Origin of the sequence: Streptomyces sp. MB09-01, from assembly GCF_033794505.1 — a bacterium.
Taxonomy (GTDB): Bacteria; Actinomycetota; Actinomycetes; order Streptomycetales; family Streptomycetaceae; genus Streptomyces.
In genome coordinates, this window is the sequence record NZ_JARAYQ010000002.1 from 1 (window position 1) to 57,074 (window position 57,074).

Sequence of the window (57,074 nt, forward strand, 5' to 3'; positions counted from 1 at the left end):
GTCCGGCACGGGAGGCGGGGCGGGTCCCGTGCCGGACGCTCCTCGACCCGTCGGCGCGTCCGTCCTGCGCAGGCAGGGCAGCCGGCGCCGAGGGCGCGTCCGTCCAGACCGTGGCCGGGCCCTCGTACGGCCGGCCCTCGTACGACCGGCCCTCGTACGACCGGCCGTCGTCGGTCGGGCACCTGCCCGGCGGGACCACGACCTCCCGCTCGACCGCGCCCTTCGCCATCATCGGAGCCACCATCAGGCGGTCGCCCGGTACGCCGGCCGGCCGCCGGGACCTGCCCGGTGACCACCGTCCCCCCGTCCGCCGCGTGACCCTCGCACCGCGGGGCGTCGCCGTCCCCGGCAGCGGCGGCAGCTGAGCGAACCACCGCGTCACCGCTCCACCGCTCCACCACGCCCGCCCCACCCCCAGGCCCCTCGGAGGACACTGTGAGAAGAGCCCTCTTACCGGCGGTGCTCGCCGCGGCGCTCGCGCTCGGCGCGCTCGGCGCCCGCCCGACCACAGCGTCCCCGACGAACGTGACGAACGCGGCTCCCACGGCTTCGGCCGCGTTGGCCGACTCCTGGACCGCGCCCCTCAGCACCCGCGGCCGCTACGTCGTCGACGCGGGCGGCAACCGCTTCAACCTCAAGTCCGCGAACTGGCACGGAGCCCAGGGATCGTGGAGCGGCTCGGGCGACATCAACGACCCGGCCAGCCATCACGACGGCGAGAAGGCCGACCAGATGCCGCTCGGCCTGGACCGGGCGCCGATCCCGCGGATCCTCGCCGGATTCCACGAACTCGGCATCAACAGCATCCGGCTGCCGTTCTCGAACGAGATGCTGCACGACCAGCGCCCGGTCCCCGACGCCTCGGTCGCCGCCAACCCGGGTCTGCGCGGCAAGACCCCGCTCCAGGTCTTCGACGCCGTCATCGCGGCCACGACGGCCGAGGGCTTCGCGGTGATCCTCAACAACCACACCATCACCTCACGCTTCTGCTGCGGCCTGGACGGCAACGAGCGCTGGAACACCAGTCAGTCCACGGCGCAGTGGGAGAACGACTGGATCGCCCTCGCCCGACGCTACAAGGACGACGAGCGCGTCGTCGGCGCCGACCTCTACAACGAGGTCCGCCGCACCGTCACCGACGACGCCAACTGGAACTGGGGCGACGACCACGACTGATGGGCCGCGTCCCAGCACCTCGGGGAGCGGGCTCCTGCGCCGGACGTGCGCATCCGCCGGGTGTGCGGAGCCGCGTCCGGTGTTGCTCCGGGTTCCCGGTCCCGCCGCACCCTACGGTGGGTTGCGTGACGGACCACGGGGCGGGCGCACCGGGCACGGAGACGGCCGCGGCCCAGCTCAAGGAGCGGCTCTACGCGACGATCACCATGATCTCCGTGGTCATCGGACTCGCCGGCAGCAGCCACGTGACCGCCCTCGGAGCCGCGGCGACGATCGGGACCGCGTCGGTCGGCCTGTGGCTGGCCGCGCTGGTCGCCGACCAGCAGGCCCATCGCGTGACGCACGGCGCCCTCGCCCGGGGACGGGAACTGCGGGCGATGCTCTTCGTCAGCAGCCCGCTGCTGCTGTCCGCGGTGGGTCCGCTCGTGCTGGTCGGCGTCTCGGCGCTGGGCATGATGGGCCTGGACACGGCGCTGCTCACGGCGGCCGGGATCAACGTCGCCACCCTGTTCGCGTGGGGGTGCTACGGAGGCATCCGGATGGGCGGAGGGGCGCCCTTCGCGCTGCTCGCAGGCGTGCTCGACGCGGCGATCGGGACGGCGGTCGCGCTGGTCAAGGTTGTCGCCGGCCACTGACGTCACCGTGCTGCGCCGGGACGTCACCGTGCTGCGCCGGGACGTCACCGTGGTGCGCCGGCCGGGAAGGCGTCTTCGACTGCGGGAAGTGGTGGCGCCCGGCGGTCGACACGAGGCGCACGGCGCGCAGGGCCTGCAGATCCTCCAGGGGGTTGCCGTCGACGACGAGGAGGTCGGCGCGGTAGCCCGGGGCGAGCAGGCCGGTGTCGTCCGCCACGCCCAGGGCCTGCGCGGTCTCCGTCGTGGCGAGGTCGACGATCTCCGTCGGGGTGAAACCGATGTGCTCGAAGAACTCCAGGCTGGAGACGAAGTCGTCGAAGACGGCCCGGGACACGCCCGCGTCGGTGCCGGCGATGAACCGTACGCCCTGCCCGCGCATCCAGCGCAGCCGCTCGAACATCTCCTCGGCGCGCTCCGCACCGAAGCGCCGGGCGAAGCCCCGCCAGTCGGGGCTGGCCGCCGGGCAGACCCGGATGCCCCGGGCCGCGATGGCGGCGACGAGTTCCTCCCGTACGTCGAAGCCGCTGCGCCCCATCCACGTGCAGTGCTCGATCGTGGCCACGCCCGCGGCGACGGCCGCGGCGATCCCCGCGGTGCCGTGCGCGTGGGCCGCGACCGGCAGCCCGGCCCGGCGCGCCTCCGCCACCACGAGGCTGAGCTCTTCGGGGGTGAACTGCGCCTGCCAGCTGGGGGGTCCGTCCTTGGTGAGGCCGCCGCCGGTGGCCATCACCTTGATGAGGTCGGCGCCGAGCTCCGCGTTGCGCCGGACGGCTGCCCGGATGCCGTCGGCCCCGTGGACTTCGCCGCCGAGGAACCAGCAGTGTCCTCCGTGCCCGGTCAAGGGCGTGCCGGCGGACAGGATGCGCGGGCCGGGCCGCCGTCCGTCGGAGATCTCGTCGCGCAGCCGCACGGCCAGTCCGCCTCGGTCGCCGAGATCGCGCACCGTGGTGACGCCCGAGCCCAGCAGCTGCAGCGCCCTGTCGGCCATGCCCGGGACCAGGGCCGCGTCTTCCGCCTCGCGCAGCGTGGCCACAGGATCCGGCCCCCCGTCGAAGGCCAGGTGGACGTGGGAGTCGATGAGGCCGGGCAGCACGGTGGCACCGGGGAACGCGTAGGCGGGCAGGTCGCGCGGAGCGCGGGCCGTGACGGCCGGCCGCGCGCCGACGGCGGTGATGATCCCGCCCTGGACGAGCAGGGCCCCGTCCGTCACGTGCCGGCCGCGAGGGCCCGTCACGATGCGTGCCGCGGTGATCAGGCAATCCATGGAGGTCTTCCCGTGGTGTGGGCGACGCGTGCGGTGACGCGTGGGCGTGGCAGCGCGCGGCGAAGGCCGCCGGCGCCGGTTACAAGGCGTCGGCGAGCAGGGCCAGCTGGCGCACGTCGTCCTCCAGGCTGTCCCCGTTCGGCAGGGCGATCGGCACGGCCTGCGAGGGCGCGGGTTCTCCGGCCGCGTACGCCGCCAGGGCCGCCCGTAGGTGCCGCGCCGCGGATTCGGTCGCGAGTTCGCCCGTCGAGGGGTGCTCTGCCGCTTCGAGCAGGGCGAGGTGGGGGCTGATCCGTACCAGACCGTCGCGGCACTCGATGACGCGCCGGTAGTAGCGGCGGTGGACGCCCCGGACACTCAGGGCGTCTCGCCACGAGGGGTGTCCGCGGTGCAGTGCGTCCTCGGGGAACACCTCGTTCAGCGCGGTCCACAGCGGTGCCAGCCGCCGGTACACCCGCCGGTGGTGCCACCACAGGCGCAGGCTCACCCACCGCGTCGCCGACGCGGGATAGAGGACTCCGATGACGAAGAGCGGGATGGCGACGTCGAGGAGGAGCTTGGCGCCCAGGATCGCCGCCCCGGGCACGTCTGCGCCGAGCCAGCGCACCAGGGTGAGCACCTCGCGCACGCCCGCCGCCGACACCATCGCCGTCAGTGCCCCGGCGATCAGCCAGAGACCGGTCACCAGCGGTCGGCCCGACATGCGTGCGTAGCGGACGGTCCAGCGCAGCGCGATGGCGAGCGCGTACATCAGGTAGAGGCCCGCGGTCAGGTAGAAGACGGCGACTCCGGCGACCCGCATGTTCGCCGCCGCGTACGTGTGGGCGCGTTCGACCTGGGGCGTGGCCGCCATCGCCGCGGTGATGACGAGGACCGTGATCCCCAGGGGGATCAGCTCCGCGCGGACGCGGGCGCGTCCCGCCCCGCGGTCCGACACCGAGTGGATGAAGAAGCACTTGAGGAAGAAGACGGAGCCGAGCAGGAGGAGGTTCTGGAGCAGTTTGGCGGCGCCCTCGCCGATGAGGGCGTCGACGAACGCGGCCCCGCCCCGCGTGCCCACGGGAAAGGACAGCGCCGCGCACAGGAGGCAGAAGGCGACCGCCTGAACCAGCTTGTCGGAGGGCGAGGCGAAGAGCCGGGCGACGTTCCAGCCGAGGGCCAGGAGAAGGACGGTGCCCAGAAGAGCGGACAGCATGGTCAGAGCCACCCCTGGCGGTCATTGAGCGCGGTGTGGACCCGCTGGGCGGAGCGGTCCGCCGGAGCCCGCGGCGCAACGCGGTCGAGCACGGACGACCATTCGAGGATGATCGTCGCGACGAGCTCGGCCTCGCGTTCGCGCTCCTCGTCGTACGAAGTGCGCCTCAGGGCCTTACCGATGACGTCGGGTGAGATGTCGGGCATCGACTCCGGGAGGAAGAGGGCGTCCGTCACGTCGCTGTCGTGATCGGCCAGGATGTGGCCCACCTCATGGAGGATGATGTGGTCCTGGTGCGCCTTGCTGGTCTCCCGCTGGTAGAAGATGTAGTCGGCCGACCCGCTGGCGATCCACACACCGAACGGGCCCGGCACGGGCAACGGGTGGGGGACGAGCCGGATCGGCCGGCCGCGGAACTCTCCCAGGAGCTCGCACAGGACCTCGACCCGCAGGGGAGGTTCGATTCCCAGGGACTGAAGGGTGCGCTTGCAGCGCTTCCGTAACGCTCGCTCGTCCAAAGGGGTTTCTCCGCTAGCAGATGGTCGACCTGGGCAGCTTTTGCCATCCAACTAGGCCTCAAGGAGGGCAAAACAGAGGGGATCAGGTCAATCTTCCTGCGGTCTCTCCCGCTCCGCCTGTTCCAGCCGGTAAACGACGTCGAGCAGGTCCATCACCTGCTTGCGGTGCTGCTGCGTCAGCTGTCCGGCGCGCATGGCCATCAGTTTCACGTCACTGCCCTGGGAGGCCTCGTGCAGCCGGGCCTGCTCGGCGGCCAGGCGGGCGAGCTGCTCCGTGACGCGGGCCGTGGTCTCGTCCTCGACGAAGTAGGCGGTGGGCACGCCGAAGAACCGGGCCAGGGCCTGGAGGTGTTTGAGGGTCGGGTTGGTCTTCTTGCTCTTGCGCAGCTGCCAGATGTAGCTCTGCGAGATGGGCGTGCCGGCCTCCCGGACGGCGGCGGCCACCTGCTCGTTGCTGAACTCGTGGCCGGGGTCCGGGCGCACGGTGGCGAACAGCTGGTTGAGCTTGTCGGCGAGGCTGAGACCCGACTCTTCAGACATGGCACCTACTTCGCCGCGAGTTCTTGCTTACGCCGGGAACTTCCACTGAGGTGAGACCAGGCAAACCACAGTGTTGCCACACCAGTTGAAGTGGGTCAACCCCTCGGCTACGGTGTCGGGGCACAACGCTGTCGACTGACGTGAATGCGTTGCCTCCACCGCCTTCCACCGGAGTCGATGGAGAAACGGGGCGTCACTGGAGCCGTGCTTCCCGCCGTGACAAGGCCAGGACGTACGGCCTGGGGAGAGGGCACGTACGGATGACATCTGCACCGGACCCGAACATCACCGATCCGAGCGGTTTTCAGGAGGCCGGGGCGCCGTTGTACGCCCGGATCAGGGCGCGGCTGAAGCTGGCGATCGCATCCGGGGAATACGCGCAGGGTGACCACCTGCCCCCGGCCGACGAACTGGCCAGAAAATACGGGGCGAACAAGAACACCATTCTGCGGGCCCTTCGCCTGCTGCGGAGTGAAGGAGTGATCGACTTCGGCCGGGGACGCGGCGCGGTCGTACTCCATTCTGCGCAGCGGGTCGAACTCGCCGATCTGTCGGTACAGCTGAGACAGTTCGTCCGGCTGGCCGACGAATCGGGGATACCGCGCGGGGCCATCATCTCCGCCATTCAGCGGATGCCGCGCGTGCCGGCCGGTGCCCGTGGCGGGTCGGGCAGGAACCGGGAATGGTGCTAAGAGAGCTCATGCGGAGAGTGAAGAAGCCGCCAAGAGAACTAGCCGGGTTTCCGGCGGACAGCCCCTCGCATGCGGCGGTCGGAGCCCGCCACCGGGCGGTTGTTTCCCCAGGTGGGAAGTGCAGGAGTGGTGCCTGGGGAGCCCGAGCCGGTGTGATGTCACAGGGTGTGGTCGGCCCCCTGATTCCTTGATCTGGCGAACGCCGGTGGACGACGATTTCCTCAGATCGCGGGCCGTTCCCACGTCCCGCGGCATCGTTCCCCAAGGAATCAAGGAGAAAGATCATGGCCAAGAAGGTCTACGAGGTTCCGGCCCTGTCCAAGGCCGGGGACTTCCGCAAGGACACCGGATTCCTGAAGCGCGGCCCGCATGAGCCGAAGGTCCGCCTGCCGCTCGGCTGGTAATCCGATGTCAGGTCACGGCGAGGGCTGGTTCGCAGCGCTACCGGACTGTGAGGCCGCTCTCGCCGTGGCCTCCCGGATCGGGCCGCGAGCCGCACACGTACTCAGATATCCGTCGGGAAACCCCTTCCTCCTCGGCGATTGGGGCGGCTCCGTCACCGCGGTCAGCGGCCACGGAATGTCCGTCACCCTGATCGGCACCTGCCCGGTCGACGAAGACGGACTCCGCGCCCGGCTGGCCGGCCTGCGTGATCCCGCGGGGCTGGACCGCGTTCTCGCGCGGCTGCCGGGAGACTTCCACCTCATCGCCCATGCCGACGGCGTCGTCCGCGCCCAGGGGACGGCGGCAGGGCTGCGCCGGCTCTTCCGTGCCACCGCGGAGGGCGTGCCGGTCGCCGCCAACCGGGCCGACGTCCTCGCCCGGCTGCTGAACGCGCCGCTGAACGAGGAGATCCTCGCCCTGCGGCTGCTCGATTCGGTTCCGCACCCGCTCGGCGACGTGCCGCTGTGGCGGGGCGTGCACGCGGTGCGCCCCGGGGACTACCTCCGGATGACCCCGCGCGGCGCCTCGGAGGTCCGCTGGTGGGAGCCGCCGCGCACCCACGTCCCGCTCGCCGAGGGCGCGGACGCCCTGCGAAGGGCACTCGAAGAGGCGGTGCACGCCCGCACCGGTGCGGCCGGAAAGATCAGCGCCGACCTGTCGGGCGGCCTCGACTCCACCACCGTGTGCAGCATCGCGGCCCGGGCCGGAGCGGCCCCCATCGCACTCACCCTGCCCAGCAGGGACCCGGGGGACGACGACGTCCACTGGGCCCGGCTGGCCGGCGCGGACATGGCCTGCTCGGAGCACATCGAGCTCGACATCGACGAACTCCCGCTCTTCTACAGCGGATTGCTCGACGTCACGGGCCCGGTGGACGAACCCCTGCCCACCATCCTCGACCAGCCCCGGCAGCTCGCCGGGCATGCCGCCCTGCTCGCCCGTGGCAGCGAGCTGCACCTCACCGGGATGGGCGGCGACCACGTCCTGTGGGGGCACCCCGCGCACCACCGGGACCTGCTGCTCACCCGCCCGCTCGCCGCGCTGCGCAGCATCCGCGGCTACCGGGCCCAGAACCGGTGGTCGATCCGCGAGACGCTGTCCGTCCTGGCGGACCGCAGGCCGTACGGCCGGTGGCTCGCGGACGTCGCCGACGGCGTCACCGCCCCGCGCGCCGCCCCGCACAGCGCGGACGTCTTCGCCTGGGACATCCCTCCGCGGCTGCCGAGCTGGGTGACCCCGGATGCGGCCGTGAGCGTGCGCGACACCCTGCGGGCGGCGGCGCGAACGGCCCGGCCCCGCGGAGCGACCCACGCCCTGCACAACGAACTGCACACGCTCCACCACGGCACCCGCGCCACCCGCATCCTCCACCAGGTCGCCGAGCACAGCGGACTGCCGCTGGCGAGCCCGTTCCTCGACGACCACGTGGTGCAGGCCTGCTGGTCGGTGCGGTCCGAGGAGCGCACGACCCCGTGGGAGTTCAAGCCGCTCCTCAAATCGGCCATGCGCGGACACCTGCCCGACGCCCTCCTGCGGCGGACGACCAAGGGAGAGGCGTCCGCCGACGACGCGAACGGACTGCGGGAGAACCGCGGCCGCCTCGTGGAGCTCTGGGAGGACTCCCGCCTGGCCCGGCTCGGGCTGATCGACAGGGAACGGATCGTGGCGACCACACTGCGCCCGTCCTCGCCGGAACTCCGGTACGGCGGGCTGGACTCGACGCTCGCCTGCGAGATCTGGCTCCGCACTATCTGAAGAGGGTTGCACATGCGACTGCGTGACGAGGTGTCCCTCGTGGACACCGACTACGGAAAGATCCTGCTGGACGGGCGCACGGGGGCGTACTGGGAACTCAATCCGACCGGGAGCTACGTCCTGTCCGCACTGCTCGGGGGAGCCGACCCGGACGGGATCGCCGCCGGCCTCAGCGCGGAGTTCGAGGTGGACGAGGAGCGGGCGAAGTCGGATGTCGCCGGCCTCGTGCGTGCGCTGCGCGACGCCCGGCTGGTGAGCCGGTGAGCTTCCACGCCGTCCCCGAGTCCCGCGTCGCCCTGCCGCTGACCCACCGCCTCGCCGGCCGCTTGGCGGTGGCCGTGGCGCACCCCCTCGTACGGCTGCCCCCGCACCGCCTCGCCCGGCTGCTCGGCCGGGTGGCCCGCGGCGTCCGACCGGCCGATCACGACCAGGCTCACCGGGCCCGTACGGCGGTGACCACCGTCAGCGCGCTGTGCGCGGGACGCGAGGGCTGCCTGCCGAGGTCCGTCGCCACCGCGCTGCTGTGCCGGGCCCGCGGGGTCTGGCCCACCTGGTGCGTCGGGGTGCGCTCCGCCCCGCCCTTCGGCGCGCACGCCTGGGTGTCGGCAGGAGGCCGCCTCGTCGGCGAGGACCTCCCCGACGACTACTTCCGCGTCCTGCTGAGCGTGCCCCCGTACTCCGGGGAGAAAGGCTCTCGATGACCAGCCCCGCCACGGACCCCCTCCGCGTCCGTGATCTCCTCCTCCTGGTCCGGGACAGCCGGCGCACGGTGACCTGGGCGCTCACCTTCACCGTCACCGGAACCGCCCTCGGTCTGCTCCAGCCGCTCCTGACCATGCGGCTCATCGACCGCGTCGGAGCCGGTGATCCGATCGCCGTCCTGGTGATGCTCCTCACCGTCCTCTTCCTCGCCCAGGCGGCCGTCGAGGCCGTCGGCCAGTACCTGCTCGACGTCACGGGCGAGGGCGTCGTGCTGGGGCTGCGGCGCAGGCTGATCCGCCGGCTGCTGTTCGTCCGCGTCCGGGAGTTCGACGGGCAGCGCGTGGGGGACCTGCTCTCGCGCGTGGGCACCGACACCACCGTGCTGCGTGACATGGTGGCGAGCAGCCTCGTCCAACTGGTCACGGTGACGCTGACCGGGCTGGGCGCCACCGCACTCATGCTCTGGATCGATCCGATGATGTTCCTCGTCGTCATCGGGACCATCCTGGTGGCGGCCCTCCTTGTCGCCGGCGTCATGGTGGGGATCCGCAGTGCCACCGAGCAGGCCCTCACCAGCGTCGGCACGATGACCGCCAACCTGGAGCGGGCGCTCGGCAGCATCCGCACCGTGCGCGCCAGCCGGGCCGAGCGTCGCGAGTGCGACCGCATCGGGGCGGACGCCGAAGTGGCGTACGACAGCGGTGTGCGCTCGGCGCGGCTGGGATCCGTCGTCGGGCCGGCCATGGAGATCGCGGTCAACGGCTCCTTCCTGATGGTGCTGCTGATCGGGGCGGTCCGGGTCTCCCGGGGAACGATGCCGGTCAGTGAACTCGTCGCGTTCCTGCTCTTCGCGACGTACCTGGTGATGCCGTTGGCCGGACTGTTCAACGCCCTCAGCCTGATCCAGCGGGGTCTCGGCTCGCTGCGCCGCATCGAGGAGGTCCTTCAACTGCCCGTGGAGACAGCGGAAGGGAAGGAGCCACCGCAGGCCGCCGATGCCGCAGCCCCCCTGCTGGAACTGCGGAACGTCTCCTTCTCCTACGGTGACCGGCTCGTACTGGACCGGGTCTCCCTCACGCTTCCCCGTACGGGGCAGATCGCGATGGTGGGGCGCTCGGGCGCCGGCAAATCCACCGTCCTTTCCCTCATCGAGAAGTTCTACGAACCCGACGAAGGGGAGATCCTCTTCGAAGGGGCGGACATCCGCCCCATGGCGCACGGCGATTACCGGGCCCGCGTCGCACTCGTGGAACAGCATGCACCCCTGCTGTACGGATCATTACGGGACAATCTCGTCTACGCGGCACCCGAAGCGGACGAGGAGGGAATCCGGGAGGTGCTCGGCCTGGTGAATCTCACCGAACTGGTGGAACGCCTTCCCGACGGCCTCGAAACGGAAGTCGGAGAAAGAGGTTTCAATCTGTCCGGAGGCGAGCGCCAGCGCGTCGCCATAGCCCGGGCGCTGCTGGCCCGGCCCCGCCTGCTGCTGCTCGACGAACCCACCTCCCAGCTCGATCCCATCAATGAGCTCGAGCTCACCCAGGTCATGCGCCGGGTGTCCCGGGAATGCGCCCTGCTGGTCGTCGCGCACCGGATGTCGACCGTGCGGGCCGCGGACCGGATCGTGGTCCTCGACGGCGGCCAGGTGAGTTCGACGGGGACCCATGAGTCCCTGCTCCACGAAGACGCCTTCTACCGGCGGCTGGTGACCAGCCACCTCGTCCAGGCCGCCGGCGACGAGGAAGCCCGAGTCCATTGAAAGAGATGAGGAACGGCCCGCGGTGGAAGCCGGCGCTGGGCCGCGTACACCGGCTCACCCCACGGGAGAAGGAGACCTTCCTCCTCCTGGCCGAAGGGCTCTCCAACGACTGGATGGCGCAGCGGATGCACGTGACCGAGCGCACCGTGCGGGCCCACCTCTCGGCCATCATGGAAAAGCTTGAGCTGGAGTCCCGCTATTCCGCGTGCCTGGCCGCCTATGTGTTCGGCGCGGAGCGCTCAGACCATTCCTGAACAAATATTGTCGCCGACGACAATAGGAACCGTTTCATCGCTGCGGCAGCATTCTTCGTGCGTCGGGCAACAGTCCGAACGAACCAGTCGGAATTCCGGTTGGGAACCGAACGGGAAGGAACGAAAAATGTCTGACATCTTCGATCTGGACGCCCGGGTCACCGCTCCTGCCACCCCCAATGGCGAGCAGTCCCCGATGTCCGTCTCCACGATCGCCACGCGCACGATCTGCACCCGGGTCGGCTGCCAGGTCACCAAGACCTGTGCCTGCACCTCGATGTGCACGATCATGTGCCGCAAGTGACGGCAGCGGTCCAGTAGATGAATGACGGGTGCTGCCGTGAGGCTGACACGGCAGCACCCGTCGACATTGTCGCGCAAACAGCCTCGTCGACGAGACAAGGAACCCGTCCATGCACAGCACCCCGCACGCCACGGACCTCCGGGTCCGTGTGGAAGAAGACTCCCTCGTCGACCGGGCGCACACGTGGATCCGCCTCGTAGCGGAACGCACCGCCACCACCGCGCAGTTGTCGGAGCTCGCACTCCGGGCCGCCGAACAGGCCGACCACCCCGCGGGCTGGTACCCGCCCAGCCTCACCCACGGGCAGGCCGGTTCGGCCCTTCTCCACCTGTACGCCGCACGTGCCGGGCTCGGCCGGTACGACGACGCCTTCGGCCACATACGCGAGGCCGTGCTGTCGACCCAGATGGAACCGCTCCAGGGCCCGGGGCTCTTCGCCGGTACGAGCGGACTCGCCCTGACACTGGCCGACTGCACCCGGGACGAGCCCCGCTTCCAGGGCAGCCTGGACCGGCTCCACGCCCAACTCGCCGACCAGGTACTGGAAACGCCGTTCCACGCGGTCGAGCGCGAGGTCAGCGACCTGGACTACGACCTCGTCACCGGCGCCGCCGGCACGCTGACCCACCTCGTCTCGGTCGCGGACCCCACCGACCGGCTGAGCGGGGCGGCGGCCCGCCTCATCGACCACCTGGTGTGGCTGGCGGGCCCGGCCACCACACCCGCCACCCCGCACCGCTGGCTCATCACCCCCGGGCTGTACCCGCCGGGCGGCAACCACCTGGAGAGGTACCCCCACGGGTACCTGAACCTCGGCTTCTCCCACGGCGTGCCCGGCGTGGCGGCCGCCCTCGCGGCCGCCTGGCGGGCCGGACACCGCCGCCCCGGCCAGGCGGCGGCCATCGAGTCGCTCACCTCCTGGATCCTGGCCCAGCGGCACGCCGACCGGTACGGCCCGTTCTGGACGGACGGCACGCCCGTCGACGCGGACGGCCGCGAGACCCCGGCCGACTGCGGGCACGACCAGCTGGCCTGGTGCTACGGAACCGCGGGGGTGTCCGCCGCGCTCCTGGCCGTCGCGGACGCCACCGGCGACGCCGTGCTGCGCGCCACCGCCGTCGAGGCCTTCGACGGCGTCCTCGCCCGGGCCGAAGGCGTGCGGCTGCCGTCCCCCACCCTGTGCCACGGGCACGCCGGACTGGTGATGATCTGCCAGGAGTTCGCCCCGTTCAGCCCCCGTGCCCGCGACCGGCTGCCGCGGCTGTTCGAGGACCTCCTCGCGTACGGCGACGCCTCGCTCCCCGTGTGCTTCGCCGACCAGGAGGTCCCCGGCAACCACGTGGACGACCCCACGCTCCTCACCGGAGCCACCGGCGTCGCGCTCACGCTCCTCTCCGCCACCGCCACCGGCTCGGAGCGGCCGCTGTGGCTCCGTGCCTTCCTCACCAGGTGACCGCGATGTCCTCCTACGAACCCGCCGGCTTCTTCCTCCTGCGGTCGCCCACCCTGCCCGCCCGCACCTTCCTCGACGTGACCGCCGACCCCGCCGCCACCCGCGAGCGGCTGCAGGAGCTCGCCCGGCGCCCCGACGTACGGCGCGCCCTGCTCGTGGCGAGCGAGGACCTCACCGCCACGCTGGACCGGCTCGACCGGACCGGCGCGAAGAAGGCCAGGCGCGTCCAGTCCCGGCTGCTGCGCTACGTGACGAGGATGTCCACCCGGCCCACCCCCTTCGGCACGTTCGCCGCAGTGGCCATGGGGACGTTCGGGCCGCACACCTCCGCGGTGCTGGGCAGTCCGCCCGTCAAGGCGGTGCGGGCCCGGGCGGACATGGGCTGGCTCCTGTCGTGGATCAAACAACTGGAGGAGGATCCCGTACTGCTGCGCGAGCTCCACCTCGTGCTGAATCCGATGGCGCACCTGGCGGGCGATCGCGTGGTCCTCCCGCAGGCGGACAAGTACGGTCAGGACGACAACAGGTCGGTGCGCATCCGGGCCACTCCCGCCGTCGACGCGGTGATGCGCGCGACCGGCACGCCCGTCGCCCACCAGCAGCTCACCGCCGAGCTCGGCGCCGCCTTCCCCGGGGCGGACCGGAGCGCGATCGACGGCCTGATCCGCCAGATGTGGGAACTCGGCTTCCTCACCAGCGACTTACGGCCGCCCCAGACGGCCGCCCGCCCCGAGACGCACCTGCTGGAACGGCTCGCCGGCCTGCCCGCCGCCGCCGACGCGGCGGACCGGCTGCGCAGGGTCGCCGCCCTCGCCGAGCAAGCGGTGGACGAGGCCTCCTTCAAGGAGCTCAGCGCCGCGCAGCGCACCCTGCTGCCCGGCCACACCGGCCAGACGTACCAGGCCGACGCCTCCCTCGACCTGCGCGCCCCGCACATCGGCGCCGCGGTCGGGGAGGCGGCCGCCGACGCCGTGGGCGTTCTCATGCGGCTCAGCGCCACCCTCGGCACCCACAGCCATCTGACCAGGTACCGGGAGGAGTTCACCGAGCGCTACGGCGCCGGCGCCCGGGTGCCGGTCCAGGCGCTGCTCAGCCCCGACACGGGTCTCGACGCACCCCCCACCTACACCCGTCCCGCCCGCGGCGTCGAGCTGCCCGCCTCGCCGCCCCCGGACACCCGCCGGATGGACGAGGTGCTCGTCGCCTTCGCCCAGCAGGCCTGGTGGAGCGGCCGGCACGAGGCCGAGCTGACCGACTCCTGGCTGGAGCGGCTCGCCCCGGACAGCGGCGCGGGCGGCTCCCGCGCCGCCGACTGGCCGCCCGCCATGGACGCCTACCTGCAGATCGAGGCGCAGGACCGGGAGGCGATCGACCGCGGTGAATGGCGTGCGGTCATGCGCGCCGACGGACTGGCCCACGGCGGCCGTACGTTCGGACGCTTCAGCGACCTGCTCGGCGAGGGCTCGGTCGACCGGCTGCGCCGCTACGCCGAGCGGGAAGAGAGCCTCTTCCCCGATGTCGTGTACGCGGAGCTGGCCTACCTGCCGCCCTACGGCCGGGCCGCGAACGTCGCCGTCCGCCCTTCCATCCGGGCGTACGAGATCCCGGTCAACACCGCGGCGTCGGTACGGCCGGACCGGGTGATCGCGCTCGACGACATCCTGGTCGGGGCCACCGACCACCGGTTCTACCTGTGGTCCCGGCGTCTGGACCGCGAGATCGTCGTGGCCCAGCACCACATGCTGAGCCCCACCCTCGCCCCGAACGTGGCGCGCTTCCTGCTCGAAGCGTCCCAGGACGGGTACGTCATGCCCGCGGGGTTCTACTGGGGCCCGCTGGAATCCGCCCCCTTCCTGCCGCGCGTGACGCGCGGCAAGGTGGTACTGCGACCGGCCCAGTGGCGGCTGACCGTCCGGGACGCCGAGGACCTGGCCGCCTGGCGCCGGCAGTGGCGGGTACCCCGCCACGTCTACGTGGCCGAGTCGGACCACCGGCTGCTGTGCGATCTCGAACATCCGCAGTTCCAGGAGGAGCTGCGCGAGGAACTCAAGCGCAACCCGTCCGTCGTGCTGCACGAGATGCTCCCGGCGTTCGACGCCCTCTGGCTCGCCGACGACACGGGCGAGAAGTTCGTGAGCGAGGTGATCGTGCCCGTCGTCCTCAAGGAGGCGCGGCGCGTCACCCGGCCGCCCGTCGAACGCCGGCCGCACGTACCGGTGGAGCGCCACCTCCCCGGCGGTGCCTGGTCGTACCTCAAGATCTACTCCGCCCCCGAGAGGCACGACGAGATCATCGCGGGGCCGTTGCGCGAGCTCATCGCGGAGCTGCGTGGAGCGGGGCTCCTGGAGCGCTGGTTCTACATGCGCTACGCCGACCCGTTCCCGCACCTGCGGGTGCGCGTGCGCACCGCGGACGGGCCGGCGGTCCTGGCGCGGCTGGCAGCCTGGGGGCACGGCCTGGCCGGACGCGGGCCGGCCCAGGACGTCGCGGTGGCGAGCTACGTGCCGGAGACGGCCCGGTACGGCGGTCCCGCCGTCTTCGACCGGGTCGAGGCGGTGTTCGAGGCCAACAGCGAGGTGACCGCCGCCCTCCTGGCCGAACCTCCCCGCATCAAACCCGAGTTCCTGGCCGTAGCCGCACTCGACACCCTGTCCGCACAGTGGGGGGTGCCGGTCCCGGACCGGGGGGCGCCGCTCACGGGTGACGCGTACGAGGCGCAGACCCGCAAGGATTTCCAGGCCCATCGCGACTACCTCTGCGAACTGCTCAGCCCCTGGGACCGGTTCCCCCATCCGGAAGGCTCCCGGCACCGGCTCCTGCTGGAGGGCGTGTTCGCCGCCCAGGCGGAGGCCGTCCGCCACGCGGCCGAGACCGTACGGAAGGCAGCCGCGCACGACGACCTGACGGCGTCCGAGGAGCAGATCCTCGGCAGCCTCGCCCACATGCAGGTCAACCGGCTGCTGCCGATCGACCTGGAGCGCGAGGCCCGCTGCCACAGCCTGTGGCGGCAGACGCTGCACGCGGTCCGCGGCCGGCTGGCCGCCGGGGAGGGCCGGTGATCTGGTGGCGGGTGGTCCGGCTGTTCTGTCAGCTCAGCCCGGCCAGGGTGACGGCCTTCGCGCTGGTCTCCATGCTGTCGGCCGTGGTGCCCGCCACGCAGATCGCGCTGACGGCAGCCGCGGTCCAGGACGTGGCGGACGCGATCACCGCGGTGCCCGGCGCCCGCGAGTCCGCGATCCGGTACGGGCTGGCCCTGCTGGGCGTCGCCCTCGCCGGCCATGTTCTGGGGACGTGCGTCCAGTACCTGGACTCGCTCCTGCGGCTGGAGCTCACCACGAAGATCGGTGAGCGGGTGATGCGCAAGGGGACGCTGCTGGACCTCGAGCAGTACGAGGACGCCGAGGCCTACGACAACCTCCAGCGCGCCTTCCAGGAGAGCAACGGAGGCCGGGTCTACCAGGTGTTCACCCAGCTCCTGGAGGTCAGCCGCGAGCTGCTCACGCTGATCTCCGTGAGCGCCGTGCTGTTCTCCTGGAGCCCGTGGATCGCCCTGGTCATCCTCGTGTCCCCGGTCCCCTCGGTGATCGCGTATGTGATCTACAGCCACAAGGCGTTCGAGATCGAGTACCACCGCGCCGCGGATCGAAGGCGGCTGTACTACTACCAGTACCTGACCACCACCGACCACTCCTTCAAGGAGATCCGGCTCTTCCAGCTCGGCCCGTACTTCGTGGACCTCTACACGAGGCTCGTCCGCACCTTCTTCCTGACCGACCGCGGCCTCGCCCGCCGCCAGTCGCTGACGGGCGGTCTGCTCGGCACGGTCAGCGTGCTCGTCTCCTCCGGAGCGATGCTGTGGGCCATCCACACCTCCGCCGCCACGGGGCAGATCGGGCAGCTCGCCGGGTACCTCCAGGCGATCGGGACCATCCAGGTCTCGGCGCACGGCATGCTGCTGGGCCTGGCCGCGCTCTACAAGGACACGCTGTTCCTGGGCAACCTCTTCGAGTTCTTCGCTCTGCCGGAGCGCCGGATCAAGGGCGGCATCCGCCCCTTCCCGCAGAAGCTGCGCCAGGGCATCGAGTTCCGCAACGTCAGCTTCGTCTACCCCGGGACCTCCGCCCCGGTCCTCGACGACGTCAGCTTCCGCATTCCCGCAGGGGAGTGCGTGGCGCTCGTCGGCCAGAACGGTGCGGGCAAGACGACCATCGTCAAGCTGCTGACCCGCCTCTACGAGCCCACCGGCGGGCAGATCCTGATCGACGGCGTACCCGTGGAGGAGTACGACATCGACGAACTCCAGCGGAACATGGGCGTCATCTTCCAGGACTTCATCCGCTACGAGATGTCGGTACGGGACAACATCGGATTCGGCCGGGTCGAGGCCCGGGACGACGACGGCCGGATCGCCGAGGCCGCGGCGGCCGGCGGCGCCGGGCCCGTGATCGGATCGCTGCCGCAGCGCTACGACACCATGCTCGGCCGGCACTTCGAGGAAGGTCACCAGCTCTCGGGCGGGCAATGGCAGAAGATCGCGCTGAGCCGGGCCTTCATGCGCAAGGCGCCCATCGTCGTCCTCGACGAACCGACGGCCGCGATCGACGCGGAGGCGGAGGCGGAGATCTTCGGACGGCTGAGGGCCATCGCCCACGAGGCGACCTCGCTGGTCATCGCGCACCGCTTCTCGACCGTGCGCATAGCCGACAAGATCATCGTGATAGAGCGCGGCAAACTGATCGAACAGGGCGTGCACGACGACCTGGTGAAGGCCGGCGGCGTCTACGCCCACCTCTTCCATCTGCAGGCTTCGGGCTATCTGACCGAGGCCGGACCTCGCTGAGGGCGGGACATGCGCACTTCGATCATCTTTCCCGAAATGGCGACCGACCCGCTGGAGGTGGCGCCCTTCGCCGAACTGGTGCGGGACGGGCCCGCCGAGCGGTTGTGGCAGGGCCAGTCCCTGACCCTGGAGACCCACCAGCTGTTCGCCCACCTGACCGGCATGGGCTACAGGATCCCGGTGGGCACGAGCGTCGTCCTCATGCCCCTGCGCCACCCCCTGGACGCGGCGGTGCAGGCCCGCTCCCTGGCGCGGCTCACCGGCCACGGCGCGGTCCTCGGGCTGGGTCCCGCCACTCCCGACTTCGTCACCGCGCTGCACGGGGAGCCGTACAAGAGCCCGCGCGACGCGTGCGTCGGATACCTGGAGGAAGTACGGGGGCTGCTGCGCTCCGACGAACCCGGTGGGGCTGACGCCCTCGCCCTGCCCGGCATGGACCACCCCGGGGTGGAACTGGGACTGGGAGTGCTCCGCCCCGTCCTGGCACGCGCCGCGGGCGGGGTGGCCGATGTGGCGATCAGCTGGATGACGCCTCCCGGGTACCTGCGGGACGTCCTCGTGCCGGCCCTGGCCGAGGGGGCCGCCGACGCGGGCCGCCACGACGAGCCGCGCGGGCGCCCCCGCCTGGTCACCGTCGCCCACGCGGCCCTCGCCCGCCCCGGCCGGAACCCGTACCGCATCGCCTACACGGCGGCGCGGGCCCACCTCGGCACCGCGCACTACACCGACATGCTGCGGCGGGCGGGCCTTCGCGTTCATCCCGCCCAGCCGAACCTGGGGGCCCGCACGCTGGTCGACTCGGGAACCTTCCTCTACGGCACACCCGCGGAAGTCGCGGCGGGAATGGCCGAATACGACCGGGCGGGAGTGGACGAACTCGTCCTCAACCTCGCGGGAGTGGGAGCCGAACACGGTTACGCCGCGGCCGTGGAAGACCTCCGGGAGATCCTCACGGCCTTTCACACGGGCTGACGGACCGCGTCCCGCTCCCTTGCGATGAACTCACCCGAACAGGGACAGGGCCGCGTCGAGGGTCAGTTTCCACATCGGCTCGGCCCCGGTCCCGAAGGCGGCGGCCAGCGCGTACCCGACCGCGGCGTCCTCGGGCGTACGCCGGCTCTCCTGCTGCCACCGGGCCCACACGCGGCCGTCGCCGACCGATGAGAAGACGCCGATCCGCTTGCCGTCCAGCAGCAGTCTGCTCTCGCCGAGGGAGCACGGCACCAGCCGGTACCGGCCGGCATCGACGCGGTACGAACGCCGGGTCAGAAACCCTTTCGCGGGAAGCAGCTGCACGCCGGCACCGTCCACGGTCATCGTGACACGGCCCATGTCCCGCGTCCCGATGGGCACGTGGGACTCGAGCCGCGTCCCCGCCGCCCTGCGCACCACGGCCCTGGGAACGGCCTCCCCTTCGACGATCAGCTCGCCCGCCCTGCCGTCCAGCCGGAGGTCGACCCTGCCGAACCGGGGATCGTCGGCGGGGACGTATTCGAAGACGTCAGCGGACACGGGACTCCCTGCTCGGAGGACGACACGGACGGCCTGGCCCTTCCAGCATGCGGGCGTCCGCCCGCCGACCGTAGGGGATCGGCCATCCGCACCTCAGCCCGAGACGGCCTCGTCCCAGCCGCGGTTGACGGTCTCCCTCGCCTTCTCCGTCTGTGCCTTCGTGGGAAACGCCGGCGTGCCCTCGACCGTCGGCAGTTTCTCCGCGGCGGTCTTGTCGAGGGTGCCGTCCCCCTCCATGGCGTCCATGAGGACGGGGCGCGCATAGGCGCGGAGCCGGAGGTTCTGGCCCTCCGGGCTGAAGAGGTACTCCTGCCACAGACGGGCCGCCGCGGGGTGCGGGGCCTCCTTGTTCACCCCGTTCGCGTAGTACTCGGCGAAGCTGCCGTCGAAGGGGATGGCCGTCCGCCAGTCGACGTCCGCGCCCTTCTCGCGGAACTGGTCGGCGTATCCGAGGTTGAGGAAGTCCCAGTCGATGCTGATCGGGGTCCGGCCCTTCGCGATCGTGTCCGGTGAGGATGCGACCGGGATGAAGTTGCCGTTCTTCCTGAGCTCGGCGAAGAAGTCGATACCGGGCTGGATGTTGTCGAAGGAGCCCCCGTTCGCCAGGGCCGCCGCGTACACGCCGGCGAAGGCGGAGCCGGACTTGGTGGGGTCGCCGTTGAGGGCGACCTGGCCCTTGTACTCGGGCCTGCGCAGATCGGCGAAGGTCGAGGGGCAGGTCTTCACCCGCTTGGCGTCGCAGCCGATCGAGACGTAGCCGCCGTAGTTGTTGTACCAGCGGGCGTGCCGGTCCTTCTGCTCTTCGGGGATCTGGTCGAAGGCGGCGACCTCGTACGGAGCGAGCAGCCCCTGCCGGGCCGCGGACTGTGCGAACGAGCCCCCCACGTCGATCACGTCGGGGGCGCGGCCATCGCGCCGGTGCTCCTTGAGGGCGTTGATCTCGTCCTGGCTGGTGCCGTCCGGGTTCTCCACCGTGACCTTGATCCCGTACTTCTTCTCGAAGCCGTCGATCAGCGCACCGTAATTGGCCCAGTCGCGGGGGAGCGCGATCGTATTGAGGGAGCCCTCCTTCTTCGCCGCCGCGGTCAGTGCCGCCATGCCGCCGGCGTCCGCGGCGGAGGTGGCCACCGCGGGTGCCCTGGGCGCGGCGACGGGCTTGTCCCCGCAGGCGCCGAGGGGCGCGGCCGCGAGGGCCAGGAAGGCGGCGACGAAGGCTGTCCGGAGACGGGCTGCGGGCACGAAGGCTCCATAACGGCGGTCGGTACCGATCCAGGCCAGCGTACGTTCGGCGGCCTCCGCGGCGCAGTCCCGGACGGTGGTGTCCGCCGTCTTCCTTGCGGCGCCTTCCTCGGGGCGTCTTCCTCGAGGCCGCCGTACCGGCACGTTCTCAGAACCCCTCGTCGTCCCACCCGGCCAGGAGCGCCTCCCCGAGATCCATCGCGGCCGGTGCGGCCCCGTCGTGGAGCGCCTGCTCACTCCAGATGATCTTGCCGCGGGCGGTGTAGCGGGTGCCCCAGCGCTCGGCGAACTGCGCGACGAGGAACAGGCCGCGGCCGCCCTCGTCGGTGTCCGCGGCCCGGCGCAGGTGCGGGGAGGTGCTGGACCCGTCGGAGACCTCGCAGACCAGGCAGCGGTCGTACAGCAGCCTCACCCGGATGGGCTCGGTGCCGTAGCGGATGGCGTTGGTCAGCAGCTCGCTGAGGATGAGCTCCGTGGTGAACGCGATGTCCTCCAGGCCCCAGTCCGCCAGTCGGCGGGCGCACGCGTTGCGCACCGGGGACACCGCCGCAGGGTTGGGGGACACGTCCCACTCGGCGATCCGCCCCGGGTCCAGCAGGCGGGTGCGGGCCACCAGCAGCGCGACGTCGTCGCTGGGCCTGGTGGGCAGCATCGCGTCGATCACCGCGGTGCAGGTTTCCTCCGGCGTGCGGGCGGGCCCGGACAGGGCGGCGCGCAGCGCTGCCAGGCCGGCGTCCGGATCGCGGTCGCGGCTCTCGATCAGCCCGTCGGTGAAGAGCGCCAGCCGGGAGCCCTCGGCCAGGGTGAGCGTCATGGTCTCCATGGGCAGACCGGCGCCCAGGCCCAGCGGCGGGGAGACCGGCACCTCGGGGAAGGACACGGTCCCGTCGGGGCCGATGAGAGCGGGGCCGGGATGCCCGGCGGTGGCGGCGGTCACCTGCCCGGAGACGGGATCGTAGATGGCGCACAGGCAGGTGGCTCCGGTGATTCCCTGCCACTCCTGCTGGTCGGCGTCGATGTGGGCGACCAGCTCGTCCAGGTGGCTCAGGAGTTCGTCCGGCGGCAGGTCGAGGGTGGAGAAGTTGTACACGGCGGTCCGCAGGCGGCCCATGGTGGCGGCGGCGTGGAGACCGTGGCCGACGACGTCGCCGACGACCAGGGCCACCCGGGTGCCGGGCAGCGGGATGACGTCGAACCAGTCACCGCCCACCCCGGCCTGGGCGGCCAGGTAGCGGTGCGCGACTTCGACGGCGGACTGCTCCGGTACGCCCCGGGGCAGCAGGCTGCGCTGCAGGGTGACGGCCATGGTGTGCTCGCGGGTGTAGCGGCGGGCGTTGTCGACGGCCACGGCCGCCCGGGCGGTCAGCTCCTCGGCGAAGGACACGTCCTCCTCGTCGAACGGCGGCGAGTCCTGCCCCCGCCAGTAGCCGGCCATCCCCAGCACCACGCCCCGGGCCCGCAGGGGCACGACGATCAGGGAGTGGATGCCGCGGGCCAGGATCTCCACGGCGTTGGCCTGGTCCTGGGCCCGCCAGCGGTGGGTGACCCGCAGGTCCGCCTCCAGGACCGCGTGGCCGCCGGCCAGCGCGGCGGCCATGGGACCGGTGGGAGCGAACCGGATCAGCTCGCCGACGGGGGAGAGCGGGTGGTCGCCCTGAAGGCCGACGACGGCGGTGCGGCGCATCTCGGTGCTCGCTTCGGGCGGCTCCTCGCCGCGCACCACCGGGTCCAGCAGGTCGACCGTGACCACGTCGGCGAACCGCGGGACCGCCACCTCCGCCAGTTCCTCCGCGGTCCGCTCCACGTTCAGCGTCGTTCCGACCTGCACCCCCGCGTCGTAGAGCAGCTTCAGCCGCTCCCGCGCCACCTCGGCCCTGCCGGAGAGCGCCCGCAGCTCGGTGGTGTCCCGCAGGGTGACGACGGTCCCGGCCTGACCGTAGGGATCGGTGGGCCGGATGTTCACCGCGAGCAGCCGGTCGGCCGCCATGTGCAGCTCGTCGGTCGCGGAACGGCCCGATGCGATCGACTCGGCGATCGCCTTCTCCAGCCCCAGCTCGGCGACGGGGAGCCCTTCCGCGTCCCCCGGCAGTTCCAGCAGCCGCCGTGCCTCGTCGTTGGCGAGCAGCAGCCGTCCGCCGCCGCCGACGATCAGTACGCCCTCGCGCACCGCGTGCAGCACCGCGTCGTGGTGCTCGTACATCCGCGTCATCTCGGCCGGTCCCAGGCCGTGGGTCCGGCGCAGCAGCCGGCGGCTCACCAGCGCGGTTCCGCCCGCGGACAGGGCGAGCACCGCGGCCGCACTGCCGAGGACGACCGGCAGCTGCCGGTTCACCATGCTCTGGACGTTCTGGACGGTGACCGGGGAGGCGACGACGGCGATGACGCGGCCGTCGGGGTCCTTGACGGGGACGACCGAGACCACGGACTGGCCCAGGGACCCCTCGAACGTCTCGGTGAAGGACTTGCCGGCCGCCGCTTTGGAGAAGGGGCCGACGACGTGCTTCCCGATCTGCCGCGGGTCGCTGTGGGTGAGGGTGACCCCGTCGAGGCTGTACACGTTGATGCCGTCGACTCCGGCGATCTTCCGGGCCGCCTCGGCGCTCGGCTGCAGCACCGCGCTCGGATCGGGGCTGCGCAGGGCCTCGACGATTCCCGGGGACTCCGCGAACGTTCCGGCGGCGGCGAGCGTACGGTGCCGGGCGTCCAGCATCGCGGCGCTCCGGGCCTGCACCACGAGCGCCGCCACCGCCGCGGCCACGAGGAGCACCACGACGGCCAGCTGCAGGAGGAACACCTCGCCGGCCACACTGCGCACGCTCAGCAGGGAGGACAGACGCTGCGGCCGCCTCGCCCTTTCCCTGCGGGGCTGGACGCGCTCCGGATGGAGGTCGGTCATACTCCATCTTCTAACCTCTACCGGCCGTCGGCAGCGGGGAGCGGCCGCCGGCCCGCCGCGCCGCCCCGCCGATACCGGCGGGGGCCGCCGGCCGTTTGCGCCCGCGTGGCGCTCCTGGGGGAGGGACCCGAGAATGAGATGGCTACGAGATCCACATGAGGTCGCCCGCAGCGCTGTGGGCGCAGCGGAGAGGTGACGAGCGAGCTCGTCGCAACAGCCGAATTCCGGGGGCGAGCGCGGGACGGTCCGGTTCCCGCAATGCTGTAGAAACGCAGGTGATCACCCATGTGCCGATGGCTCGCGTATTCGGGAACGCCCATGCTGCTCGACACCATCCTGTACAAACCGGCACACTCCCTGATCGACCAGAGCCTCCACTCCAAGCTCGGCGTGGAGACGACGAACGGCGACGGGTTCGGTGTCGGCTGGTACACGGGAGACATCGACTCTCCGGCGCTCCTCAGAGACGTCGGTCCCGCCTGGAACAACCGCAACCTGCGGGAGATGGCGGACCATGTCCGCTCCCCGCTGTTCTTCGCGCACATCCGGGCCTCGACGGGGACGGCGGTGCAGCAGTCGAACTGTCACCCGTTCCGGCACGGCCGCTGGATGTTCATGCACAACGGCGCGATCACCGGTTTCCACCTGATGCGCCGGGACCTCACCCTGCTCGTCGATCCCGCCCTGTACGCCGACATCGGCGGGACGACGGACTCCGAGGTGATGTTCTACCTGGCCCTCACGTTCGGCCTCGAGGAGGACCCGCCGACCGCCATCGCCAGGATGGCGGGAGTGGTGGAGCGCGTCGGGCACGAGCACGGGGTGGAGTTCCCGCTCCAGATGACGCTCGCCATGACCGACGGCGAACGCATCTGGGCCTTCCGCTACTCCAGCGGGCACAATTCCCGCTCGCTGTTCTACAGCAGCAAGGTGGATGCGCTGCGCAAGCTGCACCCGGACATGGCGTTCCTCCAGGAGGTCTCCGACGAGACCCGCCTCATCGTGTCCGAACCCCTCGGCGATCTGCCCGGCGCCTGGAACGAGGTACCGGAGAGCAGCTACGGCGTCGTTCAGCCGGGCGCGGACGAGCTGTACCCCTTCGCCCCGGTGCCCGCATGACGCGGCGCGCCCGCATGACGTGACCGCCGCGCCCGCATGACGTGACCGCCCACGACAGGAGACCTGGCCATGCAGAACGCGCTGCTCGACCTGGCAGAGGACTACGACTATCCCCTGCTGAACTTCTTCTGGACCATGATGCTGATCTTCCTCTGGGTGCTCTGGTTCATGCTGCTCTTCCGCGTCATCGCGGACATCTTCCGTGACGACGACCTGAGCGGCTGGGGCAAGGCGGGATGGACCGTCTTCGTCATCCTGCTGCCGTTCCTGGGCGTCTTCGTCTACCTGATCGCCCGAGGACGCGGGATGGGCGAGCGCGAGCTCAACCGGGCCCAGCAGCAGCAACAGGCATTCCGCTCCTACGTGCGCGAGAGCGCCGGGCCCGCCGACCAGGCCGAGGCACTGTCGAAGCTCGCCGACCTCAAGAACCGCGGCGACATCACGGCGGCCGAGTACGAACAGGCCAAGGCCAAGGTCCTCAGTTCCTGAGGACCGACCCCGCTCTGCCCGCCCGGGCAGCCCCTACCCCCTTGTGGAGGGCCGATGCGCCCCTATCCGCCGATCGCCGAGCACGGTCTGATCGGGGACCTCCAGACCTGTGCCCTCGTCTCGTCCGAGGGCGTGCTGAACTGGTTCTGCTCACCCCGCTTCGACTCGCCCAGCATCTTCGCCGGCCTGCTCGACGACAGCCGAGGCGGATACTTCGCCATCACCGCCGACGTGCCCCCCGTCTCCGATGAGGAACCGCCGGGCACCGCCGAGGTCGTCACCCAGCAGCTCTACCTGGCCGACACCGCCGTCCTCATGACCCGTTTCCTCACCCCCGAGGGCGTCGGAGAGGTCATCGACTTCATGCCCGTGCGCGATCCGCACACCGTCACCGACCGGCACCAAGTGGTGCGGGTCATGCGTGGTGTGCGCGGGACCGCGCGCTTCAGCCTGGAGTGCCGTCCGCGCTTCGACTACGGCCGGGCACCTCACGACCTGACGTTCGACGGTGTCACCGCCCGCTTCGACGCACGCGGCATCACGGCGTACCTGCAAGCACTGGGGCCGGTCGCGCTGGAGGCCGACGAGGCGGACGTGTGGGCGAGCGTGGTCCTGGCCGAGGGTGAACGCGCGGCCGTCGTGCTGACGGTCTGCGACGCCGACGGCGCGGCCCCGCCGGCGGTGAATGTGCGTGACACGGTGGAGGAGTTCAACGCCGTGCGCGACTTCTGGCACGACTGGATCGGACACTGCACCTACCGCGGCCGCTGGCAGCAGATGGTCAACCGCTCCGCCATCACCATCAAGCTGATGACGTACGCGCCGACCGGCGCGCCGATCGCCGCCGCCACCATGGGCCTGCCCGAGCAGGAGGGCGGGGAGCGTAACTGGGACTACCGCTACACCTGGGTCCGCGACGCCTCCCTCTCGGTCCGCGCCATGCGCGCCCTCGGATTCACCGACGAAGCCAACGCCTTCCGCAGCTGGCTGCTCCGGCGGCTGAGGGACGGCGGCGCTCCCAACGGCGAACCCCTGCAGATCATGTACCGCGTCGACGGCGACCCGTACCTGACCGAGGAGATCCTCGACCACCTGGAGGGCTGGCGGGGCTCGGCACCAGTGAGATCGGGCAACGGCGCCGCGGACCAACTGCAGATGGACATCTACGGCGAGGCCATTTTCGCCTTCGCCCAGGCGGGCCAGGTCGGCAACCTCATCGGCTACGACGACTGGCAGCGCTGCGCCGCCCTGCTGGACTGGCTCTGCGACAACTGGGACCGCCCCGACGAGGGCATCTGGGAAACCCGGGGCGGCCAGAAGGACTTCACCTACAGCCGCCTGATGTGCTGGGTCGCCCTCGACCACGGCATCCGCCAGGCTTTCGCTACGGCCCGCCCTGCCGACCTGACCCGCTGGACCGCGGCACGGGACGCGATCCTCGAGCAGGTCATGACCCTCGGCTGGAGCGAAGAGCGTCAGGCATTCGTCCAGGAGTACGACAACACCGTCCTGGACGCCTCCCTGCTGCTCATGCCCTTGGTCGGCTTCATCGCCCCCAAAGATCCGCGCTGGCTGTCCACCCTCGACGCCATGGACAGCGAACTCGTCTCCGACAGCCTCGTCTACCGCTACGACCCGGCGGCCTCCCCCGACGGCCTGCAGGGCTCCGAGGGCACCTTCTCCCTCTGTTCCTTCCTGCACGTCTACGCCCTCGCCAGGGCCGGCCGTCTCCATCAGGCCCGCTACTCCTTCGACAAGATGCTCACCTACGCCAACCACGTAGGACTCTTCGCCGAAGAGGTCGGCCTCACCGGAGAACAGCTCGGCAACTTCCCCCAGGCCTTCACCCACCTCGCCCTCATCACCGCCGCCCTCGCCCTCGACCACGAACTCGACCAAGCCGCAAGCGCGGCCTGACGCCTGCTCTCCGAGGGGGTGCGTCGCCATGGTGCTCGACCTGCTCCTCATCGGCCTGGTGGTCACGCTGTTCCCGCTGCCCGTCATGGCCTTCGTCCTGGTGGTGTCCGCACCCCGCGGGGTGCGGAAGGGCCTGGCATTCATCCTTGCCTGGCTCGCGTGCCTGGTGGCCGTGATCGCGATCGTCCTCCTCTTCACGGGCGGGCAGCCGCCCCCGCCCCGCTCTCCCCCCTCGATCGCGGCCCTCGTGGCCACGTTGGTGATCGGTGTCGGCCTGGTCGTGTACAGCGAGCACCGGCGGCGCCGCAGCCGTCGTACCACCGCAACCGCGGATCCGTCCGCACAAGAGGTGGCCGCGGCCTCCGAGGACTCCGGGTCGTCCGTGTCGTCCCGGATGGACGACGCCACCGGATGGTCCGCGGCGGCACTCGCCGTGCTCCTTCAGCCCTGGGGGATGGTCGCCGCCGCGGCCGCCACCGTCGTCCAGGCCGACCTCTCCCACGGAGCGTCCTTCCTGGCCCTCATGGCCTTCTGCCTCCTGGCCACCTCCACCCTGTTGGCCATGGAGCTGTACATGGTGTTCGCGCCGGGGAAGGCCCAACGCGCCTTGCTGGGCCTGCGCGCATGGCTGGAACGGCACAAGGACCCGGCGATCGTCGTCCTGTGCCTCCTGCTGGGACTGTGGCTCGTCGGCAGAAGCCTCTACCAGCTCACCGGCTGACCCGCCGCCGCCGTGCGTCGTGGCCGCCGCCGTGGCGTGAAGGTGCGGGGCCCAGCGGCGAATGCTGCAATGAGAGCAAAGCCGTGTCCGGCCACCGGTGCATCTCCCCAGGCCAGGCCGCCGGGCCGTCGAGGCACACGCGAGGAGTGCGCATGAGCGACGACATCGAAGACATGGGCCCCGTCGACTACCTGGTCGTCGAGTTCCCCGGCAACCGCATGACGGGCGAGGCGTTCCCCCTGCTGATCGACCTGGTGGACAAGGGCATCATCCACCTCCTCGACCTCCGCTTCGTGCAGAAGGACGCCGACGGCACCGTCACCGCCCTGGAACTCACGGACCTCGACGGTGAAGGGAACTCCTTCGGCCTGTCCGTCTTCGAAGGCGCCTCGTCCGAACTGCTCGACCAGGAGGACCTCGACGAAGCGGGCAACGCCCTCCAGCCGGGCAACGCGGCCGCGATCCTGGTCTACGAGAACCGGTGGGCCGCCCCCTTCGCCCGGGCCCTGCGCCGCAGCGGAGCGCAGATGGTGGCGAGCGGCCGCATCCCCGTGCAGGCCATTCTCGCCTCGCTCGAGGCGGAGGAAGCCGCCGGAGGCGGCCAACTGCCGCAGTGACCCGGCCGCCACCGGACGGTGAGCCGGCGCCGGACGGCCGGCCGGCACCGGGCGGTCAGGTGCTGAGGATCCTGCTCTTCTGCTCCGCGAACTCCGCCTCGGTCAGGATTCCCTGCTCCTTCAACGCTCCGAGTTCCTTGAGCTGATCGATCTTGCTGCTCATGTCGTCCGCCATGGGCGGAGCAGCAGCCGGGGCGGGGGCGGCGTACCGCTGCGGGGGCTGAGCGTACTGCTGCTGCGCAGCGGCTTGATCGTCCTGCGCGGCCCACCGGCCCGCCTGGCGCCGCGAAACGCGGTTGGACACCGCCGTCGCCGTACCGGCGACCACCGCGGTGCGCGCTACTCCTCGAAGAAGACCAGGCACGTCGTTCTCCCTTGCTGACGGGGCCGGCTCGGAAGTCCCGCCGCCGGCCCTCCACTCCTTCCAGCATCGCACCATGGCAAGAGGCTCACCCGGCGGTGGCTCCGGCGGTGATCAGGGCCGCGACCGCCGGCAGGCCGGCCTCGGCCAGGGCCCGGCGCTGGCGGTCGGCCGAGGTGCCGTGCCGGAGGAGCCGGTGAACGAGCGAGCTCACCTCGCGGAAGTCACCGTTCTCCTCGAGGGCGGGGCCGATGTGCCGCAGGAGCGCGCACAGTACGTCCCCGCTGCTCCGCAGCCGGCCTCCCGGGTCCATCAACGTGCTGCTCATCCCGTGCCGGGCCGCATGCCACGTCGCGGCCTGAAGGATCTCCGGTCGGCAGGGAGTGGGAGCGGCCCCCGCCTTCTCCTCGGCGATGGCGGTGGCGACGAGCCCGCGGACGACGCCGGCGAGCATGACCGCCTCGTCCGCCTCCAGCTGCACGTCACAGCAGCGCACCTCAATCGTCGGGTAGCGCTCGGAGAGCCGGGCGTGCCAGTACAGCTGCCGCCGATCCGGGATCAGCCCGGAATCCACCAGCTCGTCGGCCCGCGCCTCGTAGTCCGCGAACCCGGCGAAGTGCGGCGGCGGGCCGCTGACCGGCCAGCGCCCGAAGATGATCGTGCGCCAGCTGGCGAAGCCGGTGTCCCGCCCGTCCCAGAGGGGCCCGTTCGCGGACATCGCCAGCAGGGTCGGAAGCCAGACGCGCAGCCGGTTCAGGACGGCCACTCCCGTCTCCGGGTCGGGAATCCCCACGTGGACGTGCATTCCGCAGATCAGCTGCTCGTCGACGAGCAACCGGGCCTCTCCGCGCATCTTCAGGTACCTCGCCGTGCTGGTGACGGGTACCGGGAGCACGTCCTTGACCGGCGCGGTGGCGGAGATCGCGATGCGGCAGCCGTGGGCCTCGGCGGCGGAGGCGACCGCGTGACGCAGCCGCAGGAGATGACCCCCCACCTCCTCGAGACTCGTGCACACGGGGGTGGCGACCTCGATCTGTGCCTGGAGCAGTTCGTCCTGGACCTCTCGCTCGTCCGCGATCGGTGTCAGGCTGGCCGTGGCACGCACCTCCTGCACCAGCGGAACGGGGAGGAGCGTCTCCGGGTCGACCAGCAGGTACTCCTCCTCGACCCCAAAAGTGATCATGCTGGGTGGCTACCCCAAACCTGCCGCGGCCACCCAGACGACAGCTTATTTCGGCGTAATAGGGGAAAAACTGCCGCTCTTCGCGTCAGCGTGGCACGGGTGGGAAGGGCAGGGCGCGACCGGGTTCAGGGGCAGCTCGACTCCGGGGCGTCGTGGACCAGGACGCAGATCATCTGCTCCCCGCGCCGGTGGTCCGGATAGCTCGTGAGCAGCTCGGCCTTGAAGTCGTTCCACTGGCGGGTGATCTCGGCGGTGGCCCCGGACACGGCGTGGCCGAAGTTGTCGCCGGTCCTCGAGCGGTGGGATGCGGAGGTGTCCTTGTTGAGGCCCTGGTTGTGCGTGACACGTCCGGCGCAGTCCTCGGCCTTGAGGCCGGTGGAATCGAAGTCGGAGTAGCAGCCGGTCGTGAGGTCCGCGGGTATGCGGGCACGTGCGTCCCGGGTCCAGTCGGCGTCGTTCATGGCGCTGTAGCGGCGGATGTCGAGGAACGGTGCCACGTCGGTGCGTTCCAGGCCGGGCGGGTTGTCGAGGCCGACCGGGCCGGGCGCGGGCCGGTCGCTCCAGTTGGAGTGCGCGTAGAAGTCCTCGAGCTGGTGCCAGCCGCGGCCGAGCTCTTCCAGGACGTCGCACTTGGCACGGTCGGACGACTCCTTCCACGTGCAGGGGGAGGAGAGGCCGCTCTGGTCGGCCCGGACCTTGCCGTCCGCGTCGACGAGGCCGTCGGCGGCCCGGACGGCGTTCCGGAAGCGGGCGACGGAGGTGCGGATGCAGGCGAGGAGCTCGGTGGTGGCCTCGTCCCTGCTGCGGGGATAGTGCTGGGCGTAGCGGGGGGCGAGGTGGTCGGCGTTGTCGCAGTGCAGAGGGCCGAGGAGGAAGTACCCGCCGTGGTCATTGGCGTTGATCGCCCCGTCGCGGGCGTCGGCCATCGCGGACAGGGTGGCCGGCTCCCAGGGCAGGGCCGCCCGGGTGATGGCCTCGTGGTTGTCGCCGGTGAACGCGAGCGCGGGATCGGGCGTCGAGGCGGCCAGGGCGATCGCGAAGACGGCCGCGGCGGCCGTCCGCGTCGGTCCGGGCACCAGGCGGCGTGACATGCGAAGCTCTCCCGTCGTGCGAGTCATCCGGAGCCGAAGGCCCTCGGCGCGGTCACGGCGTCCGGGCCGGCTTGCTCCTGCTCCGTGCCGGCCGCTTCGTCCGTGGCGGCGCGGCCTCGGTCTGCACGGTGGGCCATTTGAGCTCGACCTCCAGCTCGACCTGCCCCTCGCCGACCTCGACCTCGATCTCGGTGCTCACTTCGTCGGGTACCTGCAGGCTCAGCGTCCCGGAGCCGAATTCCAGTTCGACCTTGCCGCCCTGCCTCAGTGCCTCCGCCAGCGCGGCGAGCTGATCAGCAGCCTCGAGGCGCGACAGGGAGCCCTTCTGTTCGAACTTCAGGTCCTTCACGATGTCTCCAATCCGCTGCCTCGGCAGCTAAGGAACGGTGCTTGACTCCGCACCCCGGGGGAGGAAGACCGCGGCGGCGAGGCCCGCGATCCCGAGGAAGGCCAGTGTGATCATCGCGGCGCCGTAGGCGTGGGTGGTGAGGCCGGCGACGAGGATGGTGCCTGCGACCGCAGTGCCGAGTGACGATCCGAGGTTGGAGATGCTGCGTGAGAGCCCGGAGATCTCGCCCTGCTGCTCGTCGGGGAAGCTCGACTGCACGACGTTGACCGAGGGGGTCAGCATCAGGCCGATTCCCAGGCCGATCAGCAGGAGTCCGGGCGCGAAGGCCCAGGCACTCGGAGTGCCGCTCACCATGGACAGCAGGACGCCGACTCCGGCGATCGTCACGATGAAGCCCGTCATGATGAGGGTGCGCTGGGTGTGCCGTTCGGCCAGGCGCGCGGCGGCCAGTGACGACACGAGCAGGCCGAGGGTGGCGGCCGTGAAGATCACGCCGGTCTGGATCGCGTCGTATCCGCGGACGACCTGGAGATAGGTCGCAACGACGAACGACGTCCCCATGAGGATGAGCCACTGGATGTTCTGGGTGACGAGACCGAGGTTGGAGGTGCGGTTGTGGAACAGGCTCGTCGACAGGAGCGGCTCCTTGCCGGCCCGCTCCTTGGCGCGCACCGACAGGAAGAACCACAGCAGTACGAGCGCACCGAGGACGATCAGAGCGATCATCAGCCAGATGTTGTTGTCGGCTGCCAGGATCCCCGTGACGACGAGGATGAGGCCGACGGCCGAGAGAACCGCCCCGGCGGTGTCGAAGGGGCGCGTGGCATCCGGCGGCAGGGGGTCCGCGATCCGGCGGCTCAGGAGGATGATCAATGCGATCACCACGGCCTGGAACACGAAGGCCGCCCGCCAGCTGATGGCCGAGGTGATGAGTCCCCCGATCAGTGGCCCGGCGGCCGCGCCGATGCCTCCGAGCGCCATGATGGTCCCGAAGGCACGCGCACGTGAGGTCATCTCGGTGAAGAGGAGCGTCGTGAGGATGTAGACGGGCGGGATGAGCAGCGCGGTGCCGACGCCCTCGAGGATCGAGTTGCCGAGGATGAGGATGCCCAGTCCCGGGGAGACCGCGCTCAGCAGGGCGCCGACGCCGTAGATGGCGAGGCCGGCCAGGAAGCACCGCTTGCGTCCGTAGCGGTCGGTCAGCTTGCCGCCGGGGATCATCAGCGCCGCCATGACCAGCAGGAAGATCGTGATCGCGACCTGCACCCCCTGCACGGTCGTGTCGAGGTCCTCGCTGATGTCGTTGATCATCACGTTCATGTTCGAACCGGCGAAGCTGCAGATGAACTGGGCCAGGGCGAGCGGGGCCAGCACACCGCGCAGGGCACCGGGCGCGCGTCCCGGGGTATCGGCTTCGGCCACCGGCGCTGCTCCCTTCTGCACTGCCTCAAGCCTGCGCCGCGGCCCGCCTCGCCGCACGCCGGGTCAGGGGGCTGCGCCCCCATGCGCCGTACCCGGTGAGGTTCTAGGGTTGAAACCAAGGCACACCAGTGATCACGGCCATCCCATCCCCTCGTATTGCCCCGTGCTCGGGCGGGACCCCACCCCGGAGGACGTGCACCATGTCCACTGCATCCGACACCCCCGTCCTGGACACCCTCGCCGCGATGACGGTCGACTCGCTCGAGCGGTGCGGCTTGGCCCCGGACATGCTCCTGATGACCCGCATCGCGGCCCTCGCGGCATCGGACGCCCCGCCGATCTCCTACGCAGCCCACATCGACCCCGCCCTCCAAGCCGGCCTGACCGCCGAGCAGTTGCAGGACGTGCTGGTCGCCATCGCCCCCATCGTGGGCACCGCCCGCGTCATGACGGCAGCCGGCAACATCGCGACCGCGCTGGGCATCGCCATCGCGGTCGCCGAAGCCGAGATCGAGGCCCAGGGCTGACACGGACCACGCACGGCAACCACGGGACGGCGCGCGGGCAGGGCGCCGTTCCGGTGCTGAGGACGCAGATCCAGACAGGAGCGCAGCGATGGCTAAGAGCGCGACCACCACGATGCGCGCGGTCCCCGGCAGCACACCCGAGGAACGCGCGGCCCAGGGCAAGGAGGCACGGAGCCGCTCGCCACGGTCGGGGCACGCCGTGTACCGGCCGTCTCCGGACAGACCGGACCCACTGGCGATCCTGGAGGCGCAGTCCGCGGCTCGGGTAGCCGAGCTGGTCCCGATCCGCTACAGCAGGATGTCGGAGTCGCCCTTCCGGTTCTACCGGGGAGCCGCCGCGATCATGGCGTCCGACCTGGCCGGCAGCCCCGACTCGGGGATCACGGTCCAGCTGTGCGGGGACGCGCACCTGCTGAACTTCCGGCTGCTGGCTTCTCCGGAGCGGCGGCTGATGTTCGACATCAACGACTTCGACGAGACCCTGCCCGGACCCTGGGAGTGGGACGTCAAACGACTGGCGGCGAGTTTCGTCATCGCGGGCCGGGCGAACGGCTTCGACGACGCCGAGCGCGCAGGGATCGTGAGCGCTGCCGTGCGCTCGTACCGCGAGGCGATGCGCGGCTTCGCCGGCATGGGCAACCTCGAGGTCTGGTACGCGAAGATCGACGCGGACCGACTGGAGGCCCTCACCACGCAGCTCGACAAGGGCGGACGCAAGAAACTGGCCCGTGCCATGGCGAAGGCCCGTACGCGTGACACGCTGCAGGTCTTCGACAAGCTCACGGAGCTGGTCGACGGCCGGCCGAGCATCGCGGCGGACCCCCCGCTGCTGGTGCCGGTCGCGGACCTGCTGCCGGACGTCGAGCGCGGGGAGCTCGAGAGCCGGTTCCGCCGCCTGGTGGACACCTACGGCCTCACGATGGCGAGTGACCGGCGGGCGCTCCTGCAGGACTACCGGATGGTGGACATGGCCCGCAAGGTGGTCGGCGTCGGCAGCGTCGGGACCCGCTGCTGGATCTTGCTGCTGCTCGGCCGCGACGGCCAGGACCCGCTCTTCCTACAGGCCAAGGAAGCCGACACCTCCGTGCTCGCCCCGCACGTCGGCGCGAGCGTGTACCGCAACCAAGGCGAGCGCGTGGTCTCGGGACAGCGGTTGATGCAGGCCGCGAGCGACATCTTCCTCGGCTGGGAGCGGGTGGACGGGATCGACGGCAAGCAGCGCGACTTCTACGTCCGCCAGTTGCGCGACTGGAAGGGCATCGCCATGCCGGAGACGATGTCGCCCGGACAGCTGGAGACTTTCGGCGAGCTGTGCGGCATCACCCTCGCCCGTGCGCATGCGCGGTCGGGCGACCGGATCGCGATCGCCGCGTACCTGGGCCGCGGCGAATCCTTCGACCGGGCGCTCGTCACCTTCGCCGAGGCGTACGCCGACCAGAACGAACGCGACCACCAGGCCCTGGTCGACGCGGTACGCGCGGGCCGGCTGCCGGCGCAGGAACTGCCAGGGGCCTGACCGCGTCACGGCACACCGTCGTCAGGACGCCCCGGTCGCTTCGGGGTCGCCGGTGTCCACGGGCTGCTCGGAGAGCGGAGCGGGCGGATGTGCCGTGCCGGCGGGGAGCAGTTCGGTCGTGGCGAAGGAGATCACGGCCGCGAGAATGGCGATCGGGATCATGGCGGAGCTGCCCAGCAGCAGCACCACGAGGACCACGCTGCTGACCGGGAGCCGCATGACGGCCGCGGTGGCCGCTGCCATGCCCGCCGCCATGGCCGGTACGGCGCCGAGGCCGGGCAGGGGAGCCAGGACGACTCCGGCCGCGGCTCCGAGGAAGACGGCGGGGAAGATGGCGCCGCCGCGCATGCTGCCCAGACAGAGGGCGTAGGCGATCGTCTTGAGGAGCACGACGGCGATCAGCGCACCGACGCCCCAGGCCTGTGGGGCGGCGGCCAGCTCGCCGAGGGTGGCCTGGCCCGACAGGGCGACGTCCGCGGGCGAGCGGCCGGTGATCAGGGAATAGAGGGCAGCGCAGGACGCAGCGCCCAGTGCGCACAGGACGGTACGGGGCAGCACCCGGGCGGAGACGAAGGCCGCGACCCGTCGGCCCGCCTCCAGGACCGGGTTCAGGAGTACGGCGAGGACGAGGGCGATGAGTATCGTCCAGAGGACGTCCGCGGGGTCCAGGCGCGGCAGGGGGGTGGGCAGCGTGAGGTTGAGGCTGCCGGTCTCCAGGCCGGTCCAGTGTCCGAACCCCGTGAAGACCAGGGCCCCGATTCCGCTGGAGAGCAGGGCGGGGAGCATGACCGCGAAGAGTTGGGGACCGCCGATCCCCGACACCTCGATCAGGAGTACGGCGGCGATCAGCGGGTTGCCGAAGATCGCCGCGATGGCGGCCGCCGCTCCGGCCGCGCCCAGCAGCGCGGTCGTCTGAGGGGTCGCCGGGGTCCGCGTGAGGTCCCGGAAGAGCAGGGCCAGGCCGCCGCCGAGGGCGACCAGCGGTGCCTCCGGTCCCAGGACCGCGCCCAGGGGCAGGCTCGCGGCCGCGGCGAGCACCACGCCCGGCAGCGCGGCCGGGGCCGTCGCGCCCGCGTGCAGGCCGCCGGCGGGTACGTGGCCGCCCCCGCCGGTGAACCGGCCGGCGATCAGGCCGACGATCAGGCCGGCGATCAGCAGCAAGGGCAGCGGCCACCACCAGGGGGCCGCGTCCCAGCCCAGGTGGTGCGGAAGGTCCGACCAGAAGACGTTCTGCAGTTCGTGGAGTCCGACGAGGAACCAGAACGCGATGAGCGACACCGGAATGCCGATCAGGGCCGAGTAGACGAGGATCACGAGGTAGCCGGGAGCGTGGAGGATCTCGCGCAGCCGGTCCGCCTCCTGCGGCTGACCGCTGGGAGCGTCAACGGGTCGAGGACTCGGCTCCTTCATGGAATTCCTTCTTCCTGGCCCCTGGCCGCGAGGTCCTTCGGGGCTGCTGCCACCCGCGTTGCGGTGCCGACGGCGCCCCCTGCGCCCTCGGCCGGACACCGCCGCCAGGGCAGCCGACCCCCTCGTCTCGATGATCCCTCCGGCCGGCGGTATGCGCCGCCGGAAGGTCCGTGGCCGCTGCACCGGGTCCCGGTCTCGACGCCGATGGTGCCGTGGCGGCCCAAGAGGTACGGCGCGCCCGGGGCGCCGTGGGAGGCGCCACCGTGGCGGGTGGCCGGCCGGCGCAGGGGTGAACCACGGGGGTCCGCACGGTGGGCGAGGTGTCGTCGAGCCCGAGGGCGAGGACCCACTGCTCTCCAGAGCGGCCCCGGAGGGTCAGAGCGTCTCGCTCAGTGAGTCCGCCAGGCGCTGCCGTGCCGCCCGTGCCGCCGGGAGCGCCGCCGCCGCCACCGCACCCAGCACCGCCCCGACGATCACCGCCAACAGCACGGAAAATGAAGGGAGTTGAGCGATCCCCGCGCCGATTCCACTCGACGCGCCCTGAGCGTCCACCAGCCAGCTGCCGGCCAGCGCACCCACCGTCGTCCCCACCACTGCGGATACGAGCGCGGTCAGACCGGCGGCCGTCACGATCATCGATCCGATCTGCCGGGGCGTCAGCCCGATCGCCTTCAGCGCGAGCAGGTCGCGGCCCCGGTCGCGTACGCCGGTGCTGATCAGCGTCAGCAGTTCGGTCAGCCCGATCAGCGCCAGCACCGCGATCAGGGCGGCGATCACTCCGCGCGCCGGCTCCAGTCGGTCGGCCGGATCGGGTGTCTCCCGGATCTCCAGCGTTCCGCCTGCCGCCGCGGCGAGCGTGCCGCTCACCGCGCGGGGGTCCGCCCCCTCGCGCAGCACCAGGGCGTGGAAGGCGGGACGCAGCTGCGGATCGCGCTCCCGCAGGGCGTCGATGGTCGTGGTGATCACCCGGCCGCCGGATTCGGGTTCGATGGTGCGGCCGACGAGGTGGAGGATCTGCGGCCGGCCCCCCACGGTCATCCGCACCCAGTCGCCGACCCGCACCCCGAGGAGATCCAGCAGCCCTTGCCCGGCCACCGCCTCGTCCGGCCCGCCGACCGCGCGCCCTTCCACCACCGCGGAGGGATACGGGTGGCCGGCCGTGCCCAGCCCGCGGAGCGTGATGGTGTCGGTCTGCCCCGGCACGAGCGCCGCCATCTCCGCGCCGGGATGGACCGCGGCGATGTCCGGGATCGTCGAGAGGGTCTTCTCCAGCTCCGAGTCCGACGGCCCGGCGGGCTGCTGGGCCCGTACGGTCAGTGCCGCGGGCAGTCCCATCTGCGCCGGCCGGCTGCGGAACTGGTCCAGCGTCGACCAGGCGACGAGCGCGACCGTGATGAGCACCAGCGGCAGGGCGAGCCGGGCCACGGGTATGACCGTCCTGCCGCGTCGCGCGAACGCCGCACGCCATCCCAGGACCAGGGCCGGGGGAACCCGCATCCCGAGAGCCCGCCTGCCGAGTGCGGTCATCGGCGCGGCGGAGGGCAACGCGGCCCGTGCCACGGGCACCGGCGGCACCCGTCCGGCCCGCCAGGCCGAGAGCCCGGTGGCAGCCGCGATCAGCAGCACCGCGCCGCAGGGGATGCCGATCATCAGCGCGGTGTGGCCGGGCAGGTCCTCCCAGACCGCCGCCGCCTCGCCGATCCGCCCCGGTATCCGGGCGCCCAGCAGGGCGATGGCCGCCGTGCCGAGGGCCGTGCCGAGGAGCGCGAAGGCCAGGTGCTGTACGAGGAACCCGCGGGTCACCTGGCCGGGGGTGAAGCCCACGGCCTTGAGGATGGCGATGTCCCTCAGCTGCCCGCGGACCCGGGCTCCGATGGCTCCGGACGCGGCGAGCGCCGCCGCCAGCAGGGCGCCGAGCCCGAAGACGGCGAACATCTGCCCGAGGAGCTGGTCGTCGCCGCCTGCCTCGGCCCGTGTCTGCTGCCACTTGGTGACCTGGGCCACCCGGTCGGCGCCGAGGATGGTCACGGCGCGCTGGACCATGAAGTCGGTGTCGTTCGGATCCTCCAGGCGCAGGCCCACGCTCTGCCCGGTGTCGCCGTGGGCGATCTCGTCGAGGGTGCCGGGGAGCACCCAGCCGATGCCCGGTCCGCCCCCGGGCCGGTAGCGGGGCTCGGCCGCCTCGGCTATCCCGCTCACCCGCAGTGCGCGCGGGGCGCCGTCCGGCCCGGTGGCCCGCACCGTGTCGCCCGGCTCGGCCCACAGGGCCCGCGCGACGGAACTTTCCAGCACGACGGTGCCGGCCCCGGCCCCGCCGTCCGGTGGGGTCAGCCAGCTGCCCGCGGTGACGATCGGCCGCCCCGTTGCAGGGGGCTCCACCGCGGCCGCGCGCAGCGTCGTCCCGGCCCGCGCGCCGCGCGACTCGACGGTCGTCGCGGCCGTGCGGTAGGGACCCGAGAGGGCGGCGATGCCGTCCACGCCGGTCAGGGCGTCCATGTCCGCCCCGGCGCGGGTGTGCAGCCAGATGTGCGCGCCCTGGGACTGGTTGAAGATCCGCTGCCACGGGTTCGCGGCATAGCTGAACAGCGCGCCGGCCAGGAGGAGCGAGGCAATGATCCCGGCGCTGGCCAGTACGACGAAGAGGGCTTCGCCGCGATGTGCGCGGAGGTCGGCGTGCGCCCAGCGCAGAGTGGCCCGCACGGTCACTCCTTCAGTTCGAGTACGCCGCGGACGCCACGGGCCGGCGCGCGGTGCCCGTCGCCGAGCTGTGCGTCGTCGGCGATGCGCCCGTCGAAGAAGCTGATGACGCGGTCGGCGGCGCTGGCCATCCGGGCGTCATGGGTGACCATCATGATCGTCTGGCCGCGCTGGTGGAACCGGGAGAGCAGCCGCAGCACCTCGCGGGTGCCCTTGCTGTCGAGGCTGCCGGCCGGCTCGTCGGCGAGGAGCAGCGCGGGGTGGTTGACCAGCGCCCGGGCGAGCGCGACCCGCTGCTGTTCGCCGCCCGACAGCTCGCCGGGCATCGCCCGCTCACGGCCTTCCAGTCCGAGTTCGGCGAGCAGTTCGGCGCGGGAGTCACGGGCGGCCTTCGGCGAGACGCCGGCGAGGAGGGCGGGCAGTTCGACGTTGTCGGCGACGGTGAGGTTGGAGACCAGGTTGAAGAACTGGAAGACGACGCCGATGCTGCGTCGCCTGAGGACCGCCCAGCGCGCCTCGCGGTACTCGTCGACCCGCTGTCCGTCGATCCAGAGCTTTCCGCCGTCGGGCCGTTGCAGGCCGCCGATCAGGTGCAGCAGCGTCGACTTGCCGGCCCCCGACGGCCCGGTGACCGCGACGAACTCGCCCGGCCGGACGGCCAGGTCCACCCCGCGCACGGCGTGCACCGGCGCGCCCTCGCCGTGGTGCGTCTTGGTCAGGCCCTCGGCGCGGACGATGGGTACGGCAGGAGCGGTGGTGGCGTCCTCGCTCATTCCAGCTCCTCCTGGCAGCGTTCCAGCCAGTCGAGGTCGGCCTGCAGGTGCAGCATGGCGCCCTCGATCAGCAGTTGGGAGATCTTGTTGTCGCGGTCCTCGGCTGCGGCCAGTTTCGACAGGTCCCGCATGGTGTTGAGGTACTGCCGCCGCTGCTTGTTGATCAGCGCGACCGGGTCGGCCAGACCCGATTCCGGCGCGAGAGCGAGCTTCATGAAGAACTCGTCCCGTACCCGGGGCTCCTCGGCGGTGTTCTCGAACCAGGCCAGCACGGCCTCGTGCCCGGCGTCCGTCAGCCGGTACGTGCGCTTGTTGGGCCGGCCCGACTGCTCGACTTCCTCGCCTTCGATCAGACCGCTCTTCTCCAGCCGGCCGAGGGTGACGTAGACCTGGCCGACGTTGGGCTGAGGGTACGCGGCGCCCAAGAGCTTCTCAAGGTCCTGCTTGAGCTCGTAACCGTGGGCAGGGGCACGGGCGAGGAGTGCCAGGAGCGCCAGCCGCACTCGCTCCCCCCTCCTTCCCGCTCCGTAGTCAACCGTTCACTCGGCATCGGGCCAGTGGCCACCGCCACCCGTCTTCTCTGCCTGGGCGTCTAGTATCGCCCATGCCTAACGGGTATATATAGGCCGCGATGGTCGGCGGCGCAGCCGGATCGTGAACTGGGAGGAACCTATGCGGTGGACGCGTGCCGCGGGTAGGGCTCTCCTGGTCGCGGCGGTGGTGCTGGCGGGATACGCCGGTTTCGGCGTCCGTGCGGACGGGGGTGCGGCCTCCGCGGCCCGCGGCCCCATGACGCTCGTGACGGCGGGCGATCTGACCGACTACCTCTCCCCGTTGCTGGACGACTGGAACGACGGCCATCCCGGCGAGCGCGTCACGCTCGTCGAGCTGCCCGACTCGGCGGACGAGACCCGGGCGCAGATGATCAGCGAACTGCGGTCGGGCAACAACCGGTTCGACGTGCTGAACATCGACGTCGCCTGGACGTCCGAGTTCGCAGCGGCCGGATGGATCTCCCCGCTCCGGCGTGACCGCTTCCCGCTGGACTCCTTCCTGCGGCCGGTCGTCGACACCGCGACCTTCGACGGCCGGCTGTACGCGGTCCCGTACGTCACCAACGCGGGACTGCTCTACTACCGCAAGGACGTCCTGGACGAGGAAGGCGAGGAACCGCCGCGCACCTGGACGGAACTCGTCCGCCAGGCACGCACGATCGCCCCGAAGCACGGGCTGGACGGCTACGCCGGCCAGTTCCTGCCGTACGAGGGGCTCACCGTCAACGTCACCGAGGCCGTGCACTCGGCGGGCGGTTCGATCCTGCAGGGCGACGGCGCCCGGGTGACCGTGGACTCCGACGCGGCGCGCGCCGGACTGGGCTTCCTCGCGGACGGCGTGAGGGACGGCTGGATCTCCCGCGACGCGCTCGGCTACAAGGAGGAGGAGTCCCGGCAGGCGTTCCAGGACGGCCGGCTGCTCTTCCTGCGGAACTGGCCCTATCTGTACGCGGACGCGAGCGCGGAAGGGTCGAAGGTGGCGGGCCGGTTCGGCGCCGTGCCCCTGCCCGGACCCGACGGGCCCGGCACCAGCGTGCTGGGCGGCTCCAACCTCGCCGTGAGCAGCCGAGCGCGGCATCCTGCGTCGGCAGCCGACCTCATCTCCTACCTCACGAGCGAACGCGTCCAGCGGAAGGTGCTCACCGAGGGCTCGCTGCCACCGGTGCGCGCCGCGCTGTACGAGGACCCCGAGCTGATCCGCGCGCATCCGTACCTGCCCACGCTCCGCCAGAGCGTGCTGTCGGCGGCGCCGCGCCCCAAGAGTCCGCGCTACGACCAGGTGAGCCTCGCCGTGCAGGCCGTGGGGCAGGACGTCATGGCGCTGCGCCAGACACCCGACGAGGCGGTCGCGCGGCTGGCGCGCGAGCTCGGGGCGATTTCCCGGACGGGCTGATTCCACTCCTGCACGCACCTCTCCAGAGGGCCTCTACTTACATGTTAAGTAGAGGCCCTCTCTCGTGCACCTGGGCATTCAGTGACAAATCACCCCAACTTTCGCCTGTTTTTGGACACATCGTTGACACCTTCCAGTCGCTGCTACTTAACATGCATGCATAACAGCGCACCTGATCCAGGGCGCTCTCGCATTCAGCAGACAGGTCGACGCGAGATGCTCAGCACCCTTCCGGCCGGCACCGGCCACCCCTCCCGCACCGCCCCCACACCCGACCCCTGGTGGCGCGACGCGGTGATCTACCAGGTCTACGTCCGCAGCTTCCTCGACAGCACTGGGGACGGCATCGGCGACCTGGCCGGCGTACGGGCCGGGCTTCCCTACCTCAGGAAGCTCGGTGTCGACGGCATCTGGCTCAGCCCCTTCTATCCGTCACCGCAGCACGACCACGGGTACGACGTCGCCGACTACTGCGGCGTCGATCCCGTCTACGGCAGCCTCGCCGAGTTCGACCGGCTGGTGGCCGACACCCACCGCCTCGGACTCAAGCTGCTGCTCGACATCGTTCCCAACCACTGCTCCAGCGAGCACCCGTGGTTCCGCGACGCGCTCGCCGCCGGGCCGGGCAGCGCGGCGAGGTCCCGCTTCCACTTCGCGCCCGGCCGCGGCCCGGACGGGGCGGAGCCCCCCAACAACTGGCGCGCCATGTTCGGCGGCCCCGCCTGGAGCCGGATCACCGAGCCCGACGGCACCCCCGGAGAGTGGTACCTGCACCTCTTCACGCCCGAGCAGCCCGACCTGAACTGGCGCGACCCGGCCGTGGGCGACGACTTCGAGCGGGTGCTGCGCTTCTGGCTGGACCGCGGTGTCGACGGCTTCCGGATCGACGTTGCCGCCGGACTGTTCAAGCACCCCCAGCTGCCCGACTCGGACGATCCCGGCGCCGACGAGCGGGCCCGCGACGCCGTCAACCAGCTGGCGTGGAACCAGCCCGAGGTCCACGACGTATGGCGCCGCTGGCGCGCGGTCTGCGAGGAGTACACCGCCGGGGACGGCCACGAGCGACTGCTGGTCGGCGAGGTGTCCGTGCCGACCGCGCGCGAGCACGCCGAGTACGTCCGCCCCGACGAACTGCACCAGGCGTTCTTCTTCGACCTGCTCAGCGCACCCTGGGACGCCCAGGCCTTCCGCGCGACGATCACCGAGGCGATACGGGACATCGCCGGCACCGGCTCCACCGTCACCTGGGTCCTCAACAACCACGACCAGGTCCGCACGGTCACCCGCTACGCGGGCGAGCCCGGGGTGGAGGGCAGCGGACTGGGAGCGGCCCGCGCCCGCGCAGCGGCCCTCCTGATGCTCGCCCTGCCCGGCGCCGCCTACGTCTACCAGGGCGAGGAGCTCGGTCTCCCGGAGGTCCTCGACCTGCCCGACGAGGTCCTCACCGACCCGATCTTCCGCCGCACCGGCAGCCGCAAACACGTCCGGGACGGCTGCCGCGTGCCACTGCCCTGGTCCGGACACGCCTCCCCGTTCGGCTTCAGCCGGGAGGCGGTCGGCGCCACACCGTGGCTGCCGCAGCCCGAGTGGTTCGCCGAGCACGCCACCGACCGCGCCCTGGCCGACACCCGTTCCTTCTGGCACCTCTACCGCGACGGCCTCCAGCTGCGGCGCACCCTGCCGCAGCTCGGCGACGGCACCCTGCGCTGGCTGGACGCGCCCGCGCACGTACTGGCGATCGCCCGCGGCGAGGGCCTGGTCTGCGCGGTGAACTTCGGCACGGAGCCGGTGCCCGCCCCGGTCCTCGGGACTCCGCTGCTCGCCAGCGGCCCCTGCCCCGACGGGGTGCTCCCCGCGGCGACCGCGGCCTGGTGGGCAGGCGAGTACCCCGCCCCGTAGCCCGTAGCCCGTAGCCCGTAGCCCGTAGCCCGGGGACCCCGAGCCCCTCCCTCCCGCCCAGCCCCTGACTTCCTCGAAAGGACTCCTCATGCGACGACCCGGCAAGACGACCCGTCGGAGTGCCGCCACCGCGACGGCAGCCCTCGCCCTCGCCCTCGGCACCACCGCCTGCGGCGGCACCACCGGACCCGCGAGCGGCGGCGAACTCAGCGGCCAGACCGTCACCGTGGCAGGCGTCTGGACCGGCGCCGAGCAGCAGAACTTCAAGAAGGTCCTCGACGCCTTCACCGAGAAGACCGGCGCCAGGACGGTCTTCGTCCCCTCCGGCGACAACGTCTCCACCTTCGTCGGCAGCAAGATCGAAGGCGGCAACGCGCCCGACGTGGTGATGGTTCCCCAGGTGGGCGTGCTCCAGCAGTTCGCGAAGGAGGGCTGGCTCCAGCCGCTGTCCGACCAGACCGCCCAGACGGCCGGATCCACCCTCGCCCCGGTGTGGAAGGACTACGGGACCGTCGGCGGGACGTACTACGGCCTCTACTTCAAGGCCGCCCACAAGTCGACGGTCTGGTACGCCCCCGAGGCCTTCGCCCAGGCCGGCGTCGGCGAGCCCAAGAGCTACAGCGACATGCTGAAGACCGGCCGCACCCTCGCGGACTCCGGCCGCCCGGCCTTCGCCATAGCCGGCGAGGACGGCTGGACCCTCACCGACTGGTTCGAGAACATCTACCTCTCCCAGGCCGGACCGGAGAAGTACGACCAGCTTGCCCAGCACAAGCTGAAGTGGACCGACGAGAGCGTCGTCAGGGCCCTGACCACCCTCGGGGAACTGTTCAAGGACAAGCAGCTCGTCGCCGGCGGCGCCCAGGCGGCGCTGGGGACCGACTTCCCCTCGTCGGTCGCGCAGGTCTTCGGCCCCGAGCCCAAGGCGGGCATGGTCTACGAGGGCGACTTCGTCGGCGGCGTCGCCAAGGGCCAGTTCGGCAAGAAGCTCGGGCAGGACGCCAAGTTCTTCCCGTTCCCCTCGGTCGACGGCGGCAGGGCGCCGGTGGTCAGCGGCGGTGACGCGGCGGTCGTCCTGAAGGACGGCAAGAACGCCGGGGCCGGCATGAAGCTGGTCGAGTTCCTGGCGAGCTCCGAGGCGGCCGAGGTCTGGGCCGGCGCCGGCGGTTTCCTGTCCCCGAACAACGAGGTCGACTTCGCCAAGTACAGCGACGACACCACGCGCAGCACCGCCAACTCGCTCATCGCGGCGGGCAATTCGATCCGCTTCGACATGTCGGACCAGGCCCCGGCCGCGTTCGGCGGCACCAAGGGCGCGGGCGAGTGGAAGCTCCTCCAGGACTTCCTGCGCGATCCCTCGGACCCGCAGGCCACCGCCGCGAAGCTCGAGGCCGAGGCCGCCAAGGCCTACGGAAACTGAGGCGCCCGCCATGGCTGACACCATGACCGCCCGCCCCGCGGCCGACGGGCGGCGCCGGGCCCAGCGCAGGAAGCGCCGCCTCGCGGTCGTCTTCGTCCTGCCGGCCCTGCTGCTCCTCGGCGCGCTGGTCGTCTACCCCGTCCTCTTCTCCTTCGGCCGCAGCCTCTTCGACGCGGACGGCGACCGGTTCGTCGGAGCCGCGAACTACGCGGCGATCGTGCAGGACCCGGCCACCCTCAAGGCGATCCGCAACAGCGCCGTCTGGGTCGTCGTCGCCCCGACGCTGCTCACCGGCCTCGGGCTGATGCTCGCCGTGCTCACCGAGAAGGTGCGCTGGGCGACCGCGTTCAAGCTCGTGCTCTTCCTGCCGATGGCCGTCTCGTTCCTCGCCGCGGGCATCATCTTCCGGCTCGCCTACGAACAGGACCCGGACCGGGGCGTGCTCAACGCCGCCGTCGTCGGTGTCCACGACGGTTTCGACGACGCCGCCGCCTATCCGACGGCCCGGCCCCGGGAGGGCCACGGTCTGACGGGCGGGGCGGGCGGCCCGTACAGCACCGGGAGCACCGTACGGCCCGGGGGCTCGCTCAGCCTCGGGTTCATCGGGGTCGCACCCGACGCGGTGCCCGCCGACGCGAAGGCCGCTTCGGAGGCGGCTGGCGCGGCTCCCGGCACGGACGCGATCGGGGGCGTCGTCTACCTCGACTTCGCCCCCGGTGGCGCGGGCACCCCGGGCAGGGTCGACCCGGGCGAGAAGGGGCTGCCCGGCATGACGGTCGAGGCCGTACGGGACGGCCGGGTGGCCGCGACCGCCACCACGGCGGAAGACGGCTCCTTCCGACTTGCCGGGCTGGCCGACGGGGACTACGCCGTCCGGCTGCCCGCGGCCAACTTCGACGCCCCCTACCAGGGCGTGAACTGGCTCGGTCCCGCGCTGGTGACGCCGGCCATCATCGGCGCCTACCTGTGGGTCTGGACGGGCTTCGCGATGGTCCTGATCGGCGCCGGCCTCGCGGCCATCCCGCGCGACGCGCTGGAGGCCGCGCGGATGGACGGTGCCACCGAGAGCCAGATCTTCCGCAAGATCACCGTGCCGTTGCTCGCGCCGGTGCTCACCGTCGTCTTCGTGACTCTGGTGATCAACGTGATGAAGGTCTTCGACCTCGTCTACATCATTGCGCCGGGCCCGGTGCAGGAAGAGGCGAACGTGCTCGCCACCCGCATGTGGCTGGTCTCCTTCGGCGGCGGCAACGACCAGGGGCTCGGCAGCGCGCTCAGCATGGTGCTCCTGCTGCTGGTCGTCCCAGCGATGATCTTCAACGTCCGGCGTTTCCGAAGGAGTGGAGCATGAGCGGCCACAGCACCGTCGAGCGGCGCGGGCCGTCCCGGCGGACGACGGCGGTCCGGCCCGTCGCCCCGTCCCCCTCCGCCTCCGCGCCGGCGTCCGCACCCGGACGGCGTCGCGGGGGCCGCCTCTCGCGCCTCCTGGGCAGCTCCGTCGTCCAGGGCGTCCTGATCCTGGTCGCCCTCGTATGGATCACGCCGCTGGCGGGCCTGCTCCTGTCCTCCCTGCGCTCCGAGCAGGACAACGCCACCGGTGGCTGGTGGACCGCGCTCACGGATCCGTCCCAGCTGTCCCTGGACAACTACAGCGCCCTGCTGCAGGACTCCGGCATCGCGGCGGCCTTCTGGAACACCGTCCTGATCTCGGTGCCGACCACCGTCCTCGTGGTCGCCATCGCGGCCATCGCCGGATACTCCTTCGCGTGGCTGGACTTCCCCGGCCGGGACGGCGTCTTCCTGGTGGTCGTCGGGCTCCTCGTCGTGCCCGTGCAGATCGGCCTGCTGCCCGTGGCCAAACTCTTCGGTGCGGTGGGACTGTTCGGCACGGTCGCGGGCGTCGTCCTGTTCCACGTCGCCTACGGTCTGCCGTTCGCGATCTTCCTGCTGCGCAACTACTTCGCCGAGATACCGCGCGAGATGCTGGAAGCCGCCCGGATGGACGGCGGCAGCGAGTGGCGGATCTTCTCCCGGCTCGTGCTGCCGCTCGGCCGGCCGGCCCTCGCGAGCCTGGCCATCTTCCAGTTCCTCTGGGTCTGGAACGACATGCTCGTGGCGCTGCTGTTCGCGGACAGCGGGTCCCAGCCGCTCACCGTCGCGCTGCAGTCCCAGATGCGGCAGTTCGGAAGCAACATCGGCGTCCTCGCGCCGGGGGCGTTCCTGTCCCTGGTGGTCCCGCTGATCGTCTTCTTCGCGTTCCAGCGCCACTTCGTCCAGGGCGTGATGGCGGGCTCGGTGAAATAGCCGCCCCGCCTTTCTCCCCAGCGCAGGCCCTGTTGCCGGTGTCCCGTCCGCGGGCCGCCGGCAGCAGGGCCCGCGCCGTCTCCTGGCGGCCCCCGTCCCCCGGAGCTCACCGCCTTCCATCGCCGCAACCTCTGGTTGTAACCTGCGGAGATCGCCCTTGACCTGCGTGATGCAGGCAGGGAGCAGACGAACCGGGAGTCAATTCATGCTTCGCACCATGTTCAAGTCCGACATCTGACATTTGGGCATCTGTGCAGGTCAGGACCTTGATGGCTGGGCACAGGTCAGCAAACACTCAGCATGAGACCGAACCCCGTTCCGCCGATGCTGACCTCCGGGCGAGACAGCGGGGGACCGGGCCGGCGGTCGTCGAGCATGATCGCCGCCCGTGGACCGCTGGCCGGTCGCCCGTTTCACGAGCGAGCACCTAGGAAAGACGGGGGCGTCCGGCGTTGGCACGTGGGAAGGTCGCTGTGTTCCGTGACGCCCGGTCGGCTGGCTCAGCGGTCAGCGCGGGTGCTGGGCCTCGCCGGGGATGTCGTGGGGTCACCACTGGGCGATGAGCGGGGCGTCCGGTTCGTGCTGCCGCCAGGCTTCGGTGAGGCGGGCGAGGCGGTGGGGGGCGGCGATGCCGTGCATGGTTGCGATCTTGCCGTTGATGATGTCGAACATCGTGGAGCCGACGACCTGGTCGCCGACCACGAAGAGGATGGCGGGGACGCCGTTGACGAGTGCGTAGTGGATGGCGGGCGTGCCACCGGCAAGTCGCCGCTTCGCGTCCGTGGGTTTGAAGCCGGCCCGTACGACGGCGGCGATGCGCTGCGGAGTGTCGTAGCGCAGCAGCTTCTCGGCCAGGCCGCCGGCGCCGTCGGAGATCGCGGTCGCGTCGTCGGTGAGCAGCGCCACCAGCCGTTCGGTGCGGCCCGAGGCGGCGGCGGCGAGGAACTCCTCGACCATCCTGCGGGCGGATGCGGCGTCGACTTCGGCGCCGCCGCTGCGGGCGGCGGTGATGCGGCGGCGAGCCCGGTGGAGGTGCTGCTGGCTCGCGGACTCGGTGATGTCGAGGATCTCGGCGATCTCGGCGTGGCTGTAGGAGAACGCTTCGCGCAGGACGTAGACGGCCCGTTCGGCGGGGGACAGGCGCTCCATGAGCGTCAGCAGGGCCAGGGAGACCGATTCGCGCTGTTCGAAGGTGTCGGCCGGGCCGAGCATCGGGTCGCCGTCGAGGAGCGGTTCGGGCAGCCAGGCGCCGGCGGTGCGTTCGCGGCGGGCTTGCGCCGAGCGGAGCCGGTCGAGGCACAGGTTGGTGACGACCTTGGTCAGCCATGCTTCCGGCACCTTGATCCGCTGCCGGTCGGCGGCCTGCCAGTGCAGGAACGCGTCCTGCACGGCGTCTTCGGCGTCGGTGGCGGAGCCCAGGAGCCGGTACGCCAGCGAGGCCAGCCTGTTCCGGCTGGCCTCGAACCGACTGGTGTCGAAATGATCAGTGGCGGCGCTGTCCATGTGAACCACCTTAAGAACGCCGCTTTCTGTGACGCTGGGCGGGGGCGTCCCAGGCCGGTGGGTGCTGTGGTGTCAGACCGTCGCGTGCAGGGCCGGCTGTGCGTCCCTGTCTTCGACGGTGGCGGTAGGACGGCGGCGCAGGTTGCCGGCCAGGCACAGCACCACGCCGAGCGTGAGCCACGCCACCAGGACGGTGGCGGAGCGGGTGGCGCCGTGGCCGTCGAAGAAGGCGGTGGAGCGCAGCAGTTGGCCTCCGGCCCCGGGGGGTAGCAGTTGGCCGAGGGCGCCGGACCAGCCGGGCAGCATCTCGGGTGCGGTCGCTGTGCCCGACAGGGGGTTGCCGATGAGCATCATCGTGGCGGCGCCGAGCCCGAAGCCGACGTACCCGAGCAGTGACTCGAGGCCGAGGATGCTCAGGGAGGTGGCTGCGATGGTCACGGCGATGGCGCCGCTGTTGGCCCAGTAGGAGCCGTCGAGTGAGCCGAGCCAGAACTGCAGGATCGCTGCCACGGCAAGTCCGCCGGTGATGGCGAAGGCGAACGCTCCGGTGACGCGGCGGAGGTTGCCGCGGACGAGCCTGGTCAAGAGCAGGGCGGCGAGTAGGCCGCCCATGACCAGTGGCAGAGCTCCGGCGGACAGTCCGGCACCGCGCGGGTCACCGGCCGGCAGCGGGATGAGGTCGCGGGCGGTGACCGCAGTGCTGCTTCCCTGTCCCTGGCTGAGACCGGTCGCGATGCTGTTCAGGGCCTGCGCGACTGCGGTGCTTGCGGCGGATGCGGTGATGACCTGTGGGGTGCCAGAGCTCAGGTCGATCGCCCCGTACACCTTGCGGTCGCGGATCAGTTGTTCGGCGGCGGCCGTGTCGGCGACCTCTGTGACCTCGAAACCGTCGGGAAGCCGTTGGTCGAGTAAGGGCGTGATCTGCTTGACGGCGGGTGCGGGCCCGGCCACGGCGATCGGCACATCATGCACCGATGAGCGTACTGACGGCCAGGCGAAGGCGGTGAGCAGCAGGCTGATGCTCACCGTGAGCAAGGCGACTGCCCTGGCCACGCTCGGCCAGGGTGAGGGCGACGCGTTGGCCGGGGCCGCGGCTTGAGTGGACATGCTTCTCCTTCAGAGGAGGGGGTTCATCGCCGGGCGAGCGGGGTTTCGGTCTCGGCGCGGGTCAGCTCTTCCCGATTGCGGTCGCAGCAGAAGCCGCTGATGCGGGCCTTCTCGAGATGGACTGTCAGGACGCCGTCGAGTTCACCAGTCAGGCAGGGGGTGAGTGCCGGGTTGCCGTTCACCATGGTGGTTTCGCTGGATGGGCACGGCGCTTCGAGTGGCTCAAGGTCTTGAAACAAGGCCTGGGTGTGTTGCCCGGTGAGCGTGCGGACGCAGCTACGCGACCGACTTCTCGGCGAAGGACACATCCGAGGCGGCAGCGGCCAGGCGGTGCTTGCGCTTGCGCAGGCCGAAAGTCGGGTGGGAGGTGGCCCACAGCGACATCTTCACGATGCCCGCCTTGATCCGGGCGGCCTTGCGGCCGCCCATGTACTTCGGCTTTGCCTGCCCTTCGCGGTCGACCATCTGCAGGATTCCGTCCCGCCGCCCGAGGCTGATGTGGTTGCCCGGGTACTCCAGCCTGGTGTTCGCGATCTTGCTGCCGGTCAGGCGTCCCACGATCGCGTCCGTGGCCTGCCGGCCGGTGTAGCCGGCCGAAGCGCAGGACATCGGCAGCGGCCGGCCGTTGTCGCCGATGGCGTAGGCGCTGTCACCGGCGGCGTAGACGTTCGGGTGCGAGACCGACCGCATGGTGCGATCCACCACGATCCGGCCGTCCTCGGTGACCTCCAGCCCGCTTACGGCGGCGATGGGGCTGACCGCGAACCCCGCCGTCCACACGGTGGCGTCTGCCGCCAGGGCGGTTCCGTCGGCGCACAGCACCCGCGTCGCTTCGACGGCTTCGACGCTGGTGTGCTCCAGGACAATGATGCCCAGCCGGTCGCAGGTCTGGCGCAAGTGGGTGCGGGCTCCGGGGGAGAGCGGGGCGCCCAGCTCTCCGCGCGCGACCAGCGTCACCGACAGGCCGGGCCGGGATTCGGCGATCTCGGTGGCGGTCTCGATGCCGGTCAACCCGTCGCCGACGACCAGGACATGCCGGCCTTCATCCCGCTTGCTCAGGCTGTCCAGGCGCTCGCGCAGGCGCAGCGCGGAGGGCCGTGCGGCGACATCGAAGGCGTGCTCGGCCACGCCGGGGACGCCGTGGTCGGCGCCGTGGCTACCGAGTGCGTAGAGAAGCGTGTCGTAGCCGAGCTCGCCGCCGCCGTCGGCATCGGCCACGCCGACGACCTGGCGCTCGGGGTCGATGGTGGTGACACGGGCCCGGCGCAGCCGTATCGCCGTGCCCGCGAAGACCTCGGCGAGCTGTGGAGCCTCGATCTCCTGGCCGGCCGCGAGCTGGTGCAGCCGCAGCCGCTGGACGAAGTCCGGCTCGGCGTTGACCACGGTGATCTCGGTGTCCGCCGGGGACAGCCGGCGGGCCAGGGTTCCGGCCACGTACGCCCCGGCGTAGCCGGCGCCGAGGACGACGATGCGGTGCTTCATGTCTCGCTCCTGTCGGTTCGCTTGCTTCCGGTGACTTGAGCGGAACAACGACCCGATTCCTGACAACAACTGGATGTGATGCGGGTCACGGGTCGGCAGGGCTATTGCGAGGCCGGTTCGGGGGCGGGTGCACGGTCGATGAAGCCCGGCAGCTCTGGGCGTGTCTGCGTTTGTGTTCGGTCGGCGGCGCCGGCAGATGTGCGGGGGCAGGGCACGACGGCAACCGGCCCCAGGTCGATCCGGGCGTCCATGGCCAGGCGGAGGGTGCCGTACGGGTTGACGTTGGACCAGAACGGCGCGGTCAGGCCCCTCCGGTCCTCGTCTCTGAGCGTCTTCGTTCATGCCGGTTCGGCCAGAACTTGCCGGACCAGCAGTGTGTTGATGATGGACGAGTGCGTACTGGAGCATGTCCAGGGCGAGCGTCGAGGTCTCGGCGTGCTCTTTGTCCGGGCCGGTAGGGCGTCGTCCTTGCCGTAGGGGAGCACGGTGGTTGCGCTGTTCCCGTTCTCCATCAGGTGAGTAGCCCCGGGGCCTGGGCCGGGGCCGCGTCACCGGTGCAGCGTGCCCCGGACAACGGATACACGCCCTGACCGGCGACACCCCGGCCGTCCACCGCTTCTCGTGGACACAACCGAGGGACCTGATCGGAGGGGGCAGGATCTCCCGTCTCCAGCGGCCTGCGGGCGCCGGTGCCCGTCAGAGGGCGAGCGCGATGGAGGCCGTGACCCGCTTGCCGACGGGCTCGCGGTGAATCTGGAAGGCCAGCGCTACGGCCATGATGATCTCCAGCCCGTGCTGTCCCACCCGGGTGGGATCGGGAGGCAGGATCGCTGGTGGGTCCGGGTTGCTGTCCCAGACGGCCACATCCACGCACCCCTCCCGGACTTCGAGACTCAGCAGGCTGGGGCCGGGCGCGTATGTGCGAGTGTTGGTGACCAGCTCACTGACGACCAGCTCCACCAGATCCAGGGCGCGGTCGGAGACGTGCACGCCGTGGGCGGCCCGCACCTCGGCCAGGAAGGAACGGTCAGCTGTCGGGCCTCGGCGATCGGCTCGCTGCCCTCGAATCCCGCGGAGAACACTATGGGGTGAGGGAGCCGCGGCGCATCAGGGTCTGGTCTCCCTGCCGATTCGTCCGGCAGGCGCCGCCCCACTCTCGGGAGGTCACGCCGCCGAAGCCGTTCCCGACTCACGCCGTCGCATTCCTGTTCATTGTCGGGCGCCGGCACTGCTACGAGCGGGCGGCTGCGGCAGACATGACGACGCCCGTAATGAGCAGTGCCAAGCCAAGGACGAGGACGGACGAGCCGCGCCCGGGCAACACCTGCATCGCCAGTCCGGCCAGAGCGAGCGGTGCGCCGACGGCGGCCGGCGCCTTTTCGATCCTTCGTTCCGGCATGGGCTGCTCATTCCTGGGCTGTGGAAACGGTCCATGGGGACTGATCCGGCCTGCGAGATCTGGCTCACTTCGGGGACGTGAGCCGCCGATCCGCTTCATGGGCGCGACGCGACGGCTGTGCGGACGACGGCCATGCGAGGGGCGGATGAGGAATGCCTGCCAGCCAGGGGCGCGGCGGTGGCGGGACGCGGAGGACCGTCCCCCGACGGTCTCGGTCCGCGGCGCGACCGCGACGGCGGTCCGCTCGGGCCGTGGGAGGAGCCCGCACAGCGGAGATGGTGAAGAGGCAGAGTGGCGCGGGGCGGCGGGCACGGCGATGGCTTTCGGTGTCGGCGGTGATGAGGGCGTACTGCCCCCCGGACGCCGACCAGACTTCCCGGCACACCGTGCGCCGAACTCCTGTCGCGTTCCTTGCACCGTATCCAGGGGAGAGGCGGAAGTCTGCCCCGAGTCCCCGGCATCGTCAGATCGGTGCCTGGTTGTGATCAGCCCTGGCGGGATGCGCACCACCAGGCGGCAACGGCCGCCAGGATCAGGGATCCGGCGGCGATGGGCCCGGCCGCTGCCCGGCACCGTGTAGAGGGCGGTGTCGGTAGCGGTGAGGATCACGCCCACCGCCGACAGCGGCGAGCGGGGGCAGCGGACGGCCCGGCGGGAGCCCGCATCGCACCCATTCCTTGGAGCGCCGGCACACCTCGCCGCCGCCCTGGCCGCCTGGGCCGGCGCAGGGCTCGCGGGCCCACTCGGAGGCCGCCCGGCTGCTCGCCGCGCCGGATGCCGTCTCCGTCTCCCTCGTGGCATCCTTGCCGGCCACGGCCGCCTCGTGGGCAGCCCCAAACGAACGGGTCGTGGCTGACGGACGCCCTCGAGGCAGGCTTCAGGAAGTACGGGGCTCGCCAGCACGGGCAGCCGGCTCGCTCGGCGACTGATCGTCCGCCTCACGCGAATCGGCTGACGTCGTGTGTCGACGGCGCAGGGCCCAACCGGCCAGGACTGCGGCTCCGGCGAGTGCATAGGCAACCGTGCCGGTCGCGCCGCCGAGGGACCGGCCGGCGATGTAGACGGCCGCGCCCGCGAGGGCGACGCCGAGCCATTCCCAGCGGCCGTCGAGCGCGACCAGGGCGATCAGCAGGAGCGCGTACCAGGAGTAGCCGGGGGTCATGAGCAGGAAGGCCGTTCCGGTGACCAGCAGGGCCCCGCTCCAGGGGCGTGCGGGGTCCCCCCGGCGCAGGACGTGGGCGACCACGGCGAGCATGCCGACGACGACCAGCGGCAGCGCCCAGGCGTCCGGGAAGAGGAGACGGAGCAGGGCGTAGCGCCCGCCCGCGGTGGCGTCCTCGTAGCCCTCTTCCTCGGCGTAGCCGCCGAGATAGCCGAACACGGACGATCGGGAGCCCAGGACGTACGGCAGGTAGGCGAGGGCGACGACCACGGCGGCGGGCACCAGCACGCCGACCACGTCTCGTGTGCGCCGTACCCCGGACAGGGCACCAGGCAGCAGGACCGCGGGCAGCATTTTGGTGGCGATCGCCAGGCCGAGCAGCGCGCCGCCGGTCACCCGGTGCCGGGCCACCACCCCGAGGGCGGCGACGGACAGGAGCACGGCGAGGACGTCGACGTGGGCGTTGTTCACCGCCTCGATCGGCACTGCCGGGCACCACGCCCAGTAGACGGCGTGACGGGGATCGCCCCGGCGGCGCAGGATCAGCACCAGCGCACAGGCCGTCGCCACGGACAGCAGGGCCGCGCCGGTCTGCAGTGCCTTGTGCCGGACGTCCGGTGGCGAGAGGGCATGGACCAGCAGGAAGTAGCCCTCGGCGACGGGCGGGTAGATCGTGTGCACCTGGGGGCGGTTGATGCGGGTACACGTCCCGTCGCCCACCGGTGCCCGGTCCGGCCCTGCGCAGGCGGCGGAGCCCTGGGGGAAGAGCCAGTCGTCGCGCAGCCGGGCGAGCGCCGGGTCTGCGGGCGAGTGGTCGTACGGGGAGATCCCGGCGGCCTGCACCCTGCCGTCCCAGGCGTAGCGGAAGGAGTCGGTGCTCGTACGGGGAGCCGCGACCAGCCCGGTGGCGGCGACCGCCACGGCGCCTGCGAGTACCAGGGGGACGACGTGCCGGGCCGGCACCCGGCGCAGGGCCCACGCCGCAGCGGCGAACAGCGCCCACGTGGCCGCGTACCACCAGAAGAGTCCGACAGGGTCCGCGAAATAGCCGTCCTTGCGTACGGTCGGCACGAGGGTGGCGGTCAGCGCCGCCAGCAGCAAGGCGGCGACGGCGGTGTGGCGGCTGTTCATGGCGACAGCCTGGCAGCGCAAGGGCGCCGGGCGTGCCCCGCCCGGCCCGACGTACGCGTTTCGTAAGGTGTCGAAGGCACCGCCGGACGACCGCGGGCGCTGTGATGGGAGGCATGACTCCCCGAACGCGTCGGCGCCCCCTCCTCCCGTCCGTGCGACCGCCCACATTCTCGGGACGCCTGCACGACGCCCGTACCGCCACGTCCGTCGGACGGTGGCTGGGCCTCGCTTTCGCCGTGTGCTTCGTGACGGGGCTGATCAGCCACTACCTCCAGCACCCGCCGGGCTGGCCGGCCGTTGAACTGCCGAGCCGGCCGGTCTGGGGGTACCGGCTCACGCAAGGACTCCACATTGCCTCCGGACTCGCGGCGATCGTGCTGCTGCTCGCGAAGCTGTGGGCGGTCTACCCCCGCTTGTTCGTCCGGCCGCCGGTCCGGTCGGTGCGGCATGCCCTGGAGCGGCTCTCGGTGGCGGTACTGGTGGCGACCGCGGTCTTCCAGGTCTTCACCGGACTCCTCAACGTCGTCGAGTGGTACCCGTGGCCGTTCTCCTTCGTCCCCGTGCACTTCGCCGTGGCCTGGGTGGTGGCGGGCTCGATCCTGTTGCACGTCGCTGTGAAGTGGCCGGAGATCAAGGCCCATTGGGCGCGACGATCGGCGGGGACCTCGGAACTTGCGGCCGAGGACGTCAAGGACCGGCGCTCGCTCCTGCTGGGTGTCGGCGCGGCGGTCGGGGTGGTGACACTGACCACGGTCGGACAGTCCTTCACCCCGCTCAAGCGGCTCGACCTCTTGGCCCCGCGGCATCCCGACCACGGACCGCAGGGGCTTCCGGTGAACCGTACGGCTGCCGCGGCCGGCGTGACGGAAGCGGCCCTGCGCGACTGGCGGCTGGAGGTGAAGGGGCCGGTGCCGTACAGCCTGACCCTCGACGAACTGTGGTCGCTGCCCCGGACAGAGGTGCGGTTGCCGATCGCATGTGTCGAAGGCTGGAGCGCGGAGGCCCGCTGGAGCGGCCTGCGGGTGCGTGACCTGGTGGCGCGGGCCGGCGGGCGGCCGGGCGCCGGCGTGCGCGTGGTCTCTCTCGAAGCGCAGGGTGCCTACCGGGTGATGGAAATGGGCCGGGAGTACGTGCAGGATCCGCTGACCCTGCTCGCTCTCACCCTGAACGGCGAGACCCTGTCGCCGGATCACGGTTACCCGGCGCGGATCATCGCGCCGAACCGGCCGGGCGTGCTGCAGACCAAGTGGGTCACCCGCCTGGAGGTGTTGTGAACAACGAGGACGCCGGTGCTCGTGCGGTGGGAGCGGTCCGCTACGGCGTGGGCTCCCTCGGACTGCTGCTGATGGGAATCGGAGCGTGGCAGCTGACCGTGGTGCCGGACCCCTGGGAGGTGGGCGTCTGGCTCGTCGGTGCGCTGGTCCTGCACGACGCGCTGATCGCGCCCCTCGTCCTGGTCCTCGGGTTCCTGATCGCAGCTGTCCCGGCCAGGGGAGTGGTAAGGGGTGCCCTGATCGCAGGCGGCGCGACGGTGCTGATCACGCTCCCGCTGCTGCTCCGACCGGGCTCCCCGCCCAACCCGTCCGCGCTGCCCCTTCCTTACGGGCGGAACCTGCTGCTGGTCCTCGGAGCGGTGGTGATCTCGGCCATCGTGGTGGCGGTGGCGGGGCGCCACCTCCCACGGCGCCCTCGCGGCGGGGGCGGTCCCGCCGCCCGGCCACAGCCGGACACCGGGAGCCGGGCTGCGCCGGACACCGGGTCCGGTCAGCCGCCGGAGCCGGGCTCCGGACCGCAGCCCTCGCCTCGGCGCGGGCCCGGGGATCAGGCACCAGGAACCGGAAACACTGCCGAGCCCGGGCCCGATCCAGGGGCCGGGCCCGGGTCGGGGCAGAAACCCGGGCCCCGGGCTCCTGACGACGGGGTCTGAGGACGCCGTGAAAGTTCCGCGAACACGCGCCCCGCGACCGACCATTCCTCCGTGACGTGCCAGCCGGTGACGCGGGCGTGCTCGTGGAGGGCCCGGGCGCCGAGCCGGGCCCATGCGAAGGGCTCGCCGAGCGCGCCGCTGCCGTTGTCGAGCCGGACCTCGCAGCACTCGTCCACGTCCACCGGGACGCATTCCGCGATGACCCGTGCTGCCGGGCCGGTGACCGACCCGAGTCGGCCCAGCAGCGCCGTGGGGTCCCCGCCGATGCCGATGTTGCCGTCGATGAGCAGGGCCGTGTCCCAGCGGCCCTCCCCGGGCAGCGGTTCGAAGACCGACCGGCACAGTGCGAGTCCGCCCAGCCGTTCGGTACGGGCCACCGCGGCCGGGCTCACGTCGATGCCCAGCGCCCGATGGCCCCGAGCC

Annotated in this window: 49 protein-coding genes and 2 pseudogenes (1 of these 51 running past the window's edge); 28 read left to right on the top strand and 23 right to left on the bottom strand. The window is 71.5% G+C overall.

The features are described from left to right. From PV721_RS00560 to PV721_RS00570, 3 genes and pseudogenes are all read left to right on the top strand, one after another. Positions 1-365 (top strand): annotated as a pseudogene (locus PV721_RS00560) (hypothetical protein); the annotation flags it as partial. Positions 366-459: 94 nt separating this feature from the next. Further along, a pseudogene (locus PV721_RS00565) lies at positions 460-1,173 on the top strand (glycoside hydrolase family 5 protein); the annotation flags it as partial. 128 nt (positions 1,174-1,301) lie between these two features. Next, complete coding sequence (locus tag PV721_RS00570) at positions 1,302-1,811, top strand: hypothetical protein (protein WP_319720735.1); 510 nt, start codon at positions 1,302-1,304, stop codon at positions 1,809-1,811. On the opposite strand, the gene PV721_RS00575 is transcribed toward PV721_RS00570, so the two are convergent. From PV721_RS00575 to PV721_RS00590, 4 genes are all read right to left on the bottom strand, one after another. Then, positions 1,789-3,075, bottom strand: a complete 1,287-nt coding sequence (locus PV721_RS00575; protein ID WP_319720736.1) for an amidohydrolase family protein — start codon at positions 3,073-3,075, stop codon at positions 1,789-1,791. The genes PV721_RS00570 and PV721_RS00575 overlap by 23 nt on opposite strands. Before the next feature lie 79 nt (positions 3,076-3,154). Further along, the gene (locus PV721_RS00580; protein ID WP_319720737.1) at positions 3,155-4,270 is read right to left on the bottom strand and encodes an MAB_1171c family putative transporter; all 1,116 of its coding nucleotides are present in this window, start codon (positions 4,268-4,270) and stop codon (positions 3,155-3,157) included. A gap of 2 nt (positions 4,271-4,272) precedes the next feature. Beyond that, positions 4,273-4,788, bottom strand: coding sequence for a hypothetical protein (locus PV721_RS00585; protein ID WP_319720738.1), 516 nt, complete (start codon positions 4,786-4,788; stop codon positions 4,273-4,275). An 87-nt stretch (positions 4,789-4,875) separates the two neighbouring features. Next, positions 4,876-5,328 carry a helix-turn-helix domain-containing protein gene (locus PV721_RS00590; protein WP_319720739.1) on the bottom strand — a complete coding sequence of 151 codons (453 nt, stop codon included), beginning with the start codon at positions 5,326-5,328 and terminating at the stop codon, positions 4,876-4,878. Between the two features lie 260 nt (positions 5,329-5,588). Between PV721_RS00590 and PV721_RS00595 the strand changes: the two genes are divergently transcribed. From PV721_RS00595 to PV721_RS00650, 12 genes are all read left to right on the top strand, one after another. Beyond that, positions 5,589-6,020: a winged helix-turn-helix domain-containing protein gene (locus PV721_RS00595; protein WP_319720740.1), complete on the top strand. Its 432-nt coding sequence runs from the start codon at positions 5,589-5,591 to the stop codon at positions 6,018-6,020. 284 nt (positions 6,021-6,304) lie between these two features. Continuing rightward, entirely contained in the window at positions 6,305-6,424 is a 120-nt protein-coding gene (locus PV721_RS00600) for a keywimysin-related RiPP (protein ID WP_107069644.1), read from the top strand. 175 nt (positions 6,425-6,599) lie between these two features. Next, positions 6,600-8,219, top strand: a complete 1,620-nt coding sequence (locus PV721_RS00605) for an asparagine synthase-related protein (RefSeq protein ID WP_319720741.1) — start codon at positions 6,600-6,602, stop codon at positions 8,217-8,219. A 12-nt stretch (positions 8,220-8,231) separates the two neighbouring features. Beyond that, positions 8,232-8,483 (top strand): lasso peptide biosynthesis PqqD family chaperone, encoded by a 252-nt coding sequence (locus PV721_RS00610; protein WP_319720742.1) that lies wholly within the window; start codon positions 8,232-8,234, stop codon positions 8,481-8,483. Then, on the top strand, positions 8,480-8,920 hold the full coding sequence (locus PV721_RS00615; RefSeq protein WP_319720743.1) for a lasso peptide biosynthesis B2 protein: 441 nt from the start codon (positions 8,480-8,482) through the stop codon (positions 8,918-8,920). Before PV721_RS00610 ends, PV721_RS00615 begins: the two co-directional genes overlap by 4 nt. Then, on the top strand, positions 8,917-10,680 hold the full coding sequence (locus tag PV721_RS00620; protein ID WP_319720744.1) for an ABC transporter ATP-binding protein: 1,764 nt from the start codon (positions 8,917-8,919) through the stop codon (positions 10,678-10,680). The genes PV721_RS00615 and PV721_RS00620 overlap by 4 nt, the downstream gene beginning before the upstream one ends. A 5-nt stretch (positions 10,681-10,685) precedes the next feature. Beyond that, positions 10,686-10,934, top strand: coding sequence for a response regulator transcription factor (locus PV721_RS00625; RefSeq protein WP_319720745.1), 249 nt, complete (start codon positions 10,686-10,688; stop codon positions 10,932-10,934). 127 nt (positions 10,935-11,061) lie between these two features. Then, complete coding sequence (locus tag PV721_RS00630; protein ID WP_319720746.1) at positions 11,062-11,238, top strand: FDLD family class I lanthipeptide; 177 nt, start codon at positions 11,062-11,064, stop codon at positions 11,236-11,238. Between the two features lie 109 nt (positions 11,239-11,347). Then, positions 11,348-12,691: a lanthionine synthetase C family protein gene (locus PV721_RS00635; protein WP_319720748.1), complete on the top strand. Its 1,344-nt coding sequence runs from the start codon at positions 11,348-11,350 to the stop codon at positions 12,689-12,691. A gap of 5 nt (positions 12,692-12,696) precedes the next feature. Further along, a complete protein-coding gene (locus PV721_RS00640; protein WP_319720749.1) occupies positions 12,697-15,750 on the top strand; it encodes a lantibiotic dehydratase in 3,054 nt (1,017 codons plus the stop codon). After that, positions 15,747-17,531: an ABC transporter ATP-binding protein gene (locus PV721_RS00645; protein WP_319720750.1), complete on the top strand. Its 1,785-nt coding sequence runs from the start codon at positions 15,747-15,749 to the stop codon at positions 17,529-17,531. The genes PV721_RS00640 and PV721_RS00645 overlap by 4 nt, the downstream gene beginning before the upstream one ends. A gap of 9 nt (positions 17,532-17,540) precedes the next feature. Beyond that, positions 17,541-18,503, top strand: a complete 963-nt coding sequence (locus PV721_RS00650) for an LLM class flavin-dependent oxidoreductase (RefSeq protein ID WP_319720751.1) — start codon at positions 17,541-17,543, stop codon at positions 18,501-18,503. Between the two features lie 30 nt (positions 18,504-18,533). Here the strand turns inward: PV721_RS00650 and PV721_RS00655 are convergent, their stop codons facing one another. The 3 genes from PV721_RS00655 to PV721_RS00665 all read right to left on the bottom strand — a co-directional run bounded on the left by PV721_RS00655 (position 18,534) and on the right by PV721_RS00665 (position 23,178). Beyond that, positions 18,534-19,043 carry a hypothetical protein gene (locus PV721_RS00655; protein WP_319720752.1) on the bottom strand — a complete coding sequence of 170 codons (510 nt, stop codon included), beginning with the start codon at positions 19,041-19,043 and terminating at the stop codon, positions 18,534-18,536. Positions 19,044-19,136: 93 nt separating this feature from the next. Continuing rightward, positions 19,137-20,282, bottom strand: a complete 1,146-nt coding sequence (locus tag PV721_RS00660) for an ABC transporter substrate-binding protein (RefSeq protein ID WP_319720753.1) — start codon at positions 20,280-20,282, stop codon at positions 19,137-19,139. A gap of 148 nt (positions 20,283-20,430) precedes the next feature. After that, positions 20,431-23,178: a SpoIIE family protein phosphatase gene (locus PV721_RS00665; RefSeq protein ID WP_319720754.1), complete on the bottom strand. Its 2,748-nt coding sequence runs from the start codon at positions 23,176-23,178 to the stop codon at positions 20,431-20,433. Between the two features lie 285 nt (positions 23,179-23,463). Here PV721_RS00665 and PV721_RS00670 point away from each other — a divergent pair, with 285 nt between their 5' ends. The 5 genes from PV721_RS00670 (at position 23,464) to PV721_RS00690 (ending at position 28,041) form a co-directional block, all read left to right on the top strand. Beyond that, on the top strand, positions 23,464-24,297 hold the full coding sequence (locus tag PV721_RS00670; RefSeq protein ID WP_319720755.1) for a class II glutamine amidotransferase: 834 nt from the start codon (positions 23,464-23,466) through the stop codon (positions 24,295-24,297). A gap of 69 nt (positions 24,298-24,366) precedes the next feature. Beyond that, on the top strand, positions 24,367-24,786 hold the full coding sequence (locus PV721_RS00675; protein ID WP_319720756.1) for an SHOCT domain-containing protein: 420 nt from the start codon (positions 24,367-24,369) through the stop codon (positions 24,784-24,786). 54 nt (positions 24,787-24,840) lie between these two features. Next, positions 24,841-26,703, top strand: a complete 1,863-nt coding sequence (locus PV721_RS00680) for a glycoside hydrolase family 15 protein (protein WP_319720757.1) — start codon at positions 24,841-24,843, stop codon at positions 26,701-26,703. A 28-nt stretch (positions 26,704-26,731) separates the two neighbouring features. After that, a complete protein-coding gene (locus tag PV721_RS00685) occupies positions 26,732-27,424 on the top strand; it encodes a GAP family protein (protein ID WP_319720758.1) in 693 nt (230 codons plus the stop codon). A gap of 152 nt (positions 27,425-27,576) precedes the next feature. Next, positions 27,577-28,041, top strand: a complete 465-nt coding sequence (locus PV721_RS00690) for a DUF6325 family protein (protein ID WP_319720759.1) — start codon at positions 27,577-27,579, stop codon at positions 28,039-28,041. Between the two features lie 55 nt (positions 28,042-28,096). Here PV721_RS00690 and PV721_RS00695 read toward each other — a convergent pair whose 3' ends face one another. The 5 genes from PV721_RS00695 to PV721_RS00715 form a co-directional block, all read right to left on the bottom strand. Beyond that, positions 28,097-28,405: an SHOCT domain-containing protein gene (locus PV721_RS00695; protein WP_319720760.1), complete on the bottom strand. Its 309-nt coding sequence runs from the start codon at positions 28,403-28,405 to the stop codon at positions 28,097-28,099. Positions 28,406-28,490: 85 nt separating this feature from the next. Continuing rightward, the gene (locus tag PV721_RS00700) at positions 28,491-29,585 is read right to left on the bottom strand and encodes a glutamate--cysteine ligase (protein ID WP_319720761.1); all 1,095 of its coding nucleotides are present in this window, start codon (positions 29,583-29,585) and stop codon (positions 28,491-28,493) included. 125 nt (positions 29,586-29,710) lie between these two features. Beyond that, positions 29,711-30,676: a hypothetical protein gene (locus PV721_RS00705; RefSeq protein ID WP_319720762.1), complete on the bottom strand. Its 966-nt coding sequence runs from the start codon at positions 30,674-30,676 to the stop codon at positions 29,711-29,713. A 52-nt stretch (positions 30,677-30,728) separates the two neighbouring features. Next, entirely contained in the window at positions 30,729-31,025 is a 297-nt protein-coding gene (locus tag PV721_RS00710) for an amphi-Trp domain-containing protein (RefSeq protein ID WP_319720763.1), read from the bottom strand. Between the two features lie 27 nt (positions 31,026-31,052). Further along, positions 31,053-32,447 carry an MFS transporter gene (locus PV721_RS00715; protein WP_319720764.1) on the bottom strand — a complete coding sequence of 465 codons (1,395 nt, stop codon included), beginning with the start codon at positions 32,445-32,447 and terminating at the stop codon, positions 31,053-31,055. Positions 32,448-32,647: 200 nt separating this feature from the next. On the opposite strand from PV721_RS00715, the gene PV721_RS00720 reads away from it, so the two are divergent. Next, the gene (locus PV721_RS00720) at positions 32,648-32,974 is read left to right on the top strand and encodes a carboxymuconolactone decarboxylase family protein (protein ID WP_319720765.1); all 327 of its coding nucleotides are present in this window, start codon (positions 32,648-32,650) and stop codon (positions 32,972-32,974) included. An 88-nt stretch (positions 32,975-33,062) separates the two neighbouring features. Beyond that, positions 33,063-34,490 (top strand): DUF2252 domain-containing protein, encoded by a 1,428-nt coding sequence (locus PV721_RS00725; RefSeq protein ID WP_319720766.1) that lies wholly within the window; start codon positions 33,063-33,065, stop codon positions 34,488-34,490. A gap of 21 nt (positions 34,491-34,511) precedes the next feature. On the opposite strand, the gene PV721_RS00730 is transcribed toward PV721_RS00725, so the two are convergent. The 4 genes from PV721_RS00730 to PV721_RS00745 form a co-directional block, all read right to left on the bottom strand. Further along, a complete protein-coding gene (locus PV721_RS00730; RefSeq protein ID WP_319720767.1) occupies positions 34,512-35,900 on the bottom strand; it encodes a chloride channel protein in 1,389 nt (462 codons plus the stop codon). 375 nt (positions 35,901-36,275) lie between these two features. Then, positions 36,276-38,600, bottom strand: a complete 2,325-nt coding sequence (locus tag PV721_RS00735; RefSeq protein ID WP_319720768.1) for an FtsX-like permease family protein — start codon at positions 38,598-38,600, stop codon at positions 36,276-36,278. Between the two features lie 2 nt (positions 38,601-38,602). Further along, on the bottom strand, positions 38,603-39,370 hold the full coding sequence (locus PV721_RS00740) for an ABC transporter ATP-binding protein (RefSeq protein WP_319720770.1): 768 nt from the start codon (positions 39,368-39,370) through the stop codon (positions 38,603-38,605). Then, positions 39,367-39,873 carry a PadR family transcriptional regulator gene (locus PV721_RS00745; protein ID WP_319720771.1) on the bottom strand — a complete coding sequence of 169 codons (507 nt, stop codon included), beginning with the start codon at positions 39,871-39,873 and terminating at the stop codon, positions 39,367-39,369. The genes PV721_RS00740 and PV721_RS00745 overlap by 4 nt, the downstream gene beginning before the upstream one ends. Positions 39,874-40,042: 169 nt before the next feature. On the opposite strand from PV721_RS00745, the gene PV721_RS00750 reads away from it, so the two are divergent. The 5 genes from PV721_RS00750 to PV721_RS00770 all read left to right on the top strand — a co-directional run bounded on the left by PV721_RS00750 (position 40,043) and on the right by PV721_RS00770 (position 46,940). Beyond that, positions 40,043-41,317 carry an ABC transporter substrate-binding protein gene (locus PV721_RS00750; protein ID WP_319720772.1) on the top strand — a complete coding sequence of 425 codons (1,275 nt, stop codon included), beginning with the start codon at positions 40,043-40,045 and terminating at the stop codon, positions 41,315-41,317. Positions 41,318-41,533: 216 nt separating this feature from the next. Then, positions 41,534-43,216 carry a glycoside hydrolase family 13 protein gene (locus PV721_RS00755; protein WP_319720773.1) on the top strand — a complete coding sequence of 561 codons (1,683 nt, stop codon included), beginning with the start codon at positions 41,534-41,536 and terminating at the stop codon, positions 43,214-43,216. An 88-nt stretch (positions 43,217-43,304) separates the two neighbouring features. Next, a complete protein-coding gene (locus tag PV721_RS00760; protein WP_319720774.1) occupies positions 43,305-44,636 on the top strand; it encodes an ABC transporter substrate-binding protein in 1,332 nt (443 codons plus the stop codon). Between the two features lie 10 nt (positions 44,637-44,646). Then, positions 44,647-45,987: an ABC transporter permease subunit gene (locus PV721_RS00765; protein WP_319720775.1), complete on the top strand. Its 1,341-nt coding sequence runs from the start codon at positions 44,647-44,649 to the stop codon at positions 45,985-45,987. After that, entirely contained in the window at positions 45,984-46,940 is a 957-nt protein-coding gene (locus tag PV721_RS00770) for a carbohydrate ABC transporter permease (protein WP_319720776.1), read from the top strand. Before PV721_RS00765 ends, PV721_RS00770 begins: the two co-directional genes overlap by 4 nt. A gap of 546 nt (positions 46,941-47,486) precedes the next feature. Here PV721_RS00770 and PV721_RS00775 read toward each other — a convergent pair. The 6 genes from PV721_RS00775 to PV721_RS00800 all read right to left on the bottom strand — a co-directional run bounded on the left by PV721_RS00775 (position 47,487) and on the right by PV721_RS00800 (position 54,724). Next, on the bottom strand, positions 47,487-48,443 hold the full coding sequence (locus PV721_RS00775) for a sigma-70 family RNA polymerase sigma factor (RefSeq protein ID WP_319720777.1): 957 nt from the start codon (positions 48,441-48,443) through the stop codon (positions 47,487-47,489). 72 nt (positions 48,444-48,515) lie between these two features. Next, on the bottom strand, positions 48,516-49,550 hold the full coding sequence (locus PV721_RS00780; RefSeq protein WP_319720778.1) for a hypothetical protein: 1,035 nt from the start codon (positions 49,548-49,550) through the stop codon (positions 48,516-48,518). A 23-nt stretch (positions 49,551-49,573) separates the two neighbouring features. Further along, positions 49,574-49,735, bottom strand: coding sequence for a hypothetical protein (locus PV721_RS00785; protein ID WP_319720779.1), 162 nt, complete (start codon positions 49,733-49,735; stop codon positions 49,574-49,576). A gap of 91 nt (positions 49,736-49,826) precedes the next feature. Further along, entirely contained in the window at positions 49,827-51,032 is a 1,206-nt protein-coding gene (locus PV721_RS00790) for an NAD(P)/FAD-dependent oxidoreductase (RefSeq protein ID WP_319720780.1), read from the bottom strand. A gap of 696 nt (positions 51,033-51,728) precedes the next feature. Further along, on the bottom strand, positions 51,729-52,040 hold the full coding sequence (locus PV721_RS00795; RefSeq protein ID WP_416370993.1) for an ATP-binding protein: 312 nt from the start codon (positions 52,038-52,040) through the stop codon (positions 51,729-51,731). Positions 52,041-53,308: 1,268 nt separating this feature from the next. Next, positions 53,309-54,724 carry a glycosyltransferase family 87 protein gene (locus tag PV721_RS00800; protein WP_319720781.1) on the bottom strand — a complete coding sequence of 472 codons (1,416 nt, stop codon included), beginning with the start codon at positions 54,722-54,724 and terminating at the stop codon, positions 53,309-53,311. A gap of 113 nt (positions 54,725-54,837) precedes the next feature. Here PV721_RS00800 and PV721_RS00805 point away from each other — a divergent pair, with 113 nt between their 5' ends. Next, positions 54,838-55,998, top strand: coding sequence for a molybdopterin-dependent oxidoreductase (locus PV721_RS00805; protein ID WP_319720782.1), 1,161 nt, complete (start codon positions 54,838-54,840; stop codon positions 55,996-55,998). Positions 55,999-56,545: 547 nt separating this feature from the next. Here PV721_RS00805 and PV721_RS00810 read toward each other — a convergent pair. Continuing rightward, positions 56,546-57,074: the 3' portion of a methyltransferase domain-containing protein gene (locus PV721_RS00810; protein ID WP_319720783.1), read on the bottom strand. The gene runs 266 nt beyond the window's last position; the window shows 529 of its 795 coding nt (coding positions 267-795); its start codon lies beyond the right edge, outside the window; the stop codon is at positions 56,546-56,548.

What these genes read in the sequence shown, in the direction of transcription:
- PV721_RS00730 (WP_319720767.1), bottom strand. Translation starts at nt 35,900, where the DNA reads ATGAAGGAGCCGAGTCCTCGACCCGTTGACGCTCCCAGCGGTCAGCCG.
- PV721_RS00610 (WP_319720742.1), top strand. Translation starts at nt 8,232, where the DNA reads ATGCGACTGCGTGACGAGGTGTCCCTCGTGGACACCGACTACGGAAAG.
- PV721_RS00675 (WP_319720756.1), top strand. Translation starts at nt 24,367, where the DNA reads ATGCAGAACGCGCTGCTCGACCTGGCAGAGGACTACGACTATCCCCTG.
- PV721_RS00685 (WP_319720758.1), top strand. Translation starts at nt 26,732, where the DNA reads ATGGTGCTCGACCTGCTCCTCATCGGCCTGGTGGTCACGCTGTTCCCG.
- PV721_RS00790 (WP_319720780.1), bottom strand. Translation starts at nt 51,032, where the DNA reads ATGAAGCACCGCATCGTCGTCCTCGGCGCCGGCTACGCCGGGGCGTAC.
- PV721_RS00785 (WP_319720779.1), bottom strand. Translation starts at nt 49,735, where the DNA reads ATGGTGAACGGCAACCCGGCACTCACCCCCTGCCTGACTGGTGAACTC.
- PV721_RS00590 (WP_319720739.1), bottom strand. Translation starts at nt 5,328, where the DNA reads ATGTCTGAAGAGTCGGGTCTCAGCCTCGCCGACAAGCTCAACCAGCTG.
- PV721_RS00720 (WP_319720765.1), top strand. Translation starts at nt 32,648, where the DNA reads ATGTCCACTGCATCCGACACCCCCGTCCTGGACACCCTCGCCGCGATG.
- PV721_RS00690 (WP_319720759.1), top strand. Translation starts at nt 27,577, where the DNA reads ATGAGCGACGACATCGAAGACATGGGCCCCGTCGACTACCTGGTCGTC.
- PV721_RS00700 (WP_319720761.1), bottom strand. Translation starts at nt 29,585, where the DNA reads ATGATCACTTTTGGGGTCGAGGAGGAGTACCTGCTGGTCGACCCGGAG.
- PV721_RS00725 (WP_319720766.1), top strand. Translation starts at nt 33,063, where the DNA reads ATGGCTAAGAGCGCGACCACCACGATGCGCGCGGTCCCCGGCAGCACA.
- PV721_RS00580 (WP_319720737.1), bottom strand. Translation starts at nt 4,270, where the DNA reads ATGCTGTCCGCTCTTCTGGGCACCGTCCTTCTCCTGGCCCTCGGCTGG.
- PV721_RS00805 (WP_319720782.1), top strand. Translation starts at nt 54,838, where the DNA reads ATGACTCCCCGAACGCGTCGGCGCCCCCTCCTCCCGTCCGTGCGACCG.
- PV721_RS00775 (WP_319720777.1), bottom strand. Translation starts at nt 48,443, where the DNA reads ATGGACAGCGCCGCCACTGATCATTTCGACACCAGTCGGTTCGAGGCC.
- PV721_RS00650 (WP_319720751.1), top strand. Translation starts at nt 17,541, where the DNA reads ATGCGCACTTCGATCATCTTTCCCGAAATGGCGACCGACCCGCTGGAG.
- PV721_RS00760 (WP_319720774.1), top strand. Translation starts at nt 43,305, where the DNA reads ATGCGACGACCCGGCAAGACGACCCGTCGGAGTGCCGCCACCGCGACG.
- PV721_RS00750 (WP_319720772.1), top strand. Translation starts at nt 40,043, where the DNA reads ATGCGGTGGACGCGTGCCGCGGGTAGGGCTCTCCTGGTCGCGGCGGTG.
- PV721_RS00630 (WP_319720746.1), top strand. Translation starts at nt 11,062, where the DNA reads ATGTCTGACATCTTCGATCTGGACGCCCGGGTCACCGCTCCTGCCACC.
- PV721_RS00595 (WP_319720740.1), top strand. Translation starts at nt 5,589, where the DNA reads ATGACATCTGCACCGGACCCGAACATCACCGATCCGAGCGGTTTTCAG.
- PV721_RS00705 (WP_319720762.1), bottom strand. Translation starts at nt 30,676, where the DNA reads ATGTCACGCCGCCTGGTGCCCGGACCGACGCGGACGGCCGCCGCGGCC.
- PV721_RS00670 (WP_319720755.1), top strand. Translation starts at nt 23,464, where the DNA reads ATGTGCCGATGGCTCGCGTATTCGGGAACGCCCATGCTGCTCGACACC.
- PV721_RS00770 (WP_319720776.1), top strand. Translation starts at nt 45,984, where the DNA reads ATGAGCGGCCACAGCACCGTCGAGCGGCGCGGGCCGTCCCGGCGGACG.
- PV721_RS00800 (WP_319720781.1), bottom strand. Translation starts at nt 54,724, where the DNA reads ATGAACAGCCGCCACACCGCCGTCGCCGCCTTGCTGCTGGCGGCGCTG.
- PV721_RS00665 (WP_319720754.1), bottom strand. Translation starts at nt 23,178, where the DNA reads ATGACCGACCTCCATCCGGAGCGCGTCCAGCCCCGCAGGGAAAGGGCG.
- PV721_RS00625 (WP_319720745.1), top strand. Translation starts at nt 10,686, where the DNA reads ATGAGGAACGGCCCGCGGTGGAAGCCGGCGCTGGGCCGCGTACACCGG.
- PV721_RS00600 (WP_107069644.1), top strand. Translation starts at nt 6,305, where the DNA reads ATGGCCAAGAAGGTCTACGAGGTTCCGGCCCTGTCCAAGGCCGGGGAC.
- PV721_RS00680 (WP_319720757.1), top strand. Translation starts at nt 24,841, where the DNA reads ATGCGCCCCTATCCGCCGATCGCCGAGCACGGTCTGATCGGGGACCTC.
- PV721_RS00755 (WP_319720773.1), top strand. Translation starts at nt 41,534, where the DNA reads ATGCTCAGCACCCTTCCGGCCGGCACCGGCCACCCCTCCCGCACCGCC.
- PV721_RS00765 (WP_319720775.1), top strand. Translation starts at nt 44,647, where the DNA reads ATGGCTGACACCATGACCGCCCGCCCCGCGGCCGACGGGCGGCGCCGG.
- PV721_RS00575 (WP_319720736.1), bottom strand. Translation starts at nt 3,075, where the DNA reads ATGGATTGCCTGATCACCGCGGCACGCATCGTGACGGGCCCTCGCGGC.
- PV721_RS00740 (WP_319720770.1), bottom strand. Translation starts at nt 39,370, where the DNA reads ATGAGCGAGGACGCCACCACCGCTCCTGCCGTACCCATCGTCCGCGCC.
- PV721_RS00620 (WP_319720744.1), top strand. Translation starts at nt 8,917, where the DNA reads ATGACCAGCCCCGCCACGGACCCCCTCCGCGTCCGTGATCTCCTCCTC.
- PV721_RS00635 (WP_319720748.1), top strand. Translation starts at nt 11,348, where the DNA reads ATGCACAGCACCCCGCACGCCACGGACCTCCGGGTCCGTGTGGAAGAA.
- PV721_RS00640 (WP_319720749.1), top strand. Translation starts at nt 12,697, where the DNA reads ATGTCCTCCTACGAACCCGCCGGCTTCTTCCTCCTGCGGTCGCCCACC.
- PV721_RS00605 (WP_319720741.1), top strand. Translation starts at nt 6,600, where the DNA reads ATGTCCGTCACCCTGATCGGCACCTGCCCGGTCGACGAAGACGGACTC.
- PV721_RS00780 (WP_319720778.1), bottom strand. Translation starts at nt 49,550, where the DNA reads ATGTCCACTCAAGCCGCGGCCCCGGCCAACGCGTCGCCCTCACCCTGG.